This window comes from Terrimonas sp. (assembly GCF_003075435.1).
Lineage (GTDB): Bacteria > Bacteroidota > Bacteroidia > Chitinophagales > Chitinophagaceae > Agriterribacter.
The window spans coordinates 1-48981 of record NZ_QCZJ01000036.1 but is presented as its reverse complement, the minus strand read 5'-3'; the positions used below and the strand labels follow the sequence as shown (position 1 = coordinate 48981).

At 40.0% G+C, this 48981-nt stretch carries 40 protein-coding genes; 21 read left to right on the top strand and 19 right to left on the bottom strand.

The window, feature by feature from the left end:
• The first annotated feature begins 386 nt into the window (after positions 1–386).
• Genes DC498_RS23705 through pafA form a run of 4 tightly spaced genes read left to right on the top strand, consistent with a single transcriptional unit; the run spans position 387 to position 6207 of the window.
• Entirely contained in the window at positions 387–2036 is a 1650-nt protein-coding gene (locus DC498_RS23705; protein ID WP_116876375.1) for a glycerophosphodiester phosphodiesterase family protein, read from the top strand.
• 18 nt (positions 2037–2054) lie between these two features.
• Positions 2055–3152 carry an alkaline phosphatase family protein gene (locus DC498_RS23700; RefSeq protein ID WP_116876376.1) on the top strand — a complete coding sequence of 366 codons (1098 nt, stop codon included), beginning with the start codon at positions 2055–2057 and terminating at the stop codon, positions 3150–3152.
• 44 nt (positions 3153–3196) lie between these two features.
• On the top strand, positions 3197–4483 hold the full coding sequence (locus tag DC498_RS23695) for a purple acid phosphatase family protein (protein ID WP_165813935.1): 1287 nt from the start codon (positions 3197–3199) through the stop codon (positions 4481–4483).
• 56 nt (positions 4484–4539) lie between these two features.
• The gene (pafA, locus tag DC498_RS23690) at positions 4540–6207 is read left to right on the top strand and encodes an alkaline phosphatase PafA (RefSeq protein ID WP_116876378.1); all 1668 of its coding nucleotides are present in this window, start codon (positions 4540–4542) and stop codon (positions 6205–6207) included.
• 436 nt (positions 6208–6643) lie between these two features.
• Here the strand turns inward: pafA and DC498_RS23685 are convergent, their stop codons facing one another.
• From DC498_RS23685 to DC498_RS23675, 3 genes are all read right to left on the bottom strand, one after another.
• Positions 6644–7840 carry an SGNH/GDSL hydrolase family protein gene (locus tag DC498_RS23685; RefSeq protein ID WP_116876379.1) on the bottom strand — a complete coding sequence of 399 codons (1197 nt, stop codon included), beginning with the start codon at positions 7838–7840 and terminating at the stop codon, positions 6644–6646.
• 197 nt (positions 7841–8037) lie between these two features.
• Positions 8038–8457, bottom strand: coding sequence for a bactofilin family protein (locus DC498_RS23680; protein WP_116876380.1), 420 nt, complete (start codon positions 8455–8457; stop codon positions 8038–8040).
• A 20-nt stretch (positions 8458–8477) separates the two neighbouring features.
• On the bottom strand, positions 8478–8879 hold the full coding sequence (locus DC498_RS23675) for a hypothetical protein (RefSeq protein ID WP_116876381.1): 402 nt from the start codon (positions 8877–8879) through the stop codon (positions 8478–8480).
• 123 nt (positions 8880–9002) lie between these two features.
• On the opposite strand from DC498_RS23675, the gene DC498_RS23670 reads away from it, so the two are divergent.
• The 3 genes from DC498_RS23670 (at position 9003) to DC498_RS23660 (ending at position 15184) form a co-directional block, all read left to right on the top strand.
• The gene (locus DC498_RS23670) at positions 9003–12020 is read left to right on the top strand and encodes a type IX secretion system periplasmic lipoprotein PorW/SprE (RefSeq protein WP_116876382.1); all 3018 of its coding nucleotides are present in this window, start codon (positions 9003–9005) and stop codon (positions 12018–12020) included.
• 92 nt (positions 12021–12112) lie between these two features.
• Positions 12113–14500 carry a penicillin-binding protein 1A gene (locus DC498_RS23665; protein ID WP_116876383.1) on the top strand — a complete coding sequence of 796 codons (2388 nt, stop codon included), beginning with the start codon at positions 12113–12115 and terminating at the stop codon, positions 14498–14500.
• A 108-nt stretch (positions 14501–14608) separates the two neighbouring features.
• On the top strand, positions 14609–15184 hold the full coding sequence (locus DC498_RS23660) for a YdcF family protein (RefSeq protein WP_206197726.1): 576 nt from the start codon (positions 14609–14611) through the stop codon (positions 15182–15184).
• A gap of 28 nt (positions 15185–15212) precedes the next feature.
• Here the strand turns inward: DC498_RS23660 and DC498_RS23655 are convergent, their stop codons facing one another.
• The gene (locus DC498_RS23655) at positions 15213–15665 is read right to left on the bottom strand and encodes a DinB family protein (RefSeq protein WP_116876385.1); all 453 of its coding nucleotides are present in this window, start codon (positions 15663–15665) and stop codon (positions 15213–15215) included.
• 464 nt (positions 15666–16129) lie between these two features.
• Between DC498_RS23655 and DC498_RS26850 the strand changes: the two genes are divergently transcribed.
• Together DC498_RS26850 and rpsA are read left to right on the top strand one after the other, a co-directional pair.
• Positions 16130–16414, top strand: a complete 285-nt coding sequence (locus DC498_RS26850) for an exo-alpha-sialidase (RefSeq protein WP_116876387.1) — start codon at positions 16130–16132, stop codon at positions 16412–16414.
• 142 nt (positions 16415–16556) lie between these two features.
• A complete protein-coding gene (rpsA, locus tag DC498_RS23640; RefSeq protein ID WP_116876388.1) occupies positions 16557–18452 on the top strand; it encodes a 30S ribosomal protein S1 in 1896 nt (631 codons plus the stop codon).
• 376 nt (positions 18453–18828) lie between these two features.
• On the opposite strand, the gene hxpB is transcribed toward rpsA, so the two are convergent.
• Both hxpB and DC498_RS23630 read right to left on the bottom strand, forming a co-directional pair.
• Entirely contained in the window at positions 18829–19491 is a 663-nt protein-coding gene (gene hxpB, locus DC498_RS23635; protein ID WP_133176948.1) for a hexitol phosphatase HxpB, read from the bottom strand.
• A gap of 197 nt (positions 19492–19688) precedes the next feature.
• Complete coding sequence (locus DC498_RS23630; RefSeq protein ID WP_116876390.1) at positions 19689–20210, bottom strand: hypothetical protein; 522 nt, start codon at positions 20208–20210, stop codon at positions 19689–19691.
• Positions 20211–20313: 103 nt separating this feature from the next.
• Between DC498_RS23630 and DC498_RS23625 the strand changes: the two genes are divergently transcribed.
• The gene (locus tag DC498_RS23625; RefSeq protein WP_240628077.1) at positions 20314–21363 is read left to right on the top strand and encodes a phosphotransferase enzyme family protein; all 1050 of its coding nucleotides are present in this window, start codon (positions 20314–20316) and stop codon (positions 21361–21363) included.
• Between the two features lie 43 nt (positions 21364–21406).
• Here DC498_RS23625 and DC498_RS23620 read toward each other — a convergent pair whose 3' ends face one another.
• The 4 genes from DC498_RS23620 to DC498_RS23605 form a co-directional block, all read right to left on the bottom strand.
• Entirely contained in the window at positions 21407–21934 is a 528-nt protein-coding gene (locus DC498_RS23620; protein ID WP_116876391.1) for an FKBP-type peptidyl-prolyl cis-trans isomerase, read from the bottom strand.
• A gap of 9 nt (positions 21935–21943) precedes the next feature.
• A complete protein-coding gene (locus DC498_RS23615) occupies positions 21944–22459 on the bottom strand; it encodes a hypothetical protein (RefSeq protein ID WP_116876392.1) in 516 nt (171 codons plus the stop codon).
• Positions 22460–22578: 119 nt separating this feature from the next.
• Positions 22579–22995 (bottom strand): hypothetical protein, encoded by a 417-nt coding sequence (locus tag DC498_RS23610; protein WP_116876393.1) that lies wholly within the window; start codon positions 22993–22995, stop codon positions 22579–22581.
• A 121-nt stretch (positions 22996–23116) separates the two neighbouring features.
• Complete coding sequence (locus tag DC498_RS23605; RefSeq protein ID WP_116876394.1) at positions 23117–23896, bottom strand: (Fe-S)-binding protein; 780 nt, start codon at positions 23894–23896, stop codon at positions 23117–23119.
• Positions 23897–24450: 554 nt separating this feature from the next.
• On the opposite strand from DC498_RS23605, the gene DC498_RS23600 reads away from it, so the two are divergent.
• From DC498_RS23600 to DC498_RS23590, 3 genes are all read left to right on the top strand, one after another.
• Positions 24451–24708: an ISAs1 family transposase gene (locus tag DC498_RS23600; RefSeq protein ID WP_255415859.1), complete on the top strand. Its 258-nt coding sequence runs from the start codon at positions 24451–24453 to the stop codon at positions 24706–24708.
• A gap of 185 nt (positions 24709–24893) precedes the next feature.
• Positions 24894–25763, top strand: a complete 870-nt coding sequence (locus DC498_RS23595) for a DUF808 domain-containing protein (protein ID WP_116876396.1) — start codon at positions 24894–24896, stop codon at positions 25761–25763.
• 27 nt (positions 25764–25790) lie between these two features.
• Positions 25791–26348 (top strand): DUF4126 domain-containing protein, encoded by a 558-nt coding sequence (locus DC498_RS23590; RefSeq protein ID WP_206197727.1) that lies wholly within the window; start codon positions 25791–25793, stop codon positions 26346–26348.
• Between the two features lie 39 nt (positions 26349–26387).
• Here the strand turns inward: DC498_RS23590 and DC498_RS23585 are convergent, their stop codons facing one another.
• Both DC498_RS23585 and DC498_RS23580 read right to left on the bottom strand, forming a co-directional pair.
• Complete coding sequence (locus tag DC498_RS23585) at positions 26388–27146, bottom strand: hypothetical protein (protein WP_116876397.1); 759 nt, start codon at positions 27144–27146, stop codon at positions 26388–26390.
• 90 nt (positions 27147–27236) lie between these two features.
• Positions 27237–28118, bottom strand: coding sequence for a hypothetical protein (locus tag DC498_RS23580; RefSeq protein ID WP_116876398.1), 882 nt, complete (start codon positions 28116–28118; stop codon positions 27237–27239).
• Positions 28119–28227: 109 nt separating this feature from the next.
• Here DC498_RS23580 and DC498_RS23575 point away from each other — a divergent pair, with 109 nt between their 5' ends.
• The 3 genes from DC498_RS23575 to DC498_RS23565 all read left to right on the top strand — a co-directional run bounded on the left by DC498_RS23575 (position 28228) and on the right by DC498_RS23565 (position 31562).
• Positions 28228–29847 carry a hypothetical protein gene (locus tag DC498_RS23575; RefSeq protein WP_133176949.1) on the top strand — a complete coding sequence of 540 codons (1620 nt, stop codon included), beginning with the start codon at positions 28228–28230 and terminating at the stop codon, positions 29845–29847.
• Positions 29848–29873: 26 nt separating this feature from the next.
• Positions 29874–31034: a sialidase family protein gene (locus tag DC498_RS23570; protein ID WP_116876400.1), complete on the top strand. Its 1161-nt coding sequence runs from the start codon at positions 29874–29876 to the stop codon at positions 31032–31034.
• Positions 31035–31106: 72 nt separating this feature from the next.
• On the top strand, positions 31107–31562 hold the full coding sequence (locus tag DC498_RS23565; RefSeq protein ID WP_116876401.1) for a DoxX family protein: 456 nt from the start codon (positions 31107–31109) through the stop codon (positions 31560–31562).
• Between the two features lie 75 nt (positions 31563–31637).
• On the opposite strand, the gene DC498_RS23560 is transcribed toward DC498_RS23565, so the two are convergent.
• Together DC498_RS23560 and DC498_RS23555 are read right to left on the bottom strand one after the other, a co-directional pair.
• Positions 31638–34514 carry a PVC-type heme-binding CxxCH protein gene (locus tag DC498_RS23560; protein WP_116876402.1) on the bottom strand — a complete coding sequence of 959 codons (2877 nt, stop codon included), beginning with the start codon at positions 34512–34514 and terminating at the stop codon, positions 31638–31640.
• Positions 34511–35383 carry a sugar phosphate isomerase/epimerase family protein gene (locus tag DC498_RS23555; protein ID WP_116876403.1) on the bottom strand — a complete coding sequence of 291 codons (873 nt, stop codon included), beginning with the start codon at positions 35381–35383 and terminating at the stop codon, positions 34511–34513. Before DC498_RS23555 ends, DC498_RS23560 begins: the two co-directional genes overlap by 4 nt.
• Before the next feature lie 195 nt (positions 35384–35578).
• Here DC498_RS23555 and DC498_RS23550 point away from each other — a divergent pair, with 195 nt between their 5' ends.
• Positions 35579–36856, top strand: a complete 1278-nt coding sequence (locus DC498_RS23550) for a DUF2130 domain-containing protein (protein ID WP_116876404.1) — start codon at positions 35579–35581, stop codon at positions 36854–36856.
• Positions 36857–36885: 29 nt separating this feature from the next.
• Positions 36886–37749: a zinc-dependent peptidase gene (locus tag DC498_RS23545; RefSeq protein ID WP_116876405.1), complete on the top strand. Its 864-nt coding sequence runs from the start codon at positions 36886–36888 to the stop codon at positions 37747–37749.
• Between the two features lie 106 nt (positions 37750–37855).
• Here DC498_RS23545 and DC498_RS23540 read toward each other — a convergent pair whose 3' ends face one another.
• Positions 37856–39355: a TlpA family protein disulfide reductase gene (locus DC498_RS23540; protein WP_133176950.1), complete on the bottom strand. Its 1500-nt coding sequence runs from the start codon at positions 39353–39355 to the stop codon at positions 37856–37858.
• A 49-nt stretch (positions 39356–39404) separates the two neighbouring features.
• Positions 39405–40616 (bottom strand): diaminopimelate decarboxylase, encoded by a 1212-nt coding sequence (gene lysA, locus DC498_RS23535; protein ID WP_116876407.1) that lies wholly within the window; start codon positions 40614–40616, stop codon positions 39405–39407.
• A gap of 295 nt (positions 40617–40911) precedes the next feature.
• Here lysA and cmoA point away from each other — a divergent pair, with 295 nt between their 5' ends.
• The gene (gene cmoA / locus DC498_RS23530) at positions 40912–41643 is read left to right on the top strand and encodes a carboxy-S-adenosyl-L-methionine synthase CmoA (RefSeq protein ID WP_116876408.1); all 732 of its coding nucleotides are present in this window, start codon (positions 40912–40914) and stop codon (positions 41641–41643) included.
• A complete protein-coding gene (locus tag DC498_RS23525) occupies positions 41640–42362 on the top strand; it encodes a methyltransferase family protein (protein WP_116876409.1) in 723 nt (240 codons plus the stop codon). Before cmoA ends, DC498_RS23525 begins: the two co-directional genes overlap by 4 nt.
• 104 nt (positions 42363–42466) lie before the next feature.
• Here the strand turns inward: DC498_RS23525 and DC498_RS23520 are convergent, their stop codons facing one another.
• Complete coding sequence (locus tag DC498_RS23520) at positions 42467–43036, bottom strand: DUF4294 domain-containing protein (protein WP_116876410.1); 570 nt, start codon at positions 43034–43036, stop codon at positions 42467–42469.
• Between the two features lie 260 nt (positions 43037–43296).
• Here DC498_RS23520 and DC498_RS23515 point away from each other — a divergent pair, with 260 nt between their 5' ends.
• On the top strand, positions 43297–44874 hold the full coding sequence (locus tag DC498_RS23515; protein WP_116876411.1) for an FG-GAP repeat domain-containing protein: 1578 nt from the start codon (positions 43297–43299) through the stop codon (positions 44872–44874).
• 948 nt (positions 44875–45822) lie between these two features.
• Here DC498_RS23515 and ccsA read toward each other — a convergent pair.
• Positions 45823–48090 carry a cytochrome c biogenesis protein CcsA gene (gene ccsA / locus DC498_RS23510; protein ID WP_240628086.1) on the bottom strand — a complete coding sequence of 756 codons (2268 nt, stop codon included), beginning with the start codon at positions 48088–48090 and terminating at the stop codon, positions 45823–45825.
• A gap of 189 nt (positions 48091–48279) precedes the next feature.
• Positions 48280–48696 carry a cytochrome c maturation protein CcmE domain-containing protein gene (locus DC498_RS23505; protein ID WP_116876607.1) on the bottom strand — a complete coding sequence of 139 codons (417 nt, stop codon included), beginning with the start codon at positions 48694–48696 and terminating at the stop codon, positions 48280–48282.
• Positions 48697–48981: the final 285 nt, after the last annotated feature.

Genomic DNA, 48981 nt, shown 5'->3' with positions numbered 1-48981 from the left:
CTCTGACTACTTTTTGCTTAAAGCTAATACTATACCGGATCACCGTTTGGACATCTCTTGTCATGGTATTACAGATTTTTTTGTTCTTAAATCTGTCTACTTATGCTAGGACAAGACAAATACAGCTAATAGCTATCAGCCATCAGCTATCAGCTTTTAGTGTCAATTGTTGTATTTTCTTTATATTTCTTTGCGTAAACCTTAGTGCGGCTTTGTGGTAAAAAATGAAATGCCGGCATCCGCATTTTCAGAATAACCGGTAGCTTTATCGCCGGTATCCTTATTATCCATGAGTATAATATATCCTTTTTGTGCTCCAATGAGGGCGGCTACTACTTTAAAAATGTGCCGGCTACCGGAAGCAATAATTCACCTAAATCAGCCAAATGAAAAAGATTATTTCAACACTTGCTTTTGGATTTTGTTTGTTCAGCATTTTTGCCCAGGAGCGGCAGGTCTCCCTACCCAAAACAAAATATAACCTTGCCGTAATTGCCCATCGCGGCGATCATACCAAAGTTCCTGAAAACACCATCGCTTCCATTAAGGAAGCAATAAAGAGTGGTGCTGATTATGTGGAAATAGATCTTCGCACAACAAAAGATGGTTACCTGGTATTGCATCATGATGCTTCTGTGGATAGAATGACCGATGGAAAAGGCAATGTAAAAGATTTAATGCTTGCGGCGCTGCAGGCATTAAAAGTGAGCGATAAAAATAAGCCCGCAAAAAAAACATACCGCATCCCGACTTTTGCCGAGGTATTAAAAACATGCAAGGGAAAAATTAATATCTATCTTGATTTTAAAGACGCTGATGTTGCATCAACGTACAGGCAAATACAGGAAGCGGGAATGGAAAACCAGGTAGCGGTTTACCTGAACAGCATCTCCCAATACAAAAAATGGCGTTCAACAGCTCCCGGAATGCCGCTGATCACAAGTGTGATTGATGGCGTTACCAACAAAGAACAACTTTCCTTTTTTCTTAGCCAGGGCACTATTGAAGTGCTGGATAATGTGTATGACACTGCCATGATCGCTACGGCCAATGATAACGGCGTTGCAGTTTGGTTAGATGTTGAAAGCGATGACGAAGCTCCAGCAATATGGAATACCGCTATTTCAAAAGGTATACAGGGTATACAAACAGATCATCCTGCCGAGCTGGTAAAATACCTTGCTGAAAAAGGTTTAAGAAACGGGCTTGGCAGGAATATTACCCAAATTGATCCTTATGCAAAATACAGGAACAAAAATTACAGGGAATTAAAGAATATCAAATACGGTAACGCGCCGGATGATCAGAACAAGTTTGATGCCTATATCCCCAATGATCTTAAACCCGGCGCTAAGGTAATATTATATATTCACGGCGGCGGATGGAGCGGAGGCGATAAATCAGAATTTCCCAAACAACTGATCGAAGAACTTGCCGGCAAAAGAGGGTACGTGGTTGCTTCAATGAATTACCGCCTGGTAAAAGATACCATGAACCGCTTTCCCGCACAGATAGAAGATGTAAAAAAAGTGATTGAATTTATTACCAAAAACGCTAAAAAATACAAATATAACGGTGATGAATACGCGTTGATGGGTGGCAGTGCAGGCGCTCACCTCGCTATGCTGTATGCTTATGGACATGATGCAAAAAAACAGGTAAAGACCGTGGTTGATCTGTGGGGTCCAACGGATCTCACCGATAAATCAATAAGACCTGATGGCAGCGATGCTGACAATACCGTTATCCGTTTTCTGGGCGAAAAAGATGTGAACGCGCAAATTACCAAAGATGCCAGCCCGGCATTATTTCTCAATAAGGAAACCGCAGTCCCTACCATATTATTTCATGGAGGCAAAGACCCGCTGGTAGACGTAAGCCAGGCAGAAAATCTGTACAAAAAATTACAGAACCTGCAGGTGCCGGCCCAACTGGAAATTTATCCTGAAGAAAAACATGGTATGAGCCCGGCTTCAGCGATTGACGTATTTGCTAAAATGCTTGTATGGCTCGACAAGTATTATCCTGCCAATTAGTAATCCAACATATTTTTTATGAAAAAAATGATCATTCTCCTGTTCCTGGCTCCGGCTTATTTAATTGCCCAGCAAAAAGCAACTGATATTAAAAATGTGATTGTAATTACAACGGATGGTTTACGCTGGCAGGAAGTTTTTAAAGGCATGGATACTGCACTTGCAAACGACGGACGCTTTAACCAGGGACGAAGAGACAGCATTGAAATATACGAAAACTACTGGTCAGAGGATCCTTCCGGCAGGCGAAAAAAACTGATGCCTTTTTTCTGGAATACTATCGCGGCTAAAGGCCAGCTATACGGCAACAGGGAAAAGAACAATAAGGTGAACGTGGCAAACCCACACTGGTTTTCATACCCTGGCTATAATGAAATTTTTACCGGCTATCCTGACCCTGCCGTAAATTCTAATGAATATCAGGCCAACCCTCATGTAACCGTGCTCGAGTATATCAACAATTTACCTGCATTTAAAGGTAAGGTAGCGGCGTTTGGCGCATGGGGGGCATTTAACAGGATTTTGAATGAAGAACGTGCAGGTTTTCCTGTAATTGCCGCTTTTGATACAACTGGTGGTAAAAACCCCACAACAAAAGAATTGCTGATTAATGCAATGCTTAAAGATTCCTATAAACCATTTGGATATGGGGAATGTCTTGATGTTTTTACACATTATGGTGCAATGGAACACTTAGAAACAAGAAAACCCAAAGTACTATACATTGCTTATGGTGAAACAGACGAATGGGCTCACGCCGGCAGGTATAAAGATTACCTGGATGCTGCAAAAAACCTCGATAAATGGATAAGTGATATCTGGAATTATGTGCAGCGTACACCAGCATACAAGGATAAAACCGCACTTCTTATAACCTGCGATCATGGACGCGGGGATTCGAAAAAAGAGCAGTGGACAAGCCACGGCTCACGCATAGCAGGTGCCGATGAAATATGGTTTGCCGTAATGGGACCAGGCATTCCTGCAAAAGGTGAAGTATCAAAAGATATGCAGCTCTATCAAAAACAGTTTGCACAAACCATCGCCTCATTGCTTGGCTTAACATATAAAACCGAACACCCTATTGCAGATGCTATTAAAGAAATAAAAAATTAATACTGATGACTTTTTTTTCAAAACAAAAATGTATGATCACTGTCATGGCAATATTTATATTGCCCTATGCAAATGCCCAGCAAACACCTAATCCTTTTCCTCCCCTGGAAAATCCTGACAGAATAGTTCTGAATGTAACCGAAGATCCTTCAACCTCGGTTGCCATTACCTGGCGCACATCAACCGCCGTAACTAAAGGCATTGTTGAAATAATGCCGGTATCTGCAGACCCGGCAGATATTGTAAAAGCAAACAAGCATGAAGCAGTTTCTTCTCCTTTTCAGCACAATGATATTTCAGCTTATTATCATTCTATAGTAATAAAAAATTTAATGCCGGCCACAAAGTATATGTACCGTGTGGGTTACGACAAATACTGGAGCGAATGGTTTCATATTAAAACAGCAGGTAAGCCAGGCGATAAAATTTCTTTCATATATATGGGAGATGTACAGGTTGGTATGAAAACCCTATGGCCACGAGTTGTTAGACAAGCTTTTGGCAAAATGCCTGAAGCCAATGCCATTATGTATGCAGGCGACATCGTTAACCGTGGTGATAATGATGATGAATGGGGAGAATTGTTTTACGGCGGAAGTTTTATACATGCTATGATACCAGGCATTCCTTCTCCGGGAAATCATGAATATTCCAAAACAAAAGATGGAAATTTATCTGCGCTTTGGAGACCACAGTTTACTTTACCAGAGAACGGGCCCGCAACTGAAAAACTGAAAGAAACCGTATACTTTACCGATATACAGGGCATGCGTTTTATTTCGCTCAACTCTAATGAAGCAGAAGAAGTACCGGAGGATCTGATCAGCCAGAAACTCTGGCTTGACTCTGTTTTGAAACATAATCCCAATAAATGGACCTGCATTATTTTTCATCACCCTGTTTATTCTGTAAGTAAGAGCCGCGATAACCCCTGGCTGAGAGATAATTTTAAGCCATTATTCGATAAATATAAAGTTGATCTCATACTCCAGGGGCATGATCATGCCTATGCAAGAGGTATGAAAAAAATTCCTTACGAAAACGGCCCTGAGTTTTCCGGAACCATGTATGTGATATCGGTTGCAGGCTCAAAAATGTATGAAGAAAATAAAAAAGACTGGATGGATAAAAACGGAGGGCACACACAATTATACCAGCTTATCACTGTTGACGGTGACGTACTTTCTTATAAATGCTACACCGCAACCGGGGCGCTTTATGATTCTTTTGAATTGATAAAAAGAAAAGGCCGGAGAAATAAACTCGTAGAAAATGAACCGGGAGTAGCGGCAATATGGCAAAATCATCTCACAAATATTAAGGATTACTAACACGCTGTTTCTAACAAAATCTTTACCTTGCTCACGCTCAATAAATTATTATTATCATGTATATTCCACAACTGAATCAAAAAAGCCGGCTAACACTTTTATTAGGCTTAGGCTTACTTCTCTCTAATATCATTTATAGTCAAACAAAAACAACATCAGCCACACCATCTCAGCCCAAAATAGTTGTTGGTATGATGGTTGACCAGATGCGCTGGGATTATTTATATCGTTTTCAAAACCGATATACTGAAGGTGGATTTAAAAGATTGATACGTGAAGGCTTCTCCTGCGAAAATACATTGATTGATTATTCTCCTACCATTACTGCATGCGGGCACACCTGCGTATATACAGGATCAACACCTGCCATACATGGTATTGTCGGTAATGACTGGTATGACAGGAAAGCCGGGAAAGATATTGGCTGCGTTAATGACGATGCTACCTTAACCGTGGGTGCTGAAAAACCCGGCAGAGGACAATCTCCTCATAATAATCTTGTTACCACTGTTACCGATCAATTAAGGATAGCCTCAAACTATCAAAGCAAAACAGTGGGTATTGCCATTAAAGACAGGGCCGCTATTCTGCCTGGTGGTCATGCCGCTACCGGAGCATTCTGGTATAATGGTGATGGTAATTTCATTACCAGCACCTATTATATGAAAGAACTACCGGAGTGGGCTAAACGATTTAATGAGAAAAAAATAGTTGATACCTATTACAAAAACGATTGGAAAACCCTGTATCCCATCGAAACTTATACCTTGAGCACGGCTGATGATAAGGATTATGAGGGCACAGCAAATGGTGAAAAAAAACCGGTATTTCCCAAAGACCTGAAACAGTTTATCGGCAAAAACTACGGCGCGGTTCGCACAACGCCTTATGGCAATACACTCACTTTTGAATTTGCCAAAGCAGCTATAGAAGGTTATGATTTAGGAGGTGGTAAATTCACAGATTTTTTAGCCATCAGCTTTTCTAGTCCTGATGCTATAGGGCATACTTACGGACCAAACTCAATAGAGCAGGAAGATGATTATCTGCGCCTGGATAAAGACCTTGCAGACTTCTTCAACTATCTTGATAAAAAATTCGGCAAAGGCAACTACCTGTATTTTATAACAGCAGATCACGGTGTTTCAGAATCACCTGGTTATTACCTTGAAAACAAAATGCCTTCAGGTGCTATTTCAGGAGATGATTTTTCAGGAAAACTGACCGAAACACTGAAACAGAAGTTTGGCGTAGAAAAACCGATCCTTGCTTTCACCAACTATCAGCTTTACATGAACTGGGATGAGCTCAATCAAAAAAATGTTGACCGGAAACAATTAGACGCAATAGTTAAAAGCGTGCTGCTGAAAGCGGACGGTATTGCCAACGTATTAACCAATGAAGAGTTGGGTACAGCGGCAGTTCCCGAACCAATAAAATCTATGATGATTAAAGGATATAATGTAAAAAGAAGTGGCGACTATACTGTTGTTATTCAACCAACCTGGAAAGGCGGAAGCATAAAAGGCGCCACACACGGCACATGGTATCCTTATGATGCGCATATTCCATTGGTGTGGATGGGCTGGAAAATAAAACCAGGCTATACCAACCGTGTAACCGGTATGACGGATATTGCTCCAACAGTAGCAGCATTATTAAGAATACAAATGCCAAGCGGCTCTATTGGTCAGCCTATACAGGAAGTTACGGGAGGAAGATGATATGAATAATTCAGTTACCTGTATTTAGGGCTTGCTGTTTAACTCCATTTGGTGATATTCTGATAAAGATCATTGTATATTCATACTTTGGTTATTAAATTGCTGCAAGGGTTTTGAATCAAATTTTTCAAAAACCATGCAGCTGTTTCGCCATAATTAAATTTTACGAACCTTTTTTGCCTCCACAGCCGGCGGGCTGCGTAACCAGAACGCCGCTGCTTTTTGTCTTTTGAAAAAATATGTTTCGCATTTTTTCAATTTTGCCTTCGGCGAAACCATACAAAAAGAGGCGGCTAACCCGGTTACTGGTAAAAACTTAAAAAAATAAATGCCGGGAGTTAAACAGCAAGCCCTATTTAGTAACTATATCATAGTTTGTATAAAAGTGGGCGGTGAAAATATAATCACCACTCACTTTTTATTTTTTCTGTATTCTTTATTCATATATCTCCGGTATATCAATCAGGGTTTGCAGGTACATCAGGCGTGAACCTTTTACATTGGGGTGGTGATAATAATGTCCCCAGTTATTGATGCGGGTATAGTCTTCGTGCCACATCGTAGTTTTGTCTACTTCCTTACCATCACGGTTTAAGGAGGTAGCAATATCAAACCTGCAACCATTAATACCGTATTTTTTTCTAACTTTTTCAATCAGCATATTAGCTTCCCGCTGTGTTGCATGTTCATTAGCCGGTATATTATTGAGGATTGGTATGGCTCCGTTTGCCTGAATATATTCAATCAGCTCGCCCAGGTTTTGCTCTGTATTGCCACCATTGGTACCTATGGTAACCATTACATATTTTGCCTTTATATAAGGCAACTCATTCTTAATACGTTCAAGCACTTCCTTAATGGTGCAGCCACCACGTCCACTCGATATCGACCTCCCCTTTACATGCTGCATGATAAGTTGCGTCCACGATAACGAAAAATCCTTAGCCGGAAAATATCCTTCGGGCTGGGTAATGGAGTCTCCATATATCAATAAAGTAAGCCCGCTCTCCATTGCCTGCACACATATCTGCCTTATGGTTAATGCATCGCCGTCCAAAAGCCCGAAACAGTAATAATCCCATTGATGTACTATACCATGCTCATTGTTATATGCACCTTCACCAACGCCACCTGCACCGTTGCCGTTTATTACCACTTCCTGTTCTTCACCGGTAACCAGATCTGCAATAATAACTTTGGATTGCTGGTAATGGCGCTGTATTTCCACTATATATTCATTCGCAGGGTCGATCCTCACCCGTTTCCATATAGCAGGATTGGTTTCTATAGCAACCGTTTGCCCGGGAACATCTATTACCACTTTAAAATCTCCTGTACTACTTTGAAATACAGCTTTGGTAGTTGCAGAAAAACGAGCATGGTAACGCACCAGTCTTTCTGCCAGGGCATAATATTTATTCAACCGGATGATCTGCTGCTTTCCTGTAATAACCAATCCCTGCGCCGTAAAATTACAGGCTACATTATTCAATAACAGTTCCGGGAATTGATCACTATCGTTTAAAATTCTTTTATATAAAATTGTAGTGGCTGTTTGCTCAATCTGTGATTGTTGCGGGTAAAGATTTACAAATGTTTGTGTAAAAGCAAATAACAAAAGTATTTTTTTCATTGCTGCTGCAAAATTTGAATAAAAATATTGAACAAGATACAATTCAGAAGATTAGGAGCGATTTTCTTTGTGCATATTTACAGGCTGGTTGAAGTTAGTGCGATCAAAAAACAAAAATCCCTGCATAATTGGTTATTATGCAGGGATTTTCTTAGAAAAGAAAATTTTCCTGTTTAAGTTGGTTAAAAAACAACCTGCTATTTTGCTTTAGCTATAGGCTCTTCTTCTTTCATTTCCACAACATCAGCAACAGTACCTTCTCCAACATGACACTGACCTTTAAAAGTAACCGTAGGTTCAACCTGCAGTTTACCGGCACTGATATTACCTTTAATAATTGCCTTACCCCTAAGGTTTAACAGATCTTTGATCAGGATTTTACCGCTTACTTTACCCAGAATATCGGCTTGCTGGCCTTCCACATCTCCTTCAATCACACCTTCAGCACCAATCAACACCTTTGCCGAGCCTGAAATATTACCTTTAAGCGTACCATCAATCCGGATATCACCATTACTTATAATATCACCTTTAATTATTGTACCCGCACCAATAAGGCTTGTGCTTGAGGAAGATGGGTTAATTTCAATGTCAGACCTGGATTTTGATGAAAACATAGTTATTGGTTTTTAGTGAATTAATCTTCGGTTTTATCTTCCTTAGGTATGGTTAACAGGGTTGTATCTGTAATAATAGCTGTAGTATTTCCTTTTAATACATTTTGAATATTCTCAAAGTATTTATCTCTGTATTTCATTTCCTGCTGTAACGAATCAACCTGCATTTTCAATGTTATCAGCTCCCTTCGCTCCGATCCGCTTCCATAACCCGGCACATAATACCTCAGCGGCGTAAATACCAGCAAAGCAACGGTTAAACCCACCAGTAACACAAAAATTGTGCACAAAGTAATATATACGCTCAATCTCGAAAGCCTCAGCGTAACAACCTCTTCATAGGTATCATCATTCATAATCACCATTCTGTACCTGTTCCTGAGCCGTTGAAGCGTTGCGTCTGCGTCGAATATTTTTGCCATTATCAGTTATTTCTGTTAAAAATAACCACTTTGACCAAGTTGTAAGAACTTATACTTGAAAAAATGTACAATTGAAATAATTTCGCTGAAAATTAGTTTATTATACTACCGAACTACAACTTCATGTCCTATCGTAAAAAAGCTTTAACGACATTGGTTCTCTTTTTATTTTGTTGTGGTTTTATTTCATCTGCAATAGCACAAAAAGATGCTACACTGGATGTAAAAAAACCCGAGAAATATGAGAAACGTATATTAGGTTCGGATAAAACCTTTACTACAAAGTATACCATTCCACGCAGGCTGATGCAGGGGATGAGCACACATTACAATTTCTTTTTTAACGGTGAGATCAAGTTAAATGATGTTATTACAGGAGCCAAGCAGGCTTTCAGGGATGACTATACAGAACTATTGCCGTTTTATAATTATACTTTAGAAGCTACCGCTGCCCAAAAAACCGAGCTGGACTCAGTGTTGCAAAAGTGCAATGCCGCTATTCTGCTGCACGATTTAAGAAACGAGTGGATTGATGATATGTATTTTTTAATGGGCAAAGCATATTTTTTTAAAGACCAGATGGACTCCGCAGGCATCACCTTTCAGTATCTCAATTATTATTTTCAACCTAAGAAACCGGAAGAGCTGGGATTTAAGAAATTTGTAGGCAGCAACCTGAATGATGAGGGGAATGTATATAACATCTCTACCAAAGAAAGAAAAGGTGTTGTTCAAAAAGTATTTAGCGAACCCCCAAGGCGCAATGATGCATTGGTGTGGCTGGTCAGAACTTTTATAGAAGACAGCGCATTCGGACATGCATCTGGCTTAATCCAGACATTAAAAAGAGATGAGATCTTTCCTGAAAGGTTAAAGCCTTCATTTGAAGAAATGCAGGCGTACTTTTTTTATAAGCAAAGCATGTGGGATAGTGCAGCACATCATCTTATACCTGCATTAAGCAATGCGGAAAATATGGCTGAAAAGGCAAGATGGGAGTACCTCATCGGGCAATTATTCGCCCTCAGCAAAAACAAAACAGAAGCAAATAAATATTTCGATCTTAGCATAAAACACGCCATTGATCCGGTAATGATGGTATATGCAAGGCTCAATCAAATTAAGCTGGCACATGGAGATGATGACAAAAAAGTTATTGAAGATAATATTCAGGAACTGCTGAAAATGGCCAGGCGTGACAGGTATTATAATTACCGCAGCATCATTTATTATATGGCAGCCCAAATGGAAATGGAGCGCGATAATTTTGATGGAGCAAAAACCTGGCTCCTGAAAAGTGTAACCTATAATCAGGAAGACCTGACACAAAAAAACCGTTCATACCTCTACCTCGGAAATCTTGCTTTTGACCATAAACAATATGAACTTGCCGCAAAGGCCTATGACAGCCTTGATGCAGGCAGCCCGCTTATTAAAAATCCTGAAGAAATCGGGCAGAGAAAGGCGGCTCTAGCTGAAGTAATTTCAAGACTGAAGACGATATCTACACAGGACAGCCTCCAAAAAATTGCGGCCATGCCTGAGGCTGAAAGAGAAAAATTCCTGAAAGCGGCGGCAAAACGGCTACGTAAAGAAAGAGGACTGAAAGAAACCGATTCTTCGGGCAGTTTCAGCTCTAATAACCCCTATGCCAATAAAGGCGCCGGTGACATGTTTGCAGCTAACGGAAAAGGAGATTGGTATTTTTATAACAACTCCTTAAAATCAAAGGGGTTTTCAACATTCAGAAGTACATGGGGCACCAGGCCAAATGTTGATAACTGGAGACGCATTACCGATGTTTCAGCCCGGTCAAAATCGCCCAATATCAATCCAGGTGCAAGCCGGGTACCGCTCGACCAGAAAGAAGAACAACTAACCGACATCAGTTATGAAGGATTATTAAAAACAGTTCCGCTTACGCCTGAGGCATTAACTGCATCTAACGATTCTGTTGAATCAGCACTGTTCTTTCTCGGTAATACATTTAAAGACAAATTTGAAGATTACGGAGAAGCGGTAAAGAAATACGAAGAGTTGCTGAACCGCTTTCCCAATACACCCAACCTGGAGGAAGCGCTGTTCAACCTGAATTACTGTTACACTAAATTAAATCTTCCGGTTAAAGCAAAACAATACAGGGAATTACTGACGCAGCATAACAAGCAAAGCAAATACCTGCGGTTTATTGATGACCCTAAAGCTGCGCTGGAGAGCATTAATAAGCTGCAAACCGATGCCACTAAAAATTACGAAAGGATATATAACCTGTTCCTTGAAGGAAATTTTGAACAGGCTGTGATTGAAAAGATCAAGGCTGACAGTTTATTCGGCAACGTATACTGGACGCAGCAGTTATTATATATTGAATCGATTTATTACATTAAACAACGCGATGACAGTTCTGCAATAAATGCTTTAAAAAATCTTATAAATATCAACGCCGAATCGGGCATGGCTAAAAAAGCTGAAAATATTATTGATGTTTTAAAACGTCGTGCTTCTATTGAAAAATATCTTGCAGATTTAAATATTGAACGTGCCGAAGAAGATGCTGTCATATTACCCGAAGAAAAAAAGCCCGAACAACAGATTGTTGAAAAACAACCGGAACCTCAGTTAAAAGCTCCTGGTAAAGAACAGGTAGCCCAGCGTAAGCCGGAACCTAAAACTACCGATATAACAGCGCCCAAAGCAACCGCGGCAAGGCCTGCTATAGATTCTTCCATGCTTAAAAAACCTGTTGTTAAGCAATCGGGGTTCACCTATAATCCCGCCGAACCGCATTTTGTTGCTGTCGTACTCAATAAAGTAGACGTGGTATATGTTAACGAAGTGAGAAATGCATTCAACAGGTATAACCGGGAATCATACAGGGCACAACCGGTTGAAATGAGCATAGAAACATTAGACGATAACAACAAACTTATTTTAATGTCGGATTTTTCAGATGCCGCAGCAGCGCTCGAATATGTTGAAAGAACAAAAAAGGTTGCGGGTGCGCAGATTGTGCCCTGGCTGGCTGCCGACAAATACTATTTAACTATAATTTCACCGGCAAATCTTGATGTTTTAAGAACAAATAAGAATCTTGACATTTATAAGAATTTTGTGCAGTCAAATTATCCCGGACAACAGTAAAAAATCGTGCATTCGTGGTATTAATTCTAAAATATGCGCATGAAATTTGCAAAACATATACAATTGATATTTTTTAATAATTAATTACAGCTATGGCTAAAGCGAAAAAATATTTGTGGAGAATTTTCTTTATAGGACTGGGATGTGGCATTCTATTTATCCTCCTGATAAGCTGGGGTGTATTTGGGAAATTACCCTCACTTTCTGAGCTGGAAAATCCATCCATATTATCGGCTTCAGAGGTACTTGCCAGGGATGGAAGACTAATGGGGAAATACTATATCACCGACAGAACAAATGTTCCCTACAAAGATATTTCACCTAATGTGCTGAATGCGCTTGTTGCCACAGAAGACGAGCGCTTTTACAAGCATTCAGGTATTGACGGGCGAAGCCTTGCCAGGGCGGTATTTTATTTTGGCAGTGAAGGTGGTGCAAGTACCATTACACAACAGTTGGCAAAAAACATGCTTGGGCAAGGCAGCAAAAACACACTCTCCAGGATGATTGAGAAGTTGAAAGAAATGATCGTTGCCATTAAGCTGGAAAGAAATTTTACCAAGGAAGAAATCATTGCTTTATACCTTAATACAGTTGAATACAGTGATCATGTATATGGTATCAGGAACGCCTCCAGAACATTCTTTCAGAAAGAGCCCGACAGGTTGAGCGTTGCGGAATCAGCCGTTTTGATCGGGATGCTTAAAGCTACAGGTACTTATAACCCGAGAACAAACCCCAAACAATCGTTAGACAGAAGAAACACCGTAATAGACCAGATGGTGAGGAATAATTATATAACTGCTGCCGAAGCTGCTAAAATAAAAACTACGATCATTGATCTGAAATACGAAAAAATGACGCAGAACACCAACCTGGCTCCTTATTTTATTGATGTTTTGCGCAACGATCTGAGGAAATGGTGCAAAGAACATAAAAATCCAAAAACCGGTGAACCGTATGATATTTACAAAGACGGGTTAAAAATTTATACAACCATTGATCCCCGTATGCAATTGTATGCAGAGATGGCAGTGGCGAGACATATGCCAAATCTTCAAAAGGTTTTTGACAACCAGAAAAATATTAAAGATGGCAGTGTTTGGAAAACAAAAGATGGTAAAGCTGTTCTGGAAAAAGCTATGAAGTCGAGCGATCGCTGGCAAAAGATGAAGGATGATGACATTAAAGAAGCCGATATACGGAAGGCATTTAATGAAAAAACACAAATGAAAGTATTTGCATGGAACAGCAAGCGGGAAAAGGATACCGTAATGTCGCCACTGGATTCTATTAAATACTGCAAGCAGATGCTGCAGGCATCTTTTGTGATAACAGATCCGCTTACCGGGGAAGTGAGGGCATGGGTTGGCGGTATTGATTTCAAGACTTATAAATATGATCATGCCAACTATTCAACCAAAAGACAGGTAGGCTCTACATTTAAGCCTATTCTGTATACACTTGCCATCATGAACGGTTACACGCCTGAAACGCCTATTCCGCTCGACCCGGTCAATCTTGGCGGAAAGATAATTGCAGATAAAAAATATACAGGAACGCGTCCGCTGAGTTATTGTCTTGCAGCTTCCATAAATACTGCCGCTGCCAAATTAATGAATGAAATAGGTGTAAACAGAACGGTTGAATTTGCGCACCAGGCAGGTATACAAAGTAAAATACCTCCCTACCCTTCTATTGCGCTTGGCGCCGCAGATCTTTCACTGCTGGAAATGGTAGGCGTATATAGCATGTACCCTGGCGGAGGAATGCATACTGATCCCATTTATATTTCCAGGATTGAAGATCGCAACGGCAATGTACTGGAAGCTTTTAATACAACACATAAAGAAGTGATCAGCGAAGCTGACGCTTATATTATGACCAGGATGATGCAGGGTGTAGTAGATTTCGGTACGGGTAAATCTATGCGGAGCGCATATAACATAACAAGCGAAATAGCAGGTAAAACCGGCACCACCAACAATAACGCTGATGGTTGGTTTATGGGATTTACTCCTCAATTATTAGGTGGCGTATGGGTTGGAGCTGATGACCCGATATTGCGTATTTCAAACAACTATGTTGGACAGGGCGCCCAGATGGCAATGCCTATATGGGCCTATTTTTTCCAGGAAATATATAAGGATAAAACGCTGGGTATTGATCCGAAACAAAGATTTGTAGTACCGGCAAGCATCAAGAGTGAAATGATACAGGATTGGAGCGAACCTGCAACAGATACTCCATTTGTTGAAGGTGAGAATGCAGGACAGAGCGAATCCAACCAGTATATTGACGTTCCTGTTAGCGATGGAAGGGAAAGGGTTCCTACGGAATCCAAGCTTACTTCAGAAGAAGAAAGGATAAAAATGGAAGCGCAGGGCAATAAAAAAGAAGAAAAGAAAACTGATTCTTCAACCGGCGAAAAGAAAAAAGGCTTTTTTAAACGCCTGTTTGGAAAAAAAGATAAAAATTAGCAGCTACTGCTAAAACAAATGCTTTATCGTAATTGCCCTGGTACAATAATCTTATTCTCTTACTGCTTAATTGCCGCATGCACTTACTCTGCCAAAAGCAGCCAGCGTTTGTTGAAAAAGGCTGAGGCAAATGCTCCATATGATGTAATAGTTGTTCCGGGCATTCAATTTGAAAACAACCAGTGGGATACCGTTATGAAAGGACGTGTATACTGGTCAAAATTTTTGTTTGATAAAGGCATTGCCCAAAATATAATATACTCGGGCGCCGCGGTATATACACCATATTGTGAGGCAGAAATAATGGCCATGTACGCTGAAGCTATTGGTATTCCCAAAGCAAATATCTATACGGAAACCAAAGCAGAGCATAGCACTGAAAACATATTTTACGGGTATAAAAAGGCATTGCAACTCGGTTTTAAAAAAGTCGCGCTGGCATCAGACCCTTTTCAAACAAAAATGCTCAGGAAATTCATCCGCAAAAAAGTGAGTAAAGATGTTGCAATAATTCCTTTTGTAACTGATACTTTAAAAATGTTGCAGCCGGCTATGATCACTCCTTCTATTCCTTATGAAAAAGCATTTAAGGAAGATTTTATTTCAATAAAGGAAAGAGACAGCTTCTGGCGCCGGCTCCGGGGCACCATCAGGGGAAATATAGATACAACAGCCTATCGTTAGGGTAACATGAACTGATAGCTGACACAGCCTATAGCCCCCCGCTCACAATCCTGCGGTGATAATTAATTTGCCCGGTATGATAATTCAAATGCCCGAGCAGGTGCAACAAAAAGTAAGCTGTATTTGTTTTTTCATCAATTACAGGCAGTGGATAATCTTTTTGCAGATCATTTTTAGAGAGTTGTTCCAGTGTATCGGTTACTACCGCACGTGTAATTTCAATATCTTCCAATAGTTTGCCTCTTGGTACATTCTTCAAACGAAATTCCGCATCGCGGTTACGTACATAGCCAGAATCGCCCAGTACGGCGCCAATGTAATGCTGGAGGTTTCCGGTAAGATGAAGACAAAGATTACCGCCGCTGTTGGTAATGCCTTCTTTAACCTGCCACAATAATTCGTCTTTGGGATATAAAGTAATTTCTTCTTTTAGCTTATCGAGATCTTTCTGAAAAAGCGGAATAAGATGTAAAGTGATCATGATTTTTTCATTGATATACTGTGCGATTATGAACGCAATATCAGCATTTAAATTATCAGAAATAAATTTTTGTATTTACCTGTTTTGAACTTTATTTGAAAAATCCAGCTTTCAGCATTGATCATATGCTATTAAAATAAAAGTACTTTTCCGGAACGCCTTTTTCAATATTTATCCCGGCAAGTTTTTTACAACCATGAGTATTTATTAACAGAAACCATATTTAGTTCGTAAAAAGCAATACATGTTTTGAAAACCATTAAGAAGTTAAGGGTCATTAAGGCTTTTTACTTAATTTTCTTAATATCTTAATGGTTAATTATAAGAATTGATAGTATTCCCGGCTAATAAAAAAAATTGCCCGCTCTTTGTATTATTTAAAGAGCATTTAATAATGAAAAGAATTTCAGGCTTTCTGTTGCTTACCTGCTTAACTACATCAATATACGCGCAGTCTCCCGTAACTGAACAATCGCTTATTTTTACGTGATGGAAAATGGGCATTCCCTGGTAATGATATTGATGATGGGCGATACCGGTTAAGCCTGTATCTGTCTGACGATGAAGGGAAAACCTGGAAATGGAGAACCGCTATTGAAAATCATGAAAAAAACGAGGGCGGCTATTCTTATCCCTCACTTATACAGGGAAAAGATGGATTTTTGCACATGACATACTCTTATCATAACGACAAAAAAGTAAAATCTGTTAAATATGTTGTGGTAGATCCGGCAAGAATACTACAATAAATGCCGGTTTTATATTAAAACTGAGCTTTTATTATTAATAAACAGCCGTTTTTAAGCATAAAAAGCCTCCGAAAGCCTTGCCATTTCTGCATTTTTGCCTACCTTTGCCGTCCCAATTTTTTAAAAGCATTGGGTTTATATCATGTCAGATAATCAAATTGTTAACTCAAACGCTGATGTTCAGGAGGCTGCAACCGCACCTACAGCGATAACAAATCAACCTGCACAGGTACCGGCCGAACCGGAAACTGCTCACGACGATTTCGACTGGAGCATTGACAAACGCAACGTATCTTCTTATAAAAAAGAAGAAAAAGAAAAGTACGATGCAGTATACGAAAGCACTTTTAAGACCATTACAGATAATGAAATGGTGGAAGGTGTTGTGGTAGGCCTTACTAAAACCGATGTTGTAGTAAACATAGGTTTCAAAAGCGATGGATTGGTTTCATTGAACGAATTCCGCGATCTGCCAGGCTTGAAAGTAGGTGATACTGTTGAAGTAATGGTAGTAGAAAAAGAAGACAGGGAAGGACATCTTCATCTTAGTCGTAAACAGGCGCGTATTACACGTGCATGGGAGCGCATAGTTGAAATACACAAGACAGGCGAAGTAGTTACCGGTGTGGTTACCAGCAAAACAAAAGGTGGTTTGATTGTGGATGTGTTTGGTATGGAAACTTTCTTACCTGGTTCACAAATTGATGTTAAGCCTGTAACTGATTACGATCAGTTTGTTGGTAAAACAATGGAGTTTAAAGTGGTTAAGATCAACGAAACCATTAAGAACGCTGTTGTATCTCACAAAGCTCTTATTGAAAGCGATATTGAAGCACAACGCGCTGAGATCATCAGCAAGCTTGAAAAAGGCCAGGTACTTGAAGGTACTATCAAGAATATTACCGACTTCGGTGCATTCCTTGATCTTGGCGGCTTAGATGGTCTGTTATACATCACTGATATCAGCTGGGGCCGCATAAGCCATCCGAGCGAAGTGTTGAAAATGGATCAGAAATTAAACGTGGTTGTGCTTGACTTTGATGATGATAAAAAACGCATCAGCTTAGGCTTGAAACAACTTACGCCTCACCCATGGGATACATTGCCTGAAACCATCAGCGAAGGAAAAGTAGTAAAAGGAAAAGTAGTGAACATTGAAGATTACGGTGCTTTCCTTGAAATACTGCCTGGTGTTGAAGGTTTGGTTCACGTAAGTGAAATTACCTGGGCTAATACCCCTATCAATGCTAAAGAATTCTTCAAATTAGGTGATGAGCACGAAGCTAAGGTGGTAACGCTTGATAAAGATTCACGTAAGATGAGTCTTTCTATCAAACAGCTTACTCCTGATCCCTGGAATGAGATCGAAAGCAAATACCCGGTTGAAAGCCGTCATAAAGGACTGGTAAAAAACATTACGCCTTACGGTGTGTTTGTTGAGCTTGAGCCAGGTATCGGTGGCATGATCCACATCAGTGATCTTAGCTGGCTGAAACGCTTTAACCACCCGAGTGAGTACACTAAGGTTGGCAGCGAAATCGACATTATCATCCTCGGTATAGATAAGGAAAACCGCAAATTACAGTTGGGTCACAAACAGCTGGAAGAAGATCCCTGGAATGCATTACAGGATACTTTCGCTGTTGGAAGCATACACGAAGGCACTGTAATCAAGAAAGATGATAAAGGCGCAGTAGTTCAGTTACCTTACGGACTGGAAGGTTATGCACCTGCACGTCACCTCTTTAAAGAAGATGGCAAAACAGTTGGTGCAGATGAAACAATACAGTTTGTAGTGATTGAATTTGACAGGAACGAAAAACGCATACTGTTAAGCCATACACGCATTTGGGAACAGGCTAAGGCTGACGAAAAAGAAGCAGAGAATAAAGAGAGAAAAGCTGAAGCTGCTAAAACCAAAAAAGCAGTTAAAGACATCCAGGGCAAGGTTGAAAAAACCACACTCGGAGATCTTGGCGTACTCGCTGAACTGAAAAAGAAAATGGAGCAGGGCGGAGAAGAAAAATCCGCTGAATAAATTCCTGGCAGAGACAAAGCATGCTTTGTCTCTATCCACAAATAAAAAATCCGCCTGGTGTATAGCCGGCGGATTTCTTTATTTTAATAGTACCCCTCCTGTAATCCGTACACCAGTTACTTTTCATTAATGCGCGGGCAGATATTATCTTACCTTCGCCGCCACGTCTCCCATATAACCAAAAGTTGAGCATTAGCACAAAGCAGACGGGGACGTGGCGTATAAGCAGGGTTAATTCGAGATTACAAGCTATGCTGTTGTATTAGAAACCGGATTACAAAACTCACAACGTCCGGCTAAACACAATGCTGGTAGGAGACTGTAGTGAAGAAAAAAAGATTTTTTTATTTGTGGAAACAGGTTACAATAACGATATTTATTGCATTAACCCATTCAATTGCTCTTCTCCAAACTGCGCTAAACTTTGCAGTTTCAGATCAGCGGCATCCCATTTACCCGCATTAAAAACAGATGGCGCCGGCACTACCACACATTTCATGCGTGCCGCCTTAACCGCTATCATTCCGTTAAATGAATCTTCAAAACAAATACATTGAGATGGTGAAACGCCTAACTGCATGGCGCAATTAAGATATACTTCCGGATGCGGCTTACCATATTGTAATGCTTCGGCAGAAGTTATGCTACTCAGGTAGTGCCGGATATTTAATTTATCGGCAACAATATTTGCCAGCTTTATGGGCGAAGATGTAGCTATCGCCATCCTGAATCCCCTGTCTTTAAAAAAAGCAAATATTTCAGGTACCCCGGGCATAGCAACGCCATGTTTTTCAATTTTATCAATGGCTTTATTAATAATACCTGTTACCGCGTTGTTCGCATACTGTTCTTCTATCTTAAAAAAGTTGAACCAGTGCGCTATCCACTCCACAGTACGCAAACCCGTGGAACTATGGTACTGCTCAGGCGTAAGCTCAATATTAAATTCCTTTAAAAGCTCGGCTCCTGCTTCCTCCCATAAAGGCTCTGAATCAATAAGAAGCCCATCCATATCAAATATAACTGCATCTGATTTCATGGCGCAAATATATAACCAGGCAGCAGAATGCGGAGATTCTTTGGGCACATTTCGAATTTTCGAATATAGGTACTGCTGCGGCGGCACGAGGCATCTGCGCTCGCATTTTCCGCTACCAGTCAGTGTACCATCTACCGGAAAGTTAACGTCTGTGAAGGTTTGAAATGCACCCGATTCTTTTCTATTTGTTTCAGATATCAAGTCCCCTTATCAAACTGCTTTAATATTTTTTGAGCTCTCGACTTAAAAGCGGCAGTTTCATGAGGCATCTGATCCTGAATAGTAAGTTTTAACTCAGGTATGATTTCAGGATATTGCTTTGCAAGATTTGCAAGCACGGTTAAGCTGAAAGCCTTCACTGCAACCATCTCTTCCGGGTCAGCTATGTATTGAAAACATAGGTCCATTATCATGCCATGCAATGATTTTGGTATTTCAACAGCCTGTAAAAGCCTGATGGTATTTCTTCTTACAGCATTATGTATACCTGGTTTTTTCAGGTTCAGGATTATTTTTTTCAAATGCTTTTTAATGAGCTCAGGATGAGCGATTACACTATAGCTTAATGGCCATGCTGCTCTTTGCACAACGCGGTATTCATCATTAAAAAAAATAGCTATCAGCGCATCAAACCTCTTTTGATCCTTGCCGATATACTTTACAATGTATTCACATTGTTTTTTTGAATGTTCCTTTAAAATAGCTGCTTTTAAATCCATAATATTAACTCCCAATTTACGAAAACGATTGTGTGATTTTTTAAGATTATTCAATTTATAGCCGCGGGGTTTGTTGTTTTCCTATACTTTTAAATAATTTCGAATGATGCTTAAAAATGTACTTCAGGAATTTGGCCTTACCGCTCCGGAACTGGAAGTAATTCCTTTCGGGTCCGGATTGATCAATCATACCTGGAAAATAAATCAAAACAACGGCAAGGCTTATATTCTCCAACGGATCAATCATAATGTTTTTAAAGCTCCGCAAGACATTGCATATAACATACGATTGATAGGTTCCTATCTTGCAAAGCAATATCCCGAATACTTTTTTGTACGCAATGTATTTACAAATAAGGGTGATGATATTCATTTTGTAGAAGGAGAAGGGTATTTCAGGCTTGTACCTTTCGTAAAACAATCGCATACGGTAGATGTGGTTCAAACCCCCGGTCAGGCTTTTGAAGCAGCCAGGCAATTCGGAAGATTTACACATGTGCTGAATGATTTTCCCGTATCACAGTTAAAAGTAACCATTCCTGATTTTCATAATCTCACACTACGTTATAACCAGTTTATACAATCGTTGCAGAATGGAAATAAAGAAAGAATAACAGAGGCGCAGGAAGAAATTGCCTGGTTAGAGCAGAAACATTATATGGTGGAAAGGTTCGAAGCGATGAAAAATAACCCTGATTTCAAAATCAGGGTAACGCATCATGATACAAAGATCAGCAACGTATTGTTTGACGAGAATGATAAGGGCATATGCGTGATAGATCTCGACACCGTTATGCCGGGTTATTTTACAAGTGACGTGGGCGATATGATGCGTACCTGCCTGTCGCCAGTTAGTGAAGAAGAAAAAGATTTTTCCAAAATTGAAATACGAAACGAGTATTATAAAGCAATAGTACAGGGATACCTTGCCGGCATGGAAGGTGATTTAAGTGAAGCTGAATGCAAAAGCTTTTTTGACGGAGGTTGTTACCTGATATATATGCAGGCCTTACGTTTTATAGCAGATTATATAAACAATGATGTTTATTATGGATCAAAATACCCCGGGCATAATTTTGTAAGGGCAAAAAACCAGATTACTTTATTAAAGCGACTGCTTGAAAAAGAAGAAATGCTGAGAGCTATAGCGTAGCTATCCCTCCCGGCATCTTATTAATGTGTAAGGCGTATCATTATCAATGTGAACATCCACAGCCATGTCCGCAACTTCCATCTCCCTTGTGCTCGTGCTGATGGTGCGTATGCGCATTATGCACGTGCCCGTGTGAAATTTCTTCGGTGCTGGCCTCCCGGATATTTTTAATGGTTACAGCAAACTGCAATGTTCTTCCTGCAAAAGGGTGATTACCATCCAGGATGATCTTATCTCCATCAATATCCGTAACAATCAATTCCTGTCCATCGGAAGCCTGAACCATAGAACCCAATTGCAAACCATCTGCTCCTTCAGGAAATTGCTGACGGTTCACTTCAAACACCAGTTCAGGATTAAAGTCTCCATAAGCTTCACCGGGCGTAAGTGTTACTTTCTTTTCTTCAGCTATTTTCAAACCCGCAAGTGCATTTTCAAGTCCGGTAAGAATATTACCGTGACCATGCAGGTATTCAAGCGGTTCAAATTCCAGATTGCCGTCAACAATATTGCCGGCTTCATCGCTGGCGGTATATTGAATGCTTACTACCTTATCTTTTTCAACAACCATATTTTATTTTTATTGTGTTACTGTAAAATTGATCTTCCTTGCAAGCCAGCTTTGTTTTACAGGAATGATCCAGCTTTGTTCAAGCTCCTGTTTTGTTTGCACGGTATTATTGAAATATAATGTATCCGGTTGAACGAAACCATTTTCAGCCGCATACTGAATTTGCGGTAAAGGCAACAGTTCTATTTTATCATTTTTTATAAATGCCAGTAATTGCCTGTCGAATAAAGCAATATTGAACCGCTGCTCCAGGTCCTTTATTACTCTTACAGAGCTATCGGTACTGCAGCCGCTTACACCGGTTTGTGTTTCATCAGCCATCAATATAACAAATTGCCCGTAGAATATAGTTGCAAACCCTTTTACAGGCGAGCCATGTGCATTCCATTTACCAACAAATTCATTCAGTATTTCTTCTGTTGCCAATACTTCAGAAAGCATAAACTTCCTGTTTGCCTGGTAAATCCACACCCTGGAAAGGGGGTCAAAATCTTCGGGAAGTAATTGTTGATAGTGTAAATCCATCCTGCAAAAATACGGAAAGGATTGGAAAAGCCTATCGCGTGTACGTATTTCAAATTTTCAATGCATATTGGTTTGCGCCCCTTTGTTCCCACCACGAAGCAGAACAATAGTTAAAATACCTACAGGCTATTTGGCGGAGGAGTCCCGGTCTTCCTTTCAATTTCTACCAGTTCTGCCTTTCGCATTTCATCGCTGTTATATAACCCTTTTCCCAATAATTTAAGATCATCATTTGAAAACGTCTCAATCCGGTTCAGGTCAAATTCGTTTAAAAACACATCGCTCACATTCCAGGCACTCAGTTTGCCCCGGTAAAATGTCACTTCATCTTTGGTAACCTCAGCCACCCTGAAATACCTTACAGTTCGGTTATTGTTATAATCTGTATACCTGATTTTGTATATGTCGCCGGTGCTGGGCTGATTAAGCAACAGCGCGATGCTCTCCTTTCTTTCTTTGTTTACATAACGAATGTAAAAGAACAGGAATAAGCCTATCGCCAACGCAAGAATCAAAATGTTTTTTCCGTAACGCAAAAGATTTGAAATTTTAGATTTTAGGGTTTCCGGTTTTCTTTTTATATATGGTATCTTTCACATTTCCATACAATCGCATTTCCACATTCGCCCCACATTTTTAAATTCATTAATTCTCAAATTATTCCATCGCCATTGCTACTAACTCTGCAATATCCAGCACTTTAGTATCTTCTTCTTTCTCTTTACTTTTCACGCCATCCGTAAGCATGGTATTACAAAAGGGACAGGCAGAAGCAATAACTGCCGGATTAACACTCAGAGCCTCTTCTGTTCTTTCAGTATTTATTCTTACTGTTCCCTTCTCCTCCTCTTTAAACATTTGCGCGCCACCGGCGCCGCAGCATAAGCCTTTACTTTTGCAGCGTTTCATTTCAACCAGTTCGCTATCCAAAGCTTCCAGCACTTTTCTTGGTGCTTCATATATATTATTGGCGCGTCCCAAATAGCAACTATCGTGATAGGTGATCCGTTTCCCCTTAAAACCTCCCTCCTCTTTCATTTTTATCTTTCCTTCATCAATCAATTGCTGCAAAAATGTGGCGTGATGTATTACTTCGTAATTGCCACCCAGTTCCGGGTATTCATTTTTGAGTGTGTTAAAACAATGCGGGCAGGCAGTTACTATTTTCTTGATGTTATAATTATTCAACACCTGAATGTTCTGGTATGCCATCATCTGGAATAAAAACTCATTGCCGGCTCTGCGTGCAGGATCTCCTGTACAAAGCTCTTCCTTCCCCAAAACAGCATATTTAATGCCTGTTTTATTGAGGATAGTAGCAAACGCCTTAGTAATTTTTTGTGCACGCTGGTCAAAGCTACCGGCACAACCTACCCAAAAGAGTATTTCAGGATTCTCCTGGTTTGCAAATAATTCTGCCATTACCGGAACACGCATAGGCAATAATTTGTTTCAAAGCTAAACGAAATTTATTACTATCCTATTGCAACCGCTAAAGTTACCAGGGTAAACGCATCTAAATTAGTTTACGCTATTCACAAATGTGTATAACGAGGGGAGTTGGAAAAAGTCTGAAAAGTTATCCTGAAATGATTTTAGGATATGGACGAAGACCGATATATGCATTTAAAAAATGTTATCATTCTTTGATGACTTAACTGTTCCGAAAGTCGATCGCACTATATTACATTCCGTAAAAGATATAATTGGCATCACTATTTTATGCGGTAATAAGCGGCTGTGATGATTGGGATAAGATAGCGTTTTACAGACAACAGAAATCCGATTGACTTAAACAGTTTTTAGCATTGCCCAATAGCATTCCATCATATAATACCTTCAACCGTGTTTTTGCTGCTCCTGGTCTGCACGAACTCCGGCATTGCTTTATATCGTGGGTTCAGGGCCTTGCCCCAAATTACGAATACACCTGTTGTGAGCATTGATGGTAAACGGTTAAGCAATAGTGTAGTTGATGGCAAAAGGAATTCATACGTATGGTCTGCGCCTGGTGCAATGCCTGCAATATGGTTCTGGGTCAGGTAAAGACCGATGAGAAAAGCAATAAGATCACTCCTATTCCTGCATTGCTGGATTTATTAGCACTGGAAGAGGCTATTATTAACATAGATGCAATGGATTGTCGGCAACAAATTGCTGAAAAGATAATTGATCATAAAGCAGATTATATACTTGCAGTAAAGGAGAACAAGCCCCATTTACCTGATGATAATAAAAGAAGCCTTTGAACAAACAACTGAGCCTCCCGACCATTACAAAGACCATTTAAAAAAGCTAAACAAATTCAGACCTGATGAATATTTTGACCTGAAAGACTTTTTCAGGTCATAATTAATAAAATATTCAAAATCAACTTCCTCACCTCAAAATAATTTTGCTCTATATTTACCCTCTTTAACCAAACATTGAAAGAATGCCATCAGGTATTTTTGCCATTCTGGATGATATAGGCGCATTAATGGACGATGTAGCAGCAGCAAGTAAAATCGCTACACGTAAAACAGCAGGAATTTTAGGAGACGATTTAGCAGTGAACGCAGAAAAGGCCACAGGGTTTCTTGCCTCCCGCGAAATACCCGTGCTTTGGGCAATTACCAAAGGATCGTTTCTGAACAAGCTTATTATTGTTCCCATTGCCTTACTACTCAATGCTTTTTTTCCTGTTGCCATTAAAATAATTTTGGTGCTGGGAGGATTTTATTTAGCCTACGAAGGTGTAGAAAAAATTATAGAATACCTGTTTCACCGTTCACCTAAGAAACATTCTGTTATAGAGCAGGAAACAGAAGGCAATGCTGCAATCGCGGAAAAAAATAAAATAAAATCCGCTGTTACAACTGACTTTATTCTTTCGGTTGAGGTTGTAATTATAGCATTAGGAGCAGTTTCAGACAAAACACTGGCAATACAAATTATAGCTGTTTCTGTTGTTGCCATTCTTGCTACGATAGGTGTGTATGGACTGGTTGCATTGATTGTAAGAATGGATGATGCCGGCCATAAACTTATAAAACAGTCAAACGGCAAAGGAGCTTTATCGCAAGTTGGTAAATTATTAGTTAAATCGCTACCGGTTGTTATTAAGCTTTTAGCGGTTATTGGCACTATTGCATTATTGTTGGTTTCCGGAGGTATATTTGTTCACAACATTGATTACCTGCATCATGCATTTCCGGAGGTGCCGTCAATCATTAAAGAACCTGGCATTGGTTTTATTGCAGGGTTAATAGTGGTGATAATAGTGGCGGGGATAAAAAAAATCATTTCGGCTATCAGGAAGTAAGATTCACTTATAAAGCTAACTATAAATATGTCTCTGTTCATTTCCATATGTATTGGCATTGGGTTAGCTGCAAGCAGCGGCTTCAGGATTTTCATTCCCTTACTTGCTGCAAATATTGCAGCACTCACAGGTTTTCATCAGTTTGGTAATGGCTTTGAATGGCTGAATGGATGGACAGCATTCTACATTTTACTTACTGCAAGCATTGCAGAAATTGCCGCATATTATATTCCCTGGCTTGATAATGTTTTAGATCATATCGCAATGCCTGTTGCCGTTGCGGCCGGTACATTATTAAGTGCTTCATTTATATCTGCTGAGTGGGAGCCTGCGCTTAAATGGGGATTGGCATTATTGGCAGGCGGGGGTACTGCCGGTATTATTCATAGTGGCATGGGGCTGTTGCGTTTGGGCTCCACTGCAACTACAGGTGGACTAGGAAACCCGGTTGTTACCACGGCCGAAAATGGCGCATCAATCGGATTTTCGGTAATGGCATTACTCCTGCCTGTTTTAGCGATAATTGCAGTGCTGGTATTGCTTTTTTTTATTTTACGGAGAAAAAAACTGAAAGCCGGGATATGAGTCATTTCATGTCTCACAATAAAACATACATCATGTACATTATTTAGCCATATTTATTGTTATCACCGGCTCATTCATCTTTCTTTTACCCCGACGCCGTACGATACTCCTTTTGCGGTAAATTGATTTTATCCATGCTATCAGTCCGAAAATTATACCAGTCAGACCTACCGCGGCAATAATAACAGCAACAACTTCAGATCCGTTACAGGCTATACTACATGCTAATGCCGCCAGTAACGCCGTTAACACAACTCCTGAAAAAATAGCAAGAGCAAGCTTCCAACCTTTATTTTTTCCTGTTCCACTTTCGCCGGGCTTCGTTATTACTAATCGCTTTAGCTGCTTCTTCAATCCTGCTTTTAACTTCCGCCATTCTTTTATTGAAAGCTTTTCTTGCTTACCATCCTTACCAGGTACAACCACATTATTATTCCTTTCAGGAAAAACTATACTTGCATGGGCTGAATTATGCAATTGCGAAAACAAATTGGTATTAAATGTAATGATCAGTATAAAAAATGAGCAAAGCGCAATAATAAAATCGTTTATTTTCTGCCTGATATAATAACGGTATTCAAAGTAAACTTTCTTTTGTCGTTTATCGGGATAAATAAACACTGCAACAATGAAAAATAATAAAACAAGACTGAAAGCTTTATCAGAAAAATATATACCCTGCTCCTGCAATTGATTTCCTGTGTATAATGCTAAAAAGAAGAGCACGATTTTAATCAGCAGCATTATCAGCCGGGCTTGCACGGCATGATACATAGCCCATGAGGATATTTTTTTCATAAGCAACCATTTTAATTTCTTACCGGTAACTTTCCTTTTCTAATGTAAGCATAAAAAACAAAATTCCCATCTTTATAAAAACTTGCAGGGTTATTTACAATTGCACGGAATGGGTTGGGTGGAGATTACTATATTATCAAAATATCTTTCCTGATCCTTTACAGCACCTTTATTCCAATAGTTTTCAAAAAATATCGCATTGATCTTATAGCTGCCGGGTATATTATTCCAGTCTCCATGCCAGTTCAGATCATAGCTGCCGGCCTGCAAAACATCATCAATCCAAAATTCAAATATACCATCACTTTTACCGGGAGTATTCAATTTTACATGGGCTACAATACAATACCATTTACCTGCTTTAACATCACTAAAAATATCATTTACACCTCGCTTATTACCCAGCCAGCGCAGGTTCCTGAAATCATTATACCGCTGGGTTACCAGTTCCCCTTTATCATTTATCCCACTTGCGGGATCCATTACAAGATAATTATGATCAGCAACTCTTCCTCCAGACCATATATGTGCAATCATAGACTGCTGCCAGTTTCTCCCTGCAATAACAGTAGCCCTGGAAAGCTTATCCCCTCCTCCACCCTGCCAGTTGGGTTCAAATTTAATATCCATACGCCAGTATATTTCATCAAAATCTTTGTCAGGCATAGCGGCATGGCTCATATAAGGGTCAGGGGATCTGCCAATAGCTTTATGAAGTTTTCCTGCATCTACTTCTCCTTTCTGCCATCTTACACGCATTCCGGCACTTCCATTTCTCCCAGCATTCTCCATAAGTATAAAATCGCCATCATCATCATCGTATGCAAAATATCTTTCCCGCAAATCTTCCTTATTTTCAAAATCGTCACAAAATATTGTTCCTTCGGGAGCATTGCTGCAGGAAAAACAATCAGGTTGAGCATTAAGCCCTGCATTGATTAAATAAAGCAGATAAAGTACAAGATGATGCATGAATCTTTAATTTAAAAACAGCCTGGGTGCTTCTTAATTTTCTGAATGCCTTAAGAACCAATTATTATTTGCCATATCAATATAAATGCTTTAATTGTTAAAAAAAACTGTGATCCGATTTATTATTTTTTTTCTGCTTACTGCAATTTCAGGCTGTAAAACTACAGTCAGCTATTCCTCTAACGCCTCCCGCTTAATATACAATAATGATGGCAGTGAAATACTTGGGAACAATTGGTTTGATCAACGCCCGCTTACGATTGCAGATGTCAATCAATATGTAGATATGATCGCCCATTCACAGGTAACTACATTTATGATATGCTCAGGCAGTGATTTTTTTTATTACCCTTCAAAATATGGCAGGTTAATCGGCGATGATAAAAATGCAACATTGAGTTGTATAAATGATACTGCTCTATATAAAGCATTGCGAAGGTTTTATAACAATGCAGCAGCACTTGAAAAACAAGGCACTGATATTATTGAAGCCACAGTAAAGAGAGCTAAAGAAAAACAACTGGAAGCATTTATAACCTATAGAATGAATGATCTGCACTTTGCTGACACCAGCACTCATTGTTCACTCCAGTATAGTGATTTCTGGAGTGAACATCCAGAGTTCTGGACGAATGATACCACCTTAGCTGGCTGGAACAGCCGCAACGCGCTTGATTTTGCTCATAAAGAAGTTAGAGATCACAAACTGAACATCATAAGAGAACAACTGGAGAAGTACGGCGCATTAATTGATGGCTATGAACTGGATTTTATGCGTTTTATAGTGTATTTTAAAAAAAGTGAAGCAGAACAAAATGCACCGCTCATTACAGACCTTATCCAATCCGTAAAAAAAATCACAGATTCTGTTGGTAAAATTCATAACAAAAAAATATTACTTACCGCCCGTGTTCCCTCAACAATAAGCGATTGCAAAAAGAAAGGACTGGATGTACAAACCTGGGTGAAACTGGGATTAATAGATTTCATAACGCTTGGCGTGCATTGGAGAGGAGAGCCTGCCATGCCTGTAGCAAATTTCAAGAAAGCGGCAGGCCAGGCAATTCCTGTATATGCAACACTTGATGACGGAGGCTATAATCCCCGCGAAGTATACTCGCATGGCATGTATAGGGGAATGGCTTCCCATGCGCTTGCCCAGGGAGCGGCGGGTTTAAATTTGTTTAATTATTTTTTTACTGCTTACAATAAGGCTGGCGGTCAACTAACAACGGAACAGGGAACAGTAGTATGCAGGATTATTGCTCCTGAGTTATTACAGGAACTGGGCTCATTGAAAACATTAGAAAAACGAAACAAAATTTATACGTTGTCTGATGGTGCCACTTCATACGACTTAACGCCCAACAGCCCTTTACCATTAAAAATTCATTCAGATAATAAAGCGAATATTTTTGTTGGCGATGATGTTAAAAAGAACAAGCCAAAGGAAATTGTACTATTTGTAAGAACAGGCGATACGGATTCATGCTCTGTATCTGTAAACGGATATATATTGAAAGATACAAGTGCCGCATACCCGGAACTATACGACAGGCGGAAAGGATTAAGTAATGATCAGAAAGTTTGGGCATTTGCTGTACCGCACGATTATATAAAACAAGGTAACAACGAATTATTGTTCTCCTCCGCAAGTAACAATTTAATGGTGCTCCGCATTGAATTGGCATTGAATTACGGCGACATTAAAAACTATGGTTATTTTTAGTATACAATAAATGCACTATAACAATAATGACTAAAGCATTACTAACCGGGTACTGCCTGCTGATGTTGAGCATAACCTGCACTTACGGCAATACAGATAGCATTCCCGGCGTAAAAAAAATAAAGGACCTCATCATCTATAATGACGCTGCATTTTACTGTGCATTCCCTTCTGTTATAAAAAAGCCTGATGGAGAATTAATCGTTGCATTCAGGCGTGCGCCCAACCGGCTGATTTTTGGAGAGAAAGGCAACAATCATGTTGATCAAAACAGTTACCTGGTAATGGTTAGATCAAAAGATGGAGAAAACTGGTCAGCCAGCCCTGAACTGCTGTATGCACATCCATTTGGAGGGTCGCAGGATCCCTGCCTGCTACAATTAAAAGATGGAACAATATTATGTGCAAGCTACGGCTGGACACAGGTACGTGCCGATGGTATACCGAATTTGAAAAAACCCTACTTTGAAAACAGTGGGTATATTTTTCTTGGAGGCTATCTTACAAGATCAACAGATGGCGGCAAATCATGGAGCGATGCAATTTACCCATCGCATACAGCTGCTGAGATTCATTACAATGCTTATGGTCAAAAGCTGCCTGCATATAACCGTGGAGCAATGTATGAAGCAAAGGATGGAAGAGTGCTGTGGATAGTTGCCAGTTCAGACAGTGTAAAGAAAACATCAAATTATTTGCTAACGTCATCGGATAAAGGCTTAACCTGGCAATACAAAAGTGAAGTTGCCAAAGATCCAGCCATTTCCTTTAATGAAGCCGCTGTTTATGAAACACCCGGGGGAGATATCATTGGTTTCCTCCGCACTGCCAATTTTAATGATAATGCTGTTATAGCCCGTTCAAAAGATGGCGGCAAAACTTTCAAATGGGAGTCAATGGGTTTCCAGGGACATCCTTTAAATGCGCTGCGGCTTCCGGATAACAGGGTGCTGCTTACATATGGTTACAGGCATAAACCCTGGGGTATAAGGGCAAGAATATTAAATGCGGAATGCACTGATTTTAAAACAGCGCCTGAAATTATTTTACGTGAAGATGGCGGCAATGGTGATATCGGCTATACATGGCCTGTACTACTTGATAACAAACGAGTATTAATCGTATATTACTTTAATCAAGAAAACGGTATACGCTATATTGCAGGAACTATACTGGAAATAAAATAAACATATAAAAGCCTTAAAAGTTTAACTACAGCTATTTTTAGTAATATCATTCTGCTGAAATTTGCAAACGCTATGAAGCCTTTAATTATTTTGATCCTTGTTTTTGGGATTGCATTACTATCGGTAAAAACAATAAGTGGCAATTATGATCCTGCTTTTTCCGCAAGAATAGCTATGTCAGCAATGTTACTGTTTACCGCCATTGCCCATTTTGCATTTTCGAAAGGAATGGAAATGATGTTACCGGGTTTTATTCCCGCCAAAAAGGCTGTGGTGTATTTTACGGGGCTGATAGAGATAGCTGCAGCAATAGGTTTACAGGTATCAAACTTAATAACAACGACAGGCTGGCTCCTTATTCTTTTTTTTATACTGATTCTGCCTGCCAATATTTATGCAGCCATCAAGAAAGTAGATTATCAAAAAGCCACAGCAGAAGGAGCAGGAAAAAAATATCTTTGGTTCAGAATTCCCCTGCAAATATTTTTTATCGCATGGATTTATTTCTCAGCTATTGATTACCATTAATAATGCTGTTCGAACGTATCCGCCCATACATTACATATATTTTCCCGTGCATTTTATCCCTGATTAACCTCCAACTCACTTTCTCCCCAGCAAATACGTTGCTACATCTGCCAGTTGCTGCCCTGTTACGCCTGCCACTGCAGGTTCCGGCATCAGACTCTTATCCTGTTTTTTTCTTGAACTTATTTTTTCAACAGGAACAATATGCTGTTTTCCCGCCACATCTTTTATAGTGATGGATTGATTGTTCTCACTTATTAAAAAACCAAAGAAAGATTCTCCGTCTTTTATATTTACAAGCCAGGGCTCGTACCCCAACAATATTGCGCCGCTCGGATTGATGATTGCATCCAACAAACCAATCTTATCAAATTTCTTACCGATACTCGTTAACTCAGGACCAATATCATTACCTGTTTGCTGAATGCGATGACAGGAAGCACAAAATTCGGTGAATACTTTTTTCCCTGATTCCGCATCGCCTTTCAATACGGCAATCTCTTCAATCGGATATACTTTTTGCCCGCCGGGCTGTTTAAAATATTTACCAGCCTGTACTCTCACCGCAAGGTCGGGGTTCTTAAAAATGTATTCTTCCATCGGCGGAACAAGCAACTTAGGAAATTTATTATCAGCAGCCAGGCCTATCAGCATTTGTCCTCCTACAGAATCTCTTGCCATATCTCTTAACCTGTATCTCCTCGCATCAAATGACAGTCCCTCATCCAGCACCGCATGCATTTTCGCTTTCATTGTAGCTACTTTACGCTCATGCCCGGTATTTACATTTATTTTTTTCCAGTCAAGCAAATTATACCAGTCATTTCCCTGCCTGAACGAGAGCCAGTAGGAAGCCTGTTCTGCCACATCTTTCATCGTACTTTTGCTTAATGAGAACATTGTTTCAGCAGCTTTCTTGTCTTTCATAAAAGCAATAGCTGTAATAGCCGCCCTTCTTTCTTTAGCATCAAGCGTTGAATCTGTTGCTCTTTGCAAAAGATCGCCAAGCGCTGCCGCAGGATGCAAATCCCATGCTATGCCTGTCATCTTCCCGTCCCATTTACCGGGTGCTTTTCCTTCAGCAAACACTTGTTTTATTTCGGCATATAAGTCTTCCTCATGCCCTTTTACCGCAGCGGCAATTGTATTCAGGTACCATTTGTCTTCGCCATCATATTGTTTCAGCAGTTCGATAAGAACTGGTTTCGTTCTATCAAACGATAGATCACGTATAGCAACTGCCACCTCTCTTCTCACTAATGCAGAAGGATCGCTTTGCAATTGCAAAGCATAAGGCAATATATCAGGTACGGCTACACGAAGCGACCTGAACGCAGTAACGCGTATCATTTCATTGTCACTCTTTAGCAGTTGTTCTGTTTCAGCAACACCCTTCGTTCCGAGCTGCGGCAACAACCAAACGGCCCTTGCCTGTATGTATGGATTCTCATCTTTCAGTAATGCCTTTACCGGTTCAATCACTGATTCTCCTTGTTTCTTCAACGCGGTAAATGCCAGATACCGTACGTTGATAGCCGGATTCCGGAAGGCAGCTATCTGTCCTTCCGTATTACTCAAATCAATATTGGGTGTAGTAAGTTTTTTATTTTTGGGTGTGATGCGGTATATTCTTCCAAAGCCTGTAGTATCCTTCATCTGGTGACCGCCCACCACTGGATCATACCAGTCGGCAATATAGATAGCGCCGTCCGTTCCTATCGCTACATCACTTGGCCTGAACCATTTTTCCTTATGCGTATTTGCAGCGCTGTCATTCCACACATACATAGGATTATCATCACTGAGAGAAGTAATAAAATTGGTTCTCTTACCTGGCAAAAAACCTGACTTTTCCCGAATAGGGAGATACCCGAAAATCACATTTCTTCCGGCATCAGCACTCATCAGCATACCGCGGTACGCAGCACCTAAAGCATCACCTTCATTCAGCACTATTCCTGTAGGCGCTCCTGCCCCGCTCCTGTCGCCCACCGGCATTACACCCGGATCTTCCTGGTGCCAGTGCGCTGTAAATATATCCTGGTCGGGCCGTTGATCTGCCTGCCATGATCTTGTGCCATCAGTACTAAAAAAACCCGCATTACCACCTTCCATCAACCATGATACACGACAAGCCGCAACTTCATCATCATTATCATTCTGCCATATATTACCATAAGAATCCATTGTAAGCTCATAGGCGTTCCTGAAATTATGCCCGACCACTTTTAAACCCGCACCATCAGGTTGTATGCCCAAGGCAAGACCTCCCACCCAAACTTTACCGTCATCACTTTTCATATTGCCTTCATTCTTTTTATTATAAGGCGTGCCGCCGGTATAAATACTTCCTGACCGCAACGTCCATCCATTCTTATCCGTTACAATATGCGGACCTGCATTACCGGTATTAAAATACCAGTTCCCGTCCGGTCCGGCAAGCACCGCATGCAAAGAATGATCATGGTCTTTTCCACCAAAACCTGTGAGAAAAATTTCTTTCTTATCAGGAATATCATCGCCATTATCATCGGTATAAACAATGATATTCGGCGCACATGATACATATACTTTATTACCTATCACAGCAATGCCCAACGGCGCCACCAGGCTGGTATCCTGCACAAATAATTTAGCAGTATCTGCCACGCCATCGTGATCGGTATCTTCCAGTATCATTACCCTGTCGCCTTTAGCGTGATGAAAAAATTTAGTGGAATCATTGTTGAAATTCCTGTAATTCACCGCTTCGGTTACCCACACTCTGCCTCTCGCGTCAATATCAATATTGGTAGGATTAAAAAACATGGGAGATTCAGCCCACAAAGTAGCTTCAAGATCATCAGGAAGATAAAAAGGTAAATCTGTTTTGGCTTTCGTTGAGGGCTGTTTACAACTTATACTTATTAATAAAAAAAATACAGCGAAAAGAGGCAAGCGTTTAAAAATCATTTATAAAATAATTTACGTAAGTAAGCGAGATTATGTTTATAACTTAAAACGGTTTCCGCGCCTTTGGGTATGGCGCCTTCAATCTGCATCCAGCCATTACCGGTATAATTCATTGCATATACGGCATCAGCAACGCCATTCCAGTCTACACTTCCTTTGCCCAGTAAAAAGCCATTTTCTTTCATATGCAGTTCACACACTTTGTCTTTCCCCAATTTTTTAAATTCAGCTACAGGATCAAAACCGGCATCAGCCGTATTCCTGAAATCAAAATATACTTTCAGGTTCTTAGACCCTACAGCATCCATTATTTCTTCGTGTTCTTTTGCATTGAGATAAGATTCGATGCCCAATATCACGCCTGTTTCTTCTGCAAGCGGCATTACTGCTTTAAGGTGTTGTATTGCTGCTTCCTTTCTTGATGCGTCATTGCGCAGATCACTCGCATTAAAAAATGCCAGCAACACTACTTTGGTATTAAGATTTTTAGCTGCTGTTATCGAATACTTTATCCAATCCTGTGTGCGCGGATCGCTGTGAAAAGGATATTGATTAAAGAGCCCCAGTGCAAGACTTGAAACAATAATGCCTGTTCGCCCGGATGCTTTTTTATATGCCTCCTGCACTTCTTTGTGGCGTATATGCAGGTCGTTATCAGGACCACCCATATTTACCATAATACCATCTAAACCAATTTCTTTTGCTACATCAAAAGCTTCCACATTACTGCTCTTGCCAATAGACCAGTCGCATGCGCCAATTTTAATTGCAGGCATTGACGATGCAGCCATCAGGGTTTTAAAAACACCTGTTTGCATCAGCGACGAAAGCAGCAACGATTTCTTAATAAGCAGGCGACGTGAATACATGGCTTTAGGTTTTGAGGTTTGGGCTTTGGGCGGTCAGGTATCAGCTTTCAGGTATCAGCATCCAAGAAGACCCGCAACTTAAAACCTGTCACCACTGATCGCCCAAAGCTGATAGCTGACGGCTGACAGCTCATAGTCCAATAATTAAATATATCAATTTTTACCGGGTTTTGTAAACTTGCATAAATTTAGAAAATGGCGACCCAGATAAAATGTCCGAATTGCAGTCATGTGTTCCAGATGGAAGATGCGGTTTCTGAAGAATATAAAAAGGAACTGCGTGAAAAGATGAACGAGTATATCAAAAAGAAGGAAGAAGAAAATGTAAAAAAACAGGAAGAGTTCTTTAAAAAAGAGCAGGCATTATTACAACAAATACAACAAAAGGAAACGGAATACTCCAACCGCTTATCGCAGGAAAAAATAAAGCTCCAGCAATCGCTTGAGGAAAACCTGCGTAAAAGTATAAGCGCGGATTTTGAAAACCAGCTCAGGTTATTGCAGCAATCTAATAAAGACAATGAAATAAAATTACAGGAAGCACGCAATATGCAGCTGGAATACCTGCGCAAAGAACAGGAACTGAAAAATAAAGAGCAGGAGCTGGAAATACAGGTACAGAAACAATTGCTCGCAGAAAGAGAAAAAATAACGGATGAAGTGCGCAGGCTGGAGGAACAAAAAGTGCATGCCCGGGAAACCGAGCACCAGCTTAAAATGAAGGAAATGGAAAAGCAGCTTGACGATCAGAAAAAGCTGATTGACCAGATGAAACGCAAAGCCGAACAGGGTTCAATGCAAATGCAGGGCGAAGTGCAGGAGTTATTGCTTGAAGATTTGTTAAAAAACGCTTTCCCTTTTGACGAAATAAATGAAGTAGGCAAAGGCGCTAAAGGAGCTGACTGCATTCAAACCATCCGCAACCAGTTTGGACAGGAATGTGGTAAAATTATATACGAAAGCAAGCGTACGCAGCATTTTTCTGCCGACTGGATAGAAAAATTGCGGGTTGATATGCGTACCCGGGATGCAGACATAGCCGTAATTGTTACGCAGGCCATGCCTAAAGATATGGATCAGTTTGGAGAAAAAAACGGTGTTTGGATCTGCACTTTTGCGGAGGTAAGCGCATTGGCGCATATTTTGCGGGATAGTATTATTAAAATTTTCACTGCCACCCGGTCGCAGGAAAATAAAGGCGATAAAATGCACCTTTTATATGATTATTTAACAGGCAGAGAATTCGCCGAACAATGGAAGGCAATACGGGAAGGTTTTCTTTCCATGAAAATATCTATACAAAGAGAGAGAGACGCTATGGAAAAACTATGGAAGGCGCGGGAAAAAAACCTTGAAAAAGTATTGTTAAATGCCGCCCATATCCGGGGATCCATAGAAGGAATAGCAGGTCAGGACTCTATTGACCTAAATTTGCTTGAAGAAGAGGATAAAGATAATTTATTGGGTAACTGATACGTTATACCTTGTCCAAGCGCGTTTTGATGTATATCTGGATAATACCCATCATATTAGCTATTGCTTTAATCTGGCACTTTTCGCATACGCGTATCCGTCAGACGATTACTGAATCTGCTGATCAGCAGGGGCATGATAAACTTGCCCAGGAAGATGCGCATATTGAATGCCCGCTGGTATACAATGGCAGCGAACTGGAATTTTCTGATGAAGTATTTCATATTGTACTTTCAAAACATTTTCAATATTATAACCGCCTGCTGGATATTGATAAAGAAAAATTCATCAATCGCCTGCGCAAATTCATTCATAACAAAATATTTGTAATTCATGATAAAAAGGGATACCGCGAAATGCCGATCCTGCTCAGCGCTTCGGCTATACAGTTGACTTTTGGTTTAAAAAAATTCCTGTTATCACATTTCAATATCATACAAATTTTTCCGGAGGCTTTTGTGGGGCTGGAGCCCTTCAGAATACTTATAGGCAATGTAACCGGCAATACCATCAATATTGCCTGGAAGCAGTTTTTGGAAGGTTATAAAAACAAATATGATCTGCAGAATGTAGGGCTGCATGAAATGGCACATGCGCTATACTACCAGAATTTTGAAACCGAATTATATATTGATAAAGATTTCCGTGAATCTTTCCAGATGTTTAATGCCATTGGCGATAAAATATATCATGTAGAAAAAGTGCTCACTATCGGGCTTTATTCAGAATATGCCATTAAAGATTTCCAGGAATTTTGGGCAGAAAGTATAGAGATCTACTTTAAAAGCCCTGACCGGCTACAACTGCATTACCCCGAATTATATAAAGCGCTGTGTGATATCCTCAACCAGGACCCGCTAAACTATCCGAATCATTTGTTTCAGTCAAGTTAAAATGTCGTTTTAAAGAATATTGGAAGATAAAATCAATTCAGTTTCCCGGTTTGAAGCTTAATAAAGTAAAGGAGAAATCAGGGTAAGCCTAAATTCACATATTGCCTTACCTCACATACTTACCTATCTGCTGATATAATTTCTTCCTGTCTGCTGGCGCCAGTGCATCCGCTTCTGAGATTTTACCTTCGGCATCTATAATAATATATAACGGTAATGCATAGCCTTTTCCGTTCCAGAATATTCTTGAAAGATCTCTTATCAGTCTTTCATTGGCTTTAATATGATTACCTTTTAAATCAAAATACTTTATCAGTTCTTTCCATTCACTTTCTTTGTTTTCAACATCCACCGAAATAAACAAATGCTCTACTCCTTTTGACTGGAGATATTTGTGCAACTCAGCTTCATGATCAAACTGATCTTTACAGGTAATACACCAGGTAGCCCAGCATTCAATATATACAGTTTTGCCTTTAAACAGCAGCATTAAGTCCCTGAATGTGTTGATAGCTGCGTAATTCGGGATAATTTTTTGTTCCGGTGAAAACGGTTGGCTAACTTTTTTATCATAAGCAATGGCCTTATCTGCCAGTGGCTGAATAAAAGCTGTGTATGCGCTCTGCGGGTAACGCCTTTTAAAATCATTAAATAATAATCCTAAAGCTTTATAATTTTCTTCAAGCTGTAGTGACGAGTATAGCAGATCCGCCTGCACAAACTCAGCAACCGGGGGTTGCATGTTGTTTTGAATACGTCTGAACATTTCTTTCATATCTGCAGCAGGATCGGCAGGCGGCGCAGGCGATGAGCCTTGTTTATTCTTTTGCCAGCCCAGGTAACCACTTATATAATCTCCGGCATAGGTATTGAATTTATCGCTGTAACCAAAAGTTCGCAATGCCGGGGGATTATTCACCGGGTACTGCTTATATACCTTTTCCCATAGTGTACCGAAATCGGCAGGAAAAACAGGCTTGTAAAACGGGTTGTCTTTTTCAAGCAGGGTAGTCGCATATTTGCTGGCAATTACTTCTGATATTAGTGATGCATGATAATAATCAAGCGTAAGTACTATAAAATCGTAAAAAGCTTTGTCAATCTTTTTCTGTTCATACAACAATTTAAAAACGTTCAATCGTACCTGCTTATCTTCTTCCACGTGCTTCTGAAGTAAAGCAGCCGTTGTATCATTCTTATAGCGCATTATCAAACTTCCGGGATACAGCAGCTCCGCTTTTGTCAATTGTAATTGTCCTTCCCTGTTATTGCCTTCAATAATAAGGGGAGTTTCCTCATTCTCTTCGTCTATGGTTACCCGTAAAGCATCTCCTTTCTGTACAAATAATTTTATTTCCCTGTTAAAAATACTAATGCTTACAAAACCGGTTTGATTTTCATGTAAAGAAATTACAAATGGCTTTTTACCACGGAGAGTATCGGTGCGCATCGCACCCCAGAAAACCGTATGATTTACAGGCAGGAGAATATTAACAAGCCCTTCTTCCAATCCTGCAACTTTTAATTCAATAGTTGCCTGGGGCTTCTGCGCAACAACAGTCAGCACAAAACACCATAACACTAACAACAAGCCTGATCGTTTCAATAGCAATACATTTTTGGGTTGAGTAAATACTGCAAGGGTATTATAAATCTTAATCCAGCACCTGTGTGCTGATAATATCGTCTATCGTTTCTCTTCTTCTTATCAATTTGGCTTCACCGTTTTTAACCAATACTTCCGCAGGGCGAAATCTTGAATTATAATTTGAAGCCATTTCAAAGCCATAGGCGCCGCCATTATAAAATACCAGGTAATCGCCTTCTCTTACTTCCGCAATCATACGGTTGTCTGCAAATGTATCCGTCTCACAAATATTTCCTACTACATTATACGGCAACATTTTCCCTTTCGGATTTGATATGTTTTCAATATGATGATAAGAGCCATAAAACATTGGGCGAATCAAATGATTCAGCCCGCTGTCCACCCCGGCAAAACGGATATCGCCGGATTGTTTCAGCACATTTACTTTCGTTACAAAATATCCCGCTTCACTCACCATAAATTTGCCTGGCTCAAACCATACCCTGAATGTTTTACCATATTGCTTTGCATATGCGGAAAATGCCTCAGCTACCTTTTTACCAAGTAACTGGATATCTGTTCCCTCATCACCTGGTTCATAAGGCACTTTAAAACCTCCACCTAAATCAATTATCTCAAGCTCAGGGAAATGCTTAGCTGCTTCAAACATTACCTCAATGCCTTTTACAAATACATCCACATCTTTTATTTCGCTGCCGGTATGTATATGCAATGTACGGATATGAAGATTCGTATCTTTTACCAACTGCACTATTTTATCAACATCTTCTAACGGTATACCAAACTTACTTTTACTGTGACCAGTGGAGATTTTTAAATTGCCGCCTGCCATAATATTGGGACGCAGCCTTATCCCAACAGGATAACTATGCCCGTATTTTTTCCCAAATTTTTCGAGGTTGGAAAGACTATCGATATTGATATGCACGCCCAATTCTTTCGCCGCTTCAATTTCACTGAAAGCGATATTATTGGAAGTGTACAAAACCCTGCCCGGCTCAAAACCTGCCATCAACGCTAACCTTGCTTCATTTACAGAGCTGCAGTCAATATTGCAACCAATGCTTTTGATGTGCTTCAGCACATTAATATTGGTAAGCGCTTTGCATGCGTAAAAAAAAGTAGCATCAATGCCTGAAAATGCATCTGTCAGCCTGCTGTATTGCTCAGTAATTCTTTCTGCATGATATACATATGTTGGAGTGCCAAATTTTTCCGCAATATCAATTAATTGCTGATGACTTAATACCTGTGGCATAATTTTGAGAGATAAGAAGCAAACGAGGAAAATATACTCAAGGTTTTACTTCCTGGTTAAAAAATTTGGCTGCGAAATTACAGCAATAGCAGTAGATCAGGAAAAATAGGTTATTATTAAAAATTACCGATCAACGCCGGACAGGAATATACAAGTTGTCAATTTATACCGGGTTTACAAAAATTACCTGATTGAACAATGATCTGACAGCAATAAATTTTAAGGTTTTGTAACATTGAAAAAAGGAAAATTCCAAAAAAAGGTTGTACCATTAACTATCAATTAGCGTAATCTTATGGAAACCGACAAAGTATTTGCGGAGCAATATTCAAAGCCATCTGACTTTAAATTCAGTAGTAAAGTAGCCGGCGTTTTTGACGATATGGTTAACCGTTCCGTTCCCTATTATGAAGAAATGCAAAGAATGGCGGCTGAATTGGCCGCTGATCATGCAACAGAAGGTTCATATGTATATGATCTTGGCTGTTCTACAGGTACAACGCTGATCAATATGGATCAAAAAGTACCTGCTACCATTCCCTTTATAGGCATTGACGATTCAAAAGACATGCTCGACAAATGCAGAGCTAAGCTGAATGCCCTGGAAATCAAGCGTAAAGTAGATTTAATTACTGCTGACCTTAATAAAGATATTACTATAGAAAACGCATCGGTAGTAGTGCTTTGCCTTACGTTACAATTTGTGAGACCAATGAACCGTGAACGCCTGCTGAAAAAAATATTTGATGGGGTAAACCGGGATGGCTCCTTGATATTGATTGAGAAAATTCTTGCGGAAGACAGTCGTTTTAACCGGGACTTTATAAAATATTATTACGACATGAAACGCCGTCATAATTATAGTGAACTGGAAATTTCACAGAAAAGAGAAGCGCTTGAAAACGTGCTCATTCCTTATAAGCTCAGCGAAAATATAACCCTGCTCAGAGATGCAGGCTTTGAGCACTGCGAGATATTTTTTAAGTGGTACAATTTTGTTGGAATAATAGCCAAAAAGAACGCATGATAACTATAGGCAATTTCTTTTTTAAATACCGTAACCTGCTCTTTATTGTATTATATCTTTTGCTTTTCGTTCCTTCACCCCCGCTTTTCAGCGAAGCTGCTTTTGGATCAAACTATTATATATGGCCGCTGGTGCTTGGTTTATTGGTAACAGTAACAGGGCAAATAACAAGAGGAATGACCATTGGACTTGCTTATATAATAAGAGGAGGAAAAGATGGAAAAGTTCACGCAGATCAACTGGTTACCCAGGGCATTTTTAATCACTGCCGCAACCCTTTGTATGTAGGCAATATATTAATGCTAGCCGGGGTAGGCATCCTCGCAAATTCATTATTGTATATGTCGGTTATAATACCGTTATTCCTTTTTATATACCAGTCTATTGTTTTAGCCGAAGAAAATTTCCTCCGGGGAAAATTTGGTGAATCATTTGAAACTTATTGTAAAAAAGTTAACAGGTGGGTACCCTCGCTAAAAGGAATATCAGCTACATTTTCATCAATGAAATTTAAATGGAAAAGATGGCTGATTAAAGAATATAACACTCAATTCGTATGGCTCACAGGTATCACCCTGATCATCCTTTTTAAATACCCGCAGCTCACGCAAAATGATACCGGAAAAAGAAATGTGGTATTGGCTGTTATTTTACCGGTACTGTTATTATACTACTTCACTATACGATATCTCAAGAAATCAGGCAGGTGGAACGATTAAAGTAATCAAGGTCATTTAAAATGTAAAACAGTGACAAAAACAGCTTCTTAAAGCTGTTGGCTGGAAGCTGAAAGCTACCGTTGCTGAACTGACAGTTGAAAGCCTTAATAATACCCATACATGCTCCTTACCTCTCTCACTATATCCTCAATCACCGCGTCATCACCCTGGGCATTATAGGTTTGTTTCAGGCTGCTGCCAAACACCCATGCCACGCTCTGCCAGAAGCCGGCGGAAAAACTGCCTTTATAATCTTTGATGATCTCGTAGCAGGTATTGCCTGTTTCCCTGGCAATCAGTTTCATCAAAACTTTACCCTGGTAAACCGAGAGGTCAGTAAGCGGTTTGGTAAACTCGCTGCGCAGGTCCTTTTCGCGGCTTTTTACATAAGCTTTGCGCTTTTCCTTATCCGGAATACTATCCAGGTGCGCCTTAATATCATTAAAAACAACAGAAGCTTTCCTGGCATAAGGATAGGTAACATATACCGCGTTCCTCAGCCTGGTCCATTCCTTATGCGCCCTGCGTTGCGCCGGTGTAAGATCAAGAAAAATATATACGGTAGACAGCTCGCGGTAAGGCATGGTATCGCCCTTATAAATAATAGCAGGAACAGTAAGGGTATCATTCACTCCATACCTGCTTTGTGATTTTGCCGCAAAAAAGCACAGCATAACACAGAGTACGGTAAGGGTCGATTTACGATATAATTTACACACACGCGTCATTCAATAATTAAAATAAACGATTTTTCCTGATTTTTAATACGTCTGAGACAATAATGGTAACCCAACCGCTGCCAACATGGAATAATTTAACTAAAGCAAAGTTAAAAAGCTTTATCAGGGAATATTATTTTGCATAATATACGAACGTGTATAAATACAGGTTTGGGTATCTGGCGGGCTATTTATTCTTTATCTTCAGCAAGCACATGAAACAATGGATTGCATTTTCTTTGGTAGTATTACTTTTTATTGCATGTAAAATCAAACCCAAAAACGACACACCTGCAATAGAAGAACCCCCGGTTTCATCATTATCGGGGAAAGAACTGGCTTTAACCTATTGCAGCAGTTGCCATGCTTTTGTTAATCCCGAATTATTGCCTGCTTCAAGCTGGAAGCTCTCAGTGCTGCCTGCTATGGGTTACCGCATGGGTATATATAACCGCGGATCCAGGCCCGACAGCTTATTTGATGCTGGTATAAGCGGCGAAGTGGTGCGCAATGCCAATATATTTCCTGAAAAGCCTGTTTTAGCAAAAGAAGACTGGCATAAAATAGAGGAATATTTTATAAAAAATTCACCTGATACCATTTTGCCGCCTGTACGAAAAACCCCTATCCGTATCGGGCTTAAACATTTCCGGTATAAGGAAACGTTATTTTCGCATCGTCCCGCATTAACCACAATGGTTAAAATACTGCCAGACAATAAGGGTATAGCGTACGCAGATGGAAAACCCGGCCGAAGTATTTTAACTTTTTTAAACCCTGACCTCCGGGAAAATTTTAGCTTACCACTTAGATCAACGCCTGTGCAGTTCAGGGAAAAATCAAATGAGTTATTCCTCACTATTGCAGGAAATGGCATTTTTCCTACTGATGCATTCGACGGTTCTTTACAACGCCTGGTAAAAAAAGATACGGGAATGGGATTTCAATCAGGTGATATGCTTATTCCAAACTTAAAAAGACCGGTTTGTATAGCTTTTGAAGATTTGAACAAAGACGGGCTGGAAGATGCTGTGATTTGTGAGTTTGGTAATCAAACAGGTGAGCTGGCCTGGTTTCAGCAAAACCAAAACGGTGGCTATACCAAAAATCTGCTCAACAGTAAGCCCGGCGCCATTACCGCAATTATTAAAGATGCCAATAAAGATGGATTACCAGATATATATGTATTGATGGCACAGGCTGATGAGGGCGTTTTTTTGTACGAGAACCTGGGAGCAGGCAGGTTTAAAGAAAAACGGTTATTATCATTTCCTCCACTATACGGATCTCAGTACATTGAGCTGGCTGACTTTAACAAAGATGGTTTTGATGATATTGTATATGTGTGCGGTGATAATGCTGACAAAACGCCAATCCTGAAAAATTATCACGGCATTTATATTTTCTTAAACGATGGTAAAAACAATTTCCGCCAGTCTTATTTCTACCAGATGAATGGCGCATATAAAGCCATGGTAAACGATTATGACCTGGACGGAGATCCTGATATTGCTGCTATTTCTTTCTTTCCCGACTATCGCAATTATGCCACCGAAAGCTTTATTTACCTGGAAAATAAAGGGCACCTGAAATTTGACGATTACTCATTTCCGGAAGCAACAAAAGGGAGATGGATTGTAATGGACGCCGGGGATATGGATGCAGACGGAGATACAGACCTGGTTTTAGGCTCTTTTGTTTATTTTATAGCAGACGGAGACACAACAGGGCTGGGAAAACAATGGCTGACTACCGGTCCTTCTGTTATTGTTCTGGAAAATACAATAAGATGAGCGGGAGGAAAAATCTAGGATGCATTCCAAATCCAGGAAAAATATAAGGATGACATTTGCTTTCTTTCTACAAACAGTTGGCCGCTATGCGGCAGGATGCCGGTTACAGCTTACAAGTTCCCGGCTTACCGGTTGCAATATTCACTGGTTATTTCACAGAGGTACACGAAGGCTACACAAAGAGCCACAAAGAATAATAAAACACTCTGTGTAAATTTGTGTATCCTTCGTGGCTCTTTGTGTAACAAACCCATTCCCGCCGGGCAGACACCGAAATTCGTGGCAGGAAATATATCAGGGGTTATTTAAAAATAACTTCGGGCATGCCCGATACGCAGAATGGAGCACGGATAAAACGGATATAGCGGATATTTACGGAATGTATCGGTGTTTATCAGTATCATCAGTGTATTCCGTGGCTATTCTATAAAAAGTATTTGTTGTAATGCTAAATCATTATACACACGGCGCAACGCAGGAAACCTGTTTTTCAATTCATCCATAATGATGTCATTATAACCAAGCCAACACGAACACTATAATTAAATCACTGACTTGCGCGGGAGAAATCTGTTTGGCTTTTATGCCAAAGCTCAACTACTGTACTACTGCCCGGCAGATTTCTCTCCCGCCGCAATATACATTAACTCAATACAACGTGAGGGCGGGATCGAAATGACGTAAGAGTGCTTCCGTTTTGTAACTGACGTTTTCTTCATGGGGTATTATATATAATTGTCGCTTCATATTAATTTGTCCTCACCCCCCTACCAAACAGCTACCCTGTACGCACAAGTGTTAATACTTTTACAGCAGGGGCTGCTTATATACCCAATATAGGCATGTGTACAGGGCAGCTACCGAACAGGCAGGCTTTATCTCCTCTCCACGGAGTGGCGAGGAGAATAATGGTGCGACAATTTAGAATGCGCCCAAAAATCTATGAACCTAATTGGCTGAAAATCTCCGGAACATACTCATAAAAAACCCAATGGTCATAATAATCACCCCCAGCCATAGCAGCCCGATAAAAGGAAACTGAAACGCTTTTAAGGTAATATACTTCATTACCGCGTTAGATTCTTTAACACCCAGTTCAATTCCTTTAGCGGTTTTATCAACCTGCAGCACAAGGCTTTGAGAAATAACAGTATCACGTTTAGGTATTAAGTTATTGCCCTTGGCAAACAAGGCCGGGTTTGCTTTATAGCTCATGCCGTCATTGCTTACAACGCTTACATCTGCAAGCCACGCACTGTCAACCAACGGAAGATCTTTGTTGCTGTTTTTATTCGCTTCAATTACCTGGTCAACTAAAATATAGCCTTTCGAATAATATATCGTATCGCCTGTGCGCACAGGAAAATTTTTAAATGAAGCAGTATCTTTCGCGGCTTCAGGATCCGGCATGGAGGTTACAAACGTAAAAATATCTTTGTTCCAGTAATGACGCGAATCCGGGTTGGCAGAAAGACTTGTTCTTCCCTCCTCACCTTTCATTAAAAATGCATCAGGATATAATGTAAACTGCTCTTTTATCTTTTGTGTTGCAGAATCCTTATGTACATAATTTACTTTAAAATACATCTTCTCATCATTCGGCAAACTGGTATCTCCTTCATATGTTACCATGTATTTGCCCATAGGTGTAGGCACGCCCATTATAAGTGTAATATTCTCAAGCCCGCTATCAGGTCTTCCTTTAGGGTCTGTTAAGCCCGGTATCATTATGCCTGTTCTGTTAATAGATATCACTTCTTTTTTTGAAGAAGTAATTAAGATCGCAACAAGCACCAATCCAAAACCGATATGCGCAACCGAACCACCCGCTGATTTTAATTTTCCCTTTAAACCCGACCAGATATATGCGGTGTTCGCTACTACCGAATATATTGACGCGAACAATGCAAGATGTATAGCGCCGAGATACCCTGCACCATACTTATCATAACTTATTTTTCCGAAAATACTTATTGACAGGGAGATCAACGCCGCGATGAAAGTAGGAACGGCAACCTTTTTCATCCAGAAATTCCGCGGAGTACCTTTATACTTCAGGTATTGTGTTATAGCCGTAAGCAAACCGATAATTACCGCTATCAGTATCATCACCCTGTTATAAATATATTCAGGGTCTTCGCCTATGGCTTTGTTCGTTCCGAATATTTTGTTGATAATAGGCAATGAAGTATAAAACGTAATATATGCCGCGGATATTAAAAACACCAGCGCTCCAACAAACATCCAGAATTCCCTTGATGATATTTCTTCTTCTTTTTTTACAACCGGGATTTGTTTGCTGTTTTTAAAGTAAAGGAAAACAAACAACAGGGAGAATAAAGACATTTTTATGATCAGGTGCCAGAATAAAGAATCACCTTCTCCTGTAAATGAATGTACAGATGTATCGCCCAGTACACCGGTGCGGGTGAGAAATGTTGAATATATTAATGTTAAAAATGCAAGGAACAAAAACCAGAAGCTGGCTTTGGATGAATGTCCTGTTGATTTATTCACCAGCATAATATGCAGCCCGGCAACCATGATCAGCCAGGGAACCAGTGATGCGTTCTCTACAGGATCCCATGCCCAGTAGCCGCCAAATGTAAGCGATTCATAAGCCCAGGCTGCCCCCATCATTATACCAACCCCCAGCATCGCGGCACTGAAAAGCGTCCAGGGCAGGGCAGGTTTTATCCATTCACTATACTCTTTCTTCCACAATCCTGCTATGGCAAATGCAAAAGGAACAATGGTAGAGGCAAAACCAAGGAAGATCACGGGTGGATGTATTGTCATCCAGTAATTCTGTAACAGTATATTGAGTCCATTTCCATCACGCAGGTATTTTTGCAGGTATTGCGGGTCCTGGAAGATTGGCGCCCAGGGATTTTCATTGCGCATCAATACAAACGGACTGCTGCCGACCTTTACATCGAAAAAATAAATACCTATTACAAATGAAGATAAAAACACCTGGGCAAGCGAAACAACAGTCATAACAGGAGCCTCCCATTTCTTTGCCGTGCTTATTATCAATAAACCAAGTATGCAATGCCAGAAATTCCAGAGCATAAAACTACCTTCCTGCCCTTCCCAAAAGCTACTCAGCAAATATTCAGTAGGGAGTGTGCGGCTTGAATGCTTATATGCAAACTGGTATTCAAAATAATGGTTGTAAATAATGATATACAACATTACAAATGTCGCTATCACAGAAACAAATTCAATGTAAAAAGAAATACGCGCAAGTTTCTTCCAGCTATTATGCTCCTCTACTAATCTGGCCTGCGTAGCCTTAAAATAAGAAAACGTTGCAACCAAAGCAGCTATAAAAGACAAGAGGACGCAAAAATGTCCTAATTGCCCTGCCCATAAGTGTTCACCCTGATAAAGCATGTCTGATTAATCCTGCATTTTGTTTGTTAATTCTTTTTCCTGGTGTGCAGGATCGTCTTTGTATTTAGAAGGACATTTTAATAATATCTCTTTGCACTCAAATGTATCGCCGTTCATTTTACCCTTCAGCACTATTCTTTCACTCATTTCCAGCTCCGGCGGCTTGGTGCTGTGGTATATAACTTTTGTTTGACCGCCCAGTGAGTCAACCGCGTAAAAAGCAAGGTAATTGGGGTCTTTAACCGGGTCGTACTGAATATCCTTTGATCTGTCTAATCTGGCTATCAGGTGAATATATTTTCCCTGTTTCTGGCGGGCTGAAGCAATGGTATCGTAAGTAGTAAGATCTTTTGACATGGTAACCAGCATATATGCAATAGCTACAGCAATCAATACCAATGTTATTATATGAATTCTTTTCATAATGGAAAATCCGGTTGAACTCCGCAAAATTAGCTTAAAAACCAACGCAATACTCGTTTAAACAACTAATAAATAAGCACTGCTATTTTGCCTCCGCTTAAATTAAACTGTTCAACAAAATTTTAACATATTGATGGCTGTCGGGTATCAGCTTTCAGCGATCAGCTATCAGTGTCTTGTCCTAGCATAAGTAGACAGATTTAAGAACAAAAAAATCTGTAATACCATGACAAGAGATGTCCAAACGGTGATCCGGTATAGTATTAGCTTTAAGCAAAAAGTAGT

Coding starts and splice junctions, on each gene's coding strand:
- DC498_RS23515 (WP_116876411.1), top strand. CDS start 43,297: ATGAAACAATGGATTGCATTTTCTTTGGTAGTATTACTTTTTATTGCA.
- DC498_RS23670 (WP_116876382.1), top strand. CDS start 9,003: ATGTCCTATCGTAAAAAAGCTTTAACGACATTGGTTCTCTTTTTATTT.
- DC498_RS23555 (WP_116876403.1), bottom strand. CDS start 35,383: ATGTATTCACGTCGCCTGCTTATTAAGAAATCGTTGCTGCTTTCGTCG.
- DC498_RS23570 (WP_116876400.1), top strand. CDS start 29,874: ATGACTAAAGCATTACTAACCGGGTACTGCCTGCTGATGTTGAGCATA.
- DC498_RS23620 (WP_116876391.1), bottom strand. CDS start 21,934: ATGGTTGTTGAAAAAGATAAGGTAGTAAGCATTCAATATACCGCCAGC.
- DC498_RS23630 (WP_116876390.1), bottom strand. CDS start 20,210: ATGGATTTAAAAGCAGCTATTTTAAAGGAACATTCAAAAAAACAATGT.
- DC498_RS23550 (WP_116876404.1), top strand. CDS start 35,579: ATGGCGACCCAGATAAAATGTCCGAATTGCAGTCATGTGTTCCAGATG.
- DC498_RS23685 (WP_116876379.1), bottom strand. CDS start 7,840: ATGAAAAAAATACTTTTGTTATTTGCTTTTACACAAACATTTGTAAAT.
- DC498_RS23565 (WP_116876401.1), top strand. CDS start 31,107: ATGAAGCCTTTAATTATTTTGATCCTTGTTTTTGGGATTGCATTACTA.
- DC498_RS23545 (WP_116876405.1), top strand. CDS start 36,886: ATGTATATCTGGATAATACCCATCATATTAGCTATTGCTTTAATCTGG.
- DC498_RS23695 (WP_165813935.1), top strand. CDS start 3,197: ATGGCAATATTTATATTGCCCTATGCAAATGCCCAGCAAACACCTAAT.
- lysA (WP_116876407.1), bottom strand. CDS start 40,616: ATGCCACAGGTATTAAGTCATCAGCAATTAATTGATATTGCGGAAAAA.
- DC498_RS23590 (WP_206197727.1), top strand. CDS start 25,791: ATGTCTCTGTTCATTTCCATATGTATTGGCATTGGGTTAGCTGCAAGC.
- DC498_RS23655 (WP_116876385.1), bottom strand. CDS start 15,665: ATGATCACTTTACATCTTATTCCGCTTTTTCAGAAAGATCTCGATAAG.
- DC498_RS23595 (WP_116876396.1), top strand. CDS start 24,894: ATGCCATCAGGTATTTTTGCCATTCTGGATGATATAGGCGCATTAATG.
- DC498_RS23560 (WP_116876402.1), bottom strand. CDS start 34,514: ATGATTTTTAAACGCTTGCCTCTTTTCGCTGTATTTTTTTTATTAATA.
- DC498_RS23680 (WP_116876380.1), bottom strand. CDS start 8,457: ATGTTTTCATCAAAATCCAGGTCTGACATTGAAATTAACCCATCTTCC.
- cmoA (WP_116876408.1), top strand. CDS start 40,912: ATGGAAACCGACAAAGTATTTGCGGAGCAATATTCAAAGCCATCTGAC.
- DC498_RS23625 (WP_240628077.1), top strand. CDS start 20,314: ATGATGCTTAAAAATGTACTTCAGGAATTTGGCCTTACCGCTCCGGAA.
- DC498_RS23580 (WP_116876398.1), bottom strand. CDS start 28,118: ATGCATCATCTTGTACTTTATCTGCTTTATTTAATCAATGCAGGGCTT.
- DC498_RS23705 (WP_116876375.1), top strand. CDS start 387: ATGAAAAAGATTATTTCAACACTTGCTTTTGGATTTTGTTTGTTCAGC.
- rpsA (WP_116876388.1), top strand. CDS start 16,557: ATGTCAGATAATCAAATTGTTAACTCAAACGCTGATGTTCAGGAGGCT.
- DC498_RS23520 (WP_116876410.1), bottom strand. CDS start 43,036: ATGCTGTGCTTTTTTGCGGCAAAATCACAAAGCAGGTATGGAGTGAAT.
- pafA (WP_116876378.1), top strand. CDS start 4,540: ATGTATATTCCACAACTGAATCAAAAAAGCCGGCTAACACTTTTATTA.
- hxpB (WP_133176948.1), bottom strand. CDS start 19,491: ATGAAATCAGATGCAGTTATATTTGATATGGATGGGCTTCTTATTGAT.
- DC498_RS23675 (WP_116876381.1), bottom strand. CDS start 8,879: ATGGCAAAAATATTCGACGCAGACGCAACGCTTCAACGGCTCAGGAAC.
- DC498_RS23505 (WP_116876607.1), bottom strand. CDS start 48,696: ATGAAAAGAATTCATATAATAACATTGGTATTGATTGCTGTAGCTATT.
- DC498_RS23700 (WP_116876376.1), top strand. CDS start 2,055: ATGAAAAAAATGATCATTCTCCTGTTCCTGGCTCCGGCTTATTTAATT.
- DC498_RS23615 (WP_116876392.1), bottom strand. CDS start 22,459: ATGGATTTACACTATCAACAATTACTTCCCGAAGATTTTGACCCCCTT.
- DC498_RS23605 (WP_116876394.1), bottom strand. CDS start 23,896: ATGCGTGTTCCGGTAATGGCAGAATTATTTGCAAACCAGGAGAATCCT.
- DC498_RS23525 (WP_116876409.1), top strand. CDS start 41,640: ATGATAACTATAGGCAATTTCTTTTTTAAATACCGTAACCTGCTCTTT.
- DC498_RS23585 (WP_116876397.1), bottom strand. CDS start 27,146: ATGAAAAAAATATCCTCATGGGCTATGTATCATGCCGTGCAAGCCCGG.
- DC498_RS23665 (WP_116876383.1), top strand. CDS start 12,113: ATGGCTAAAGCGAAAAAATATTTGTGGAGAATTTTCTTTATAGGACTG.